Genomic DNA, 55,240 nt, shown 5'->3' on the forward strand with positions numbered 1-55,240 from the left:
GTCCCGGCCTGGCCCCGCGTCTGGGAGAGTTCACGCAGAGCATGACTCGCAAAAGGGGGTCTCAGGATTCTGGCGCAATTGATCGTGGGTCAGATCAGCGCCGCAAATCCTGCAATAGCCATATTCGCCGGCCTTCAACCGATCCAGCGCCGTCAGGATCTCGGTGATCTGGGTGGTCTTGCCCGCGCGACTGTGCGCGGCCCGGGCTGTATTGGCGTTCCGTGTCAGCGCCGACAACCCCTGCCCGGCCAGCATCCCTGCCGACAACGCGCTAAGCCGGGTTTCAAGACGCTCTTTCTGAGCCGAAAAATCCATGATGTAACCTCCCGAAACAGGTATGATCCGATCTGTGTCACACGCGGTGACCTTCAAGTCTCTGCCTGGCTGCTGCCTTGCCCCGGGCGAATTTGCGCCCGTATTGCACATCTTCAGGTGGGTGCTCGCTGGGATCAGCCTAGGCCAAGAATACAACCTTTGCGCGATAAAGCACCGCCAAATCGTTTCTGCATCTGCAAAAGAGCCTCGGCGCACGCCCCCAATCGCACTCTTGCCATTTGCGCGGGGATCGGGGAATTTTCCCTATGCTGAACAGGTTCCGAATTTGAACCAAACTCATGAGAAAGACACGCCGCCATGATCCGCCCGCTGCTTTTTGGCCTCCTGATCCTCAGCCTCGCCGCCTGCGAAACCACCAAAGGTGCCGGGCGCGACCTGCAGAAGGCCGGACAGGCCATCTCGAACACCGCACGAAACGTGCAGGACGCGCTCTGAGTCGCGCGCCAGATCGCCCGCGGTATCGCCCGCCCCTCAGCGCCCGCTCTCGGGCCCGTCATCCGACATAGAGCTTGCGGGCGACCCAGGCGCTGACCGGGATCGCGACCACAAAACCCACCAGCGCTGCAATCAGGATCCCCCACAGCGAGGACTGCCCCAGCACCAGCGCTGCGATGACCGCGCTGCCCGCAAGGGTGGAGCCGATGAAGATGTGCAAGATCAACGCTAGGCGAAACATGTTTACCCTCCTGGTCACAAGTCGACGTTTGCGCGAAATATAACAGAAGGTTTCGGCCCGTGAATTGACATGGATCATCTATACGAAAGTATAGGTTTTGCTGTTTCCAGAAATCGAAAATTCCCAATATTTTATATTGCGTATATCTCTGCCTAAAGGAACTCCCGCACAGGCTGTCGCCAGCGTATCGCAGGGAAAAGATCACTGGGCGGCGTTTCGACGCGGGGGATCTGACCCGGATTTCGCCGCCCCCGCCTCTTGGTATGGCCTCTAAAAGGGGCCACTGCGTTCAAACGCGGCGCAGCGAACAGCAAAAAACCCGGCTTGCACCGGGTTTCCTATTTCGCATTTTCTCAGGTCACGGGATCAATCGTCCATCTTGAGGGCCGAGATAAAGGCCTCCTGCGGTATTTCCACGCGGCCAAATTGACGCATCTTTTTCTTACCCGCCTTCTGCTTTTCCAGCAGCTTGCGTTTCCGGGTCGCGTCGCCGCCGTAGCATTTTGCGGTCACGTCCTTGCGCAGCGCCGACAGCGTTTCACGCGCGATCACCTTACCGCCGATGGCCGCCTGAATCGGGATCTTGAACATGTGACGCGGGATCAGATCCTTGAGCTTTTCGCACATGGCGCGCCCCCGCATTTCGGCACGATCCCGATGCACCATGGTCGACAGCGCGTCGACGGGCTCATCGTTCACCAGAATCGCCATCTTCACCAAGGTGTCTTCGCGGTAGCCGGTCATGTGATAGTCGAAGGAGGCATAGCCCTTGGTCACCGACTTCAACCGGTCGTAGAAGTCAAACACCACCTCGTTCAGCGGCAGGTCATACACAACCATGGCGCGAGACCCCGCGTAAGAGAGGTCCTCCTGAATACCACGGCGGTCCTGGCAGAGCTTCAGCACATCGCCGAGGAATTCATCCGGCACCAGAATGGTCGCCTTGATGCGCGGCTCTTCGATGTGATCGACATGGGTCAGATCGGGCATGTCGGCGGGGTTGTGCAGCTCGCGCATCTCCCCGTCCTTCATGAACACGTGATAGACCACCGACGGCGCGGTGGTAATCAGTTCGATATTATATTCGCGCTCGATCCGGTCCCGGATCACCTCAAGGTGCAGCAGGCCCAGGAACCCGCAGCGGAAGCCGAAGCCAAGCGCGGCGGAGGTTTCCATCTCATACGAGAAGGATGCATCGTTCAGCGCCAGCTTTTCGATCGCGTTGCGCAGATCCTCGAACTCGGAACTGTCCACGGGGAACAGACCGCAGAAGACCACCGGCACGGACGGCTTAAAGCCCGGCAAAGGTGTTTCTGCGCCTTTCTTGTCGTGGGTGATGGTGTCGCCCACCTTGGTATCGCGCACCTGTTTGATCGAGGCGGTGATAAAGCCGATCTCGCCGGGGCCCAGTTCATCCACCACTTGCATGGCAGGACGGAAAACACCAATCCGGTCAACGCCATAGCGCGCGCCGGTCTGCATCATCTTGATCTGGTCGCTTTTCTTCAGGACCCCGTCCATGATCCGCACCAGCACGATGACGCCGAGATAGGCATCATACCAGCTGTCCACCAGCATCGCCTTCAGCGGTGCATCCCTATCCCCGGTGGGCGCAGGCAGCCGCTGCACAATGGCCTCAAGCGTTTCCTTGATGCCGATGCCGGTCTTTGCGGAGACATGGATCGCATCGGTGGCGTCGATCCCGATCACATCCTCGATCTGCTCTGCCACCCGATCACAATCGGAGGCGGGCAGGTCGATCTTGTTGAGCACCGGGACAATCTCGTGATCCGCGTCGATCGCCTGGTAGACATTGGCCAGCGTCTGCGCCTCGACCCCCTGGGTCGAGTCGACCACCAGCAGAGAGCCTTCGACCGCGCGCATGGAGCGGGAGACCTCATAGGCAAAATCGACGTGTCCGGGGGTGTCGATCAGGTTCAGCACATAGCGTTCGCCATCGTCGGCCTCATAGTCGATACGGACGGTGTTGGCCTTGATGGTGATGCCACGTTCACGCTCGATGTCCATGGCGTCGAGCAGCTGCTCTTTCATGTCACGATCCTGCACCGTCCCCGTCGATTGGATGAGGCGGTCAGCAAGCGTGGACTTGCCGTGGTCGATATGAGCGACAATGGAGAAGTTGCGGATTTTCGAGAGCTCTGTCATGACAAGCGCATATGATTGGGATTTCGCCTTTGGTCAAGGTGGATCATGCGTCCGAGCCGCACCATCTGCAGGCGCCGGACCGCTTTCACCGCAACAGCGCCGCGTCTGGTCCCGATCCGGCGCATCCGCCATTGAAAACCGGCCGCGAGCTATGGAATATGCGCGGCGACATCGGTCAGCGTCCTTTCGCACAAACAGGAGATTGATACACGTGTTCCGACTTCTATCCGTCACCGCGCTCTGCGCGACCACGCTGAGTTTTGTGCCCGTCGCGCCACAGGCCACCGCCGGCACCATCGAACGCGCCTGCCGCAGCTCCGACCGCGGCGCGGCACAGGCGTCGCTGTGCCATTGCATCCAGCAGGTTGCCGAACGCCGATTGACCCGATCCGAACAGCGCACGGTTTCAAAATGGTTCTCGGATCCGCATCGCGCACAAGAAGTGCGCCAATCCGCAAAGAGCAGCGACTCCCGGTTGTGGAAGAAATACCAGCTGTTCGGAACCGACGCCGAACGAATCTGCGGCTGAAATGGTGGCGGCAGGCACCATTCAAAATGGTTAATTCCGCCAGCCGCCGCGCCAATTACATTTGAGATTCCACTAAAACCGCCATAAATTACCCGAAAGGATAATTTTACTCTTCCCAAACTATTCAAATGAAAATAAAAACGGCATATATTTTTGTGTGTATGCAGGAAAAGCCTGCACTGTGCAGTGGTCAGACGCTCCCCCGGCAGAAGCATCGCGTGACGGAGTTATCAGAGTTTGGATTTTTTGGAGCGAATATATGCTGATGAAAGGCGTCACACTTCGGGGGTTGGAAGTTTTTGAAGCATTGGCAAAGTCCGGATCGGTCGCGCAGGCCGCCGATATTACCGGATTGAGCCAACCGGCCGTGAGCCAACAACTTCGCAATCTTGAAAAAGCGCTTGGATCGGATCTTGTCGATCACGGTCGCCGCCCCATGGTTCTGACACCCGCCGGGCGCAGCTTCCTTTCCCGCACCCAGGCTGTCCTGAGCGAATTGCGGCTGGCCCAGAGCGAGCTGACGGTGATGGACCTGTCGCACCTGCCGGCGCTATCGCTCGGGTTGATCGACGATTTCGACAACGACCTCACGCCGCGGCTTGCCACCATTCTTGCCGACAGCCTGACCCAGTGCCGGTTCAAGATGGTGACCGCATCCAGCCATGACATCATCCGCGCCATGGACGCAAAGGAACTGCACATCGGCATCGCCGCCTCCACCGGCGAGCTGCGCCCGGGCGTGACCGAATATCCGCTGGTCGAGGAACCCTTCATCCTGGTGGCCCCCCGTGGCGCGGTCACCGACCCCGATGACGTCGGCAACCAGCTCAACCACCTGCCCTTGCTGCGCTACGCCCGCGACCAGCTGATCTCGCAACAGATCGAGTCGCACCTCAGCCGCAGCAAGCTGGAATTCGAGGACCGGTTTGAAATCGGATCTCATCTGGCGCTGATGGCCATGGTGGCGCGCCGCATCGGCTGGGCGATCACCACCCCGCTGGGCTATATGCGGGCCGCGCGTTTCCATGACGAGATCGACGCCTTTGCCCTGCCCCTAACCGAATTCACCCGGCGCATTTCGCTGTTTTCACAGTCCGACTGGCCTGACACCGTGCCGCTCGAAGTGGCCGGAACCATGCGTCGCCTCGTACAAAGCCAGATGATTGCCCCGGCCGTGAACCGGCTGCCCTGGCTCGCTGGGCAATTGCGGGTGCTGGAGGCCTAGGTCCGCCTGTCTGACACGCGCCCCACGCACCCCTTCGGCGAACCGGGGGCGCGCGTCAGTCCGACAGCGCCACATGACGCTGCAATCCCGCCGCCGCGGCCTCAAGCAGATCCAGACAGCCGTCAAAATCCCGCGTGTAGTACGGATCGGGGACCTCCTGCACCGCGGCCGCCCCGGCCATGGGCGCAAACAGCATCACCGGTGTAGTGGAACCCGACGGGCGCAGGGCTTCGACCTCATGCCGGTTTGCATGATCCATCACGACAATCAGGTCGAAGGCTGCAAAATCCCCAGCCGAGAACTGCCGCGCCCTCAGATCGGACATATCAACGCCCCGTGCCAGCGCCGCCGCCTGCATCGGCCCATAGGGCGGATCACCGATATGATAGTCCGAGGTGCCGGCACTGTCGGTGGCAATCTGCGGGCAGCGGGCGCGAAACAGCGCCTCCGCCGCCGGAGAGCGACAGATATTGCCAAGGCAGACAAACAGGATTTTACGCATCGCTACTCTCTCAGGTCAGAAGAAACGGGGACGGTGGTCCGTGTTTACCCGCCCCGCTCTCTATGTCAGGTTTTGCACTGACGGGCCAAGCCCCCGATAGCAGATGCCCGGACAGGAGATCCCGCCATGACCAAAATTGTGATCCTGACCGGCGCGGGTATTTCCGCCGAAAGCGGGCTTGGCACCTTTCGCGACGCAAAAGGCCTGTGGTCGCAACACCGGATCGAAGATGTCGCAACCCCCGAGGGCTTTGCCCGGGATCCGGCGCGCGTGCATCGGTTCTACAGCGCGCGTCGCCAGCAAGCCGCCCGCGCGACGCCAAACGCCGCCCATCGCGCTCTGGCGGAGCTGGAACAGCGGTGGCCCGGCGAGGTGGTCATTGTCACCCAGAACGTCGATCCGCTGCATGAGGCGGCCGGATCGCGCAACGTGCTGCACATGCATGGCACGCTTGCCGGTGCCCTCTGCGCCGCTTGCGATCATCGCTGGCCCGCACCGCAGGAGATGACCACCGACACCACCTGCCCCGCCTGCCATGCGCCCCGCAGCCGCCCTGACGTGGTCTGGTTCGGCGAGGTGCCCTATCACCTGGACGAGATCGGCGACCACCTGGCGGAGGCCAGCCTGTTTGCGGCGATCGGGACTTCCGGTCAGGTGCAGCCGGCTGCCTCCTTTGTGCAGGAGGCGGCCTCTGGCGGGGCACAGACGGTCGAGCTCAATCTTGCCCCCTCGGGCATCAGCGACGCCTTTGACGAACGTCGTTTTGGCCCGGCCACCGAGGTGGTGCCCGATTGGGTCCGGGCGCTGCTGCATCACGGCCCTGAATGACGAAGCCCCGGCGTCAACCGGGGCTTGTCAGATCTGTCGCGGGGAAAGGTGTTAGTGGGAGTGGTCGCCGTGATCATCGCCGTGACCCGAATGATCGCCGTGGCCGCCATGTCCGCCCTCGGGCATGCGCGCCATGTCGACGGGGACCTCGATCGCCACTTCACCGGCCTTTTCAAAGTCGAGGATGACGTCGATGGTGTCGCCGTCCGCCAGCTCCCGGTTCAGCCCCATGAACATCACATGGTCACCGCCGCGCTGGAGCAGATGGGTCGCGCCGGCCGGGATGGCAAAGCCGTCTTCGACATGGGTCATCTTCATCACGCCATTGGCGTCTTCGGTGTGGGTGTGGAGCTGCACCCGCTTGGCCACATCGGAGCGCGCAGCGATCAGGCGGTCATCTGCGTCGCCTTCGTTGATGATCTCCATAAAGGCGGCGCCGGCCATCTTGTTGGAAGCACGGGCATAGGCGTCATGCACAACCATCTGCGCCGAGGCGGAGGTGGCGACGGCAGCGGCAGCAAGCGCGGAGAAAACGGCGGAAAGGCCGAGGGATTTCAGGGTCATGATTGGTCTCCTTGAGACGGGAACAGGGGGTATCCGGGCGCAGGCGCTGCGACCGGTCTGACTTCGCACGTGTGGGTGTGTCAGACCAGCGGTGGCGCGCGCGCTCGGGCCGTGCGTTCAGGTGCAACGTCGCGTTGCGCGCGCGACGGCAGCCGGGGCGCCTGTCGCGCCGTTGTGATCGGTGCCCGCAGCGCCGGAGCGCCCTGAACCAGATCAAGGAGATGGGTAATGCAATCCGGGCAGATATGCGGCGCGCCCGTTGGTTCGCCGTTTTCATCGACATAGACGGTGACCGGACCGGAGCCGGTACACAGGATCACCTGCCCCGTGGCATCACGGTCAAAGCGGCTGGCGGCGGCACTATGGCCGGTCAGCAGCAGGGCCGCAGTCAGCAGCAGGGTGATATACCGTCCGAACACTGTCATTGGCGTCGTCATATCTCAGGAAGAGGCCCCCGCCTCAAGCCCCTTGCGCAAGACGCGGGCAAAGAGTCGCGCCCCCCCTCCACGCAAATGCAAAAAGACCGCTGGCGCCGGGCCAACGGTCTTTCAGATAAATCCGGGCAGGATCACAAGAGAGGCGGGCCGATCAGGCCTGCGCAGCTTGTGCCTTCGCGATCTCTTTCTTCACCTTCAGAGCGGCATCGGACAGCTCTTCGTCCTTGGCTTTGGCCAGGAAGGCGTCCAGACCACCGCGGTGGTCAACGGAACGCAGGGCGGCTGCGGAGATGCGCAGCTTCACACCGCGGCCGAGGGTCTCGGACTGCAGGGTGACGTCGTTCAGGTTCGGCAGAAACCGGCGACGGGTTTTGTTGTTGGCGTGGCTGACATTGTTGCCAGTCATCGGGCCTTTTCCGGTCAGTTCGCAACGGCGCGACATGGTGTTATCCTTCGTATCTGCGGCGTCCCGACCCGTGTGCGGCCTGCCCGGCCTTTGGGAATCAGTCGCCAAATTACAAGGGCGCTGCCATTGGCTGCGCCCGAAAACTGGTTGGATGCGTTTAGGAGGAATCGCAAAGATGGTCAAGCCATATGCAACGCTTTTATGGCACTCCAGCCGACATTCCCGCGCCATCCCCTCCAGCGCTGGCGGGCTTTTACAATTTCAGGGCTAAGATGCAAGCCTATGCACGCCATATTAGGCCGCGAACACCCCAATCGCCGCACCTGAGTCGCAGGTCTTAGCCCACGCGCGACGGATCAAGGTCCGCGACACCCAACCCCGTCAGCAGATCGCGCGCAGCCTCTTGTGGGGTTTGCGCCCCCTCGGCCACCTTTTTCGACAATTCCGTCATGCGCGACTTGGCCCAAGAGGTCTGAAGCCGCGCCAGAAGCGCCTGTCGCACCTCCTCGGAAAACCAGTACTGCGCCTGCTGCGCCCGGTTCTGATCCCAAAACCCGTTGTCGCGCCGCCACCCGGCCAGCGCCTGCACCTCTGCCCACGCCTTGTCCAGCCCCGCGGCCTCGATCGCCGAGACGGTCAACGCCTTGGGAAAGCCATCGGGATCTTGCGGACGTTTGCGCAACAGCCGCAGCGCCCCGGCATAATCGGCGCAGGTGCGAGTCGCCGTCGCCTTCAGATCGCCATCGGCCTTGTTGATCAGAATCATGTCGGCGATCTCCATGATGCCGCGCTTCACGCCCTGAAGCTCATCGCCACCCGCCGGAGCCAACAGCAACAGGAACAAATCGGACAGTTCCGCCACAACGGTTTCCGACTGCCCGACCCCCACGGTTTCGATCAGCACCACGTCAAAGCCTGCCGCCTCGCACAGCGCCACCGCATCGCGAGTGCGGCGGGCAACACCACCAAGGTGGCTCTGGCTGGGACTGGGGCGAATAAAGGCCGCGCGTTCACGACTGAGCCGCTCCATCCGGGTTTTGTCCCCCAGAATTGATCCACCAGACCGCGCCGAGCTGGGATCAACCGCCAGCACCGCAACCCGCAGCCCCTGCCCGATGAGCATCATGCCAAAGGCCTCGATAAAGGTGGATTTTCCCACCCCGGGCGTGCCCGACAATCCGATCCTGAGTGCCTGACGGTCGCTTTTGGCCAGACGCGATAGCAACTCATCCGCCCGCGCGCGGTGATCCGGACGGGCGCTTTCCACCAATGTGATGGCGCGGGCGAGCGCCCGACGGTCCGCGTTCAAGATCCTGTCACTCAGCTGTGCGATGTCCATGGCGCGCCTCTCGTCCTTGCCGCGCATTGATGGCGCAGCCGGGGCGCGCTTGTCCAGTGGCGCGGCTGCAAAACCCCGATGCCGCTGTGAAACACGGGCTTGAGATCGGAAAGGAATTGCCTTGATGCGTCGTTACCTTGTCCTCGGAGGGGTGATCCTGCTCACAGCCTTCACAGCGCCCGTGGCCCTGCGTGCGCATGAACCAGCCGCAAGCGATCAGCAGCACTATGTCGTGCGGGGTCTGGGCGTCAAACTTGGCACCTTCACCCTTGCCAGCCAGCGCAGCGGTGGCACCTATGGCGTGCGCAGCCGCTTTACCTCGACCGGTGCGGTGGCACTGCTCGCGCGGGTTCACTTTGAGATGCAGGCCACGGGGCGCTGGACCTCCGCAGGCCCTCAGCCCGCGTGGTTCCTGGAAAACGTCAATACCGGGCAGCGGCAATCGACGGCTCAACTCGATTATGCGAATGGCGTGCCCCGGGTCACCGGCGGGCGTCTTGGCTCTGACACCCCGCCTCTTCGCCCAAACCACCAGCGCGACACGGTTGATCCGGCAACTGCCATTTTCCGCGCAGTGGCACCGCAGGCCGCAGATGATCTCTGCTCTTTCGATCAGCCGATCTTTGATGGGGCACGACGCACGCGGCTGGTTCTTGGCCCGCCACGTCCAAAGGGAGCGGGGTTTGTCTGCCGGGGCACATTGCACCGCGAAGACGGCTACAGCGCGCAAGAACTGGCGCGGGCAAAGTCCTTTGACCTCGAACTCAGCTACGAGGCCGGGCCGGAGGGGCGTTTCCACATGTCCACCGCCAAAGTCGCCACGGTTTTTGGCACTGTCACGCTGCAAGGTGGGCTTACGCAGGCTGGACGTTAAGCCCGCGATTGGCGATAAGCGCCGCCATGATACGGCTCCCGATTGATGACGCGCTCCCCGACCTGATTGATGCTCTGCGCGCGCGGGGCCGTGCGGTGCTGCAAGCGCCCCCCGGTGCGGGCAAGACCACTAAGGTGCCGCTTGCGATCCTTGAGGCGGGATTGACCACCGGGCGCATCCTGATGCTGGAGCCTCGCCGCCTCGCCGCCCGCACCGCGGCAGAGCGCATGGCGTCAACCCTTGGGGAAAGCCCCGGCCAGACCGTCGGCTACCGGGTGCGCGGCGAGGCCAAGACCTCAAAATCCACCCGCATCGAGGTTGTCACCGAAGGCATCCTGACCCGGATGCTGCAATCGGACCCGGATCTGCCGGGCGTCGGTGCGGTAATCTTCGACGAATTTCACGAACGCTCCCTCAATGGCGATCTGGGGCTCGCCTTCTGCCTTGAGGTCGCAGGCGCCCTGCGCGACGATCTCTTGCTGCTGGCGATGTCCGCCACGCTGGACGCAGGCCCGGTGGCGGACTTGATGGACGCGCCCATTGTGACCTCCGAGGGCCGCAGCTACCCGGTCGAAACCCGCTGGCTCGACAGCCCCCTGCCCGCCAAGGCACGCAAGCTGGACGCGCTGGTGGATCTGGTCACCCGCGCAGAAGGTGAGACCCGCGACACCGGTGGTGGCCTTTTGGTGTTTCTGCCCGGCGAGGGCGAAATCCGCCGTGCCGCCAGCGCGCTGGAGGCCCGTCTGCCCGGGAATTGCCAGATCCGCCCGCTGTTTGGCGCCCTCCCCTTCGCCGAGCAACGCGCCGCCATCGCCCCCGTCTCCGAGGGGCGCAAGGTGGTGCTGGCGACCTCCATCGCCGAAACCTCCCTGACGATCGAGGACATCCGCGTCGTGGTGGATATGGGACAGGCCCGGCGCGCCCGGTTCGATCCCGGTGCAGGCATGTCGCGGCTGGTGACGGAACGTGTGACGCGTGCCGAAGCCACCCAGCGACAGGGCCGCGCCGGTCGCGTGGCCGAGGGCACCTGCTATCGGCTCTGGTCCAAGGGCGAAGAGGGCGCGCTGATGGCCTATCCCCCGGCCGAGATCGAGGCCGCAGACCTCACCGGGCTGGCGCTGGAACTGGCGCTTTGGGGGGCAGAGCCCGCGGATCTGCCGCTGCTGACCCAGCCCCCCGCCGGCAGCCTGTCCGAGGCGCGTGCCCTGTTGCAGATGCTCGGCGCGCTGGATGGGCAGATGCGGATCACCGACCATGGCCGCGCGCTGGCCCGCCTGCCCCTGCACCCGCGTCTGGCGCATATGCTGGCGGTGGCGGGACCGGAGAGCGCCACACTGGCGGCGCTGATGGCGGACCGCGATCCGTTGCGTGGCGCGCCGGTCGATCTGGCGCTGCGTCTTGAGGCCCTGCGGGATCTGCGCCGCTTCCGCGACCGCCGCCCCTATCAGGTCAAGACCCCCGCGCTGCAGGCGATCACCAGTGAGGCAAAGCGCCTGCGCCGGCAACGCGGCGGGCAGAGCGACGCTGCGCCCCGCGCCGCGGGCCAACCCGCCGCTCCCGCCACATCAGATCCACTCTCTCCGGCAGCCATGGCCGCGCTGGCCTATCCGGATCGGGTGGCCCAGCGCCGCAAGGGTGATGACGCCCGCTATGTGCTTTCCGGTGGCAAGGGCGCGGTGCTGGAAAACTCCGACCCGCTGGCCGCGGCCCCCTATCTTGTCGTCACCGACAGCGATGGCAATCCGCGCGAGGCCAAGATCCGCCTTGCCACACAGATCACCCTGGCCGAAATCCGCGCGTTGTTCGCAGATCAGATCCACTGGCAGGACCTCTGCAGCTGGTCCAAACGCGACCGCCGCGTGGTGGCGCGCAAACAGGAACGCTTTGGCGCGCTGGTGCTGGACGACCGCATCTGGAAGGACGTCCCGCCCGAGGCCACCGCCACCGCCATGCTCGACGGCGTGCGTGACCTCGGCCTGCGCCTGTCGCCCGCCGCCGCGCGGCTTGCCACCCGTGTCGAACTGCTGCGCGCCGAAGGCCACGACCTGCCGGATTTCTCCGAGGCGGGCCTGATGGCAACTCTCGAGGACTGGCTGCTGCCCATGCTCACGGGCGTGCGCACCGACGCCGACTGGAAGGGGTTCGACGCACTCCCGGCCCTGCGCGCCGCGCTGACGTGGGAGCAGACCCAGCTCCTTGACCGTGAGGTTCCGGGCAGTTTCGTGACACCGCTCGGGCGCAAGATCCCCATTGACTACGCGGGCGACACGCCGGGGATCGAGGTCCGCCTGCAGGAGATGTTCGGCGTCACCCGCCACCCGACCGTGGCGGGTGTGGCGCTGAAGGTCACGCTCTTGTCGCCCGCCCGTCGCCCGATCCAGATCACCCGCGATCTGCCGGGCTTCTGGTCCGGCTCCTACGCCGATGTGCGCAAGGACATGCGCGCGCAGTACCCCAAACACCCCTGGCCCGAGGACCCGACCCAGGCCGAAGCGACCCTGCGTGCCCGCCCGCGCGGCTGAAACGTGCGTTTTCCCACACATAATGGGCTGATTTCGGGCAATTTCAAACACCCCTGTCATTTAATCGTTGCAAACAGGGTCGGTTTTGCATAGGTGCCGTCGGTCAATCGCCACATGCAACCAACAAGGCCGCCCGGACACCTCCGGACCATGACCGCTACCCATGCTGAACGCCCTCAACAAGCTCTGGTCCCAGACCCTCCTGCCGATGCTGTCGCGCCCGCGACGGCTGCAGGTGGCGGCGTTGTGCTATCGCCAGACCGATACCGGGCGTGAGGTCCTGCTGATCACCAGCCGCGACACCGGTCGCTGGGTGCTGCCAAAGGGCTGGCCGATGGCGGGCAAGACCAGCGCCGAAAGCGCCGTTCAGGAAGCCTGGGAAGAGGCCGGCGTCGCCAAAAGCCGCTTCGACGAGACGCCCCTGGGCTGCTACAGTTACGACAAGCGTCTCGACAATGGCGCTGTTGAGCCGCTGGAAACGCTGGTCTACGCGGTGGAGGTGCAGGAGCTTCAGGAGTGCTTTCCCGAAGCCCACGAACGGAGCCGCAGCTGGATGTCGCCGGCCGAGGCCGCAACCCGTGTCGACGAACCGGAGCTGCGCGATTTGTTGAACAATTTCTGATCGCCGTGATGCAGGTGTCACATTCCGATCTCAGCCTGTGCCTGCGCCAGGGTCCCCCGCGCACCCTGGGACTGCAGACATGCGCAAGGAAGGCAACCCCATGACGACCCGCCCCGACTGGCGATCCCTGGACAAGGATCTTGCCCGCCTGAACCAGGTGGAGCGGGTGACCGGCTATGTGGTGCGTCCGCTGCTGGGGCTGGGGCTGGCGCTGGCGTTCATGGCCTTGGCCGGGCTGGAGGCCGCCCTGGTGCTGGGCACCTCACCCACCACGATCATGGCCATGGTGGCGGCGGTCTTTGGCGCCTATCTGGCACTCAACATCGGCGCCAACGATGTGGCAAACAACATGGGCCCCGCAGTGGGCGCCAAGGCCCTGCCGATGACGGCCGCCCTGATCGCCGCGGCGCTGGCAGAGGTCACCGGCGCGCTTCTGGGCGGCAGCGAGGTGGTCGCCACGGTGTCCCGCCGCCTGATCGACCCCTCGGCCGTGAGCGCGCCCCAGATCATGGTGCAGGCGATGATGTCGGCCATGATCGCCTCGGCGCTCTGGGTCAATCTGGCCACCTGGCTGGGGGCGCCGGTCTCCACCACTCAGAGCATCATCGGCGCCATCCTCGGCGCCACCACCGCTGCCGCCGGGTTTGCCGCCGTGGACTGGCTGACCTTCGGTGGCATCGCGACCAGCTGGATGCTGTCGCCGCTGATCGGCGCGGCGCTGGCGATGGCGCTGCTGGCGCTGATCCAGCGCTTGATCAGCAACCGCCCGGACAAGATGGCCGCCGCGCGCCGCTGGGTGCCGGTGCTGCTGGCCGGCATGGGCGGGGCCTTTGCCGTGTTCTTCGCGCTCAAGCTGCCGGAGCGCATCGCCAGCCCCACGCCCGACCAGGCCGCACTGGCCGGGCTGATCGCCGGTGCGCTGTCCTATCTGGTCGCCCGCCCGGTGGTGCTGCACCGCGCGGCCCAGCTGGAACACCAGAAGGGCGCGATCAAGGCGCTGTTCCGCCTGCCGCTGGTGATCGCCGCGGTGCTGATGTCCTTTGCCCATGGCGCCAATGACGTCGCCAATGCGATCGGGCCACTGGCCACGATCATGCAGGTCATGACCAACAGTGGCGGCGGCACCCACCCGGCTGAAATCAACGCCTTTGCCCCGATCCCGGTGCCGCTCTGGGTGCTGGTGATCGGAGCCCTTGGCATGGCGATGGGGGTGTTGCTGTTTGGCCCCCGGCTGGTGAACATGGTCGGCAGCCAGATCACCAAGCTCAACCCGATCCGCGCCTATTGTGTCTCCACCTCCGCCGCGCTGACCGTGATCGTGGCCAGCTGGCTCGGCATGCCGGTGTCCTCGACCCATGTTGCGGTCGGTGCCGTGTTCGGCGTCGGCTTCTACCGCGAGCACATGGCCGCCCGCGCCCGCCGCATCGGCGCTCGCGCCGCGCGTCCCGGCCTGCCGCGCGAGGACCGCAGCCGCCGGCGTCTGGTCCGCCGCAGCCATGTGCTGACCATTCTCGCCGCCTGGCTGATCACCGTGCCGCTGTCGGCCGCCCTGTCGGCGGGGATCTATACGCTGTTGCATCTGCTCGGCCGCTGAGCGCCCCGGCCCGCCTGCCCACCCCGGCCTGCCTGCCGCCCGCCTGCCCGCCTGTCAGTGCGCCCTGGACAGTGCGTCGCAAATAACTCTGCGTGGTGGGCCGGGATCAGCGCTCCGCCCCCAGCGGCGCACGTTGCCTGCGACGGTCGATCCAGGCAGAGGTCTCCGGCATCTCGACCCCATGTCGCCGCCCCATCCGGAGAAGCTGCGCCAACATGGTCTCGATTGCAGCGGCGCGCTGGTCCCCCAGCGGCCCCGGCCAGTGAGGCCTTGCCAGCCCGTCGCGCCAGGACGCTGGCAACAGGCGTGACCGCCACAGTCCAACCCGCAGGGCAAAGGGCACGCCGCCGGGCAAGCAGGGCCGTATGCCCGCCTGTGCCAGAGTGCCTAGCGCCTCTTGCAACAGGGCCTGCGGGTGTTCCGGCAGATCCGGCGCCTCCGCCTCGCCTGCATTGATACGCAACAGCTCCGCCAGTCGCAGCCCCCACAGGAGGCCGGGAATATCCCGGTGGGTGGTGGTTTCGAGGCAGGGCACATCAAGCTCTCGGGCCATTGCCCCGGCCGCCTCTGACACCAAGAGCGGCCCGCTCCCACAGCGGTGCAGCCGAAGCGGTCCCGCCTGCTGCCGCACCTCCACCTGCCAGGGCAGCACCCCTTCTGCCGATGGCACACAGGACGGGCGCGGATCGTAGGGGCCGTCGGCCATCGATACCGCAGGCCCGGCGTGAAACAGCAGCACGGGTGCAGCAGCGCCGCGGGACGCCGGCGCGGTCGCCGGTTCGGTCTCGGCCGCGCGCAGCAGGGCGCACGCCTCCGGTGTGGCGGACAGCACCACGATCATCGCAGCCTGGCTCAGGATCTCGGGACTGGTGGTGCAGGCCAGCGTGTCGGCGCCCACACGCGCATCAAGGCCGCTGTGATCGGTCAGATGCACCCCGTCGCGCAGATAGGCCGCCTGCCAGTCCGGTGGCGCAATCCAGGTGACCAAATGCCCGGCCGCAGCCCAGAGCGCAGCGCAGAACCCGGCCGGTGCCGGGGCGCCCAGAACCACGATATGTCCTTCCGCCATGATACCGGTCCTTTCGGATGCGTGTTTCGCCGCCACCCTGTCAGAGGCGCAGACGGCTGACCAGAGGCACTGCCTCGCGCCAGACGCAACGCGCCGGGCCATTGGCCCGGCGCCACGCCCAACGGGCGGGCCTGCATGAACATGCAGGCGCAACGGGCGGGAGCGCCCCCGCCCCGGTCTTGTCAGTGCCGGTGGATCAGACGCCGAGACACCAGCGCATCACGGCCTTCTGCGCGTGCAAGCGGTTTTCGGCCTCGTCAAAGATCACCGACTGCGGCCCGTCCATCACCGCCGAGGTCACCTCTTCCTCGCGGTGCGCGGGCAGGCAGTGCATGAACAGCGCATCGGGCTTGGCGTGGGCCATCAGCGCATCATTGACCTGATAGGGCCGCAGCATGTTGTGGCGCCGCTCCTTGGAGGACTGGCTGTCATGCATCGACACCCAGGTGTCCGCCACCACCAGATCGGCGCCTGCCACGGCCTTAGCCGCATCGCGTTCGATGGTGATGGTGGCGCCCGCCTTGCGCGCCAGACCGATGAATTCCTCCTCCGGGTCCAGTTGCGAGGGGCCGGTGAACGTGAGGTCAAAGCCGAACTGCCCCGCCGCATGGATGAAGGAAGCGCAGACGTTGTTGCCGTCCCCGGTCCAGACCACCTTCTTGCCCTTGATGGGGCCGCGATGCTCCTCATAGGTGAGGATATCGGCCATGATCTGGCAGGGGTGGGTGCGGTCGGTGAGGCCGTTGATCACCGGCACATCGGCATATTCCGCCATCTCGGTCAGCACCGTCTCGTCAAAGGTGCGGATCATGATCAGATCCACATAGCGCGACATGACGCGGGCGGTATCGGCGATGGTCTCGCCGTGCCCCAACTGCATATCCTTGCCCGACAGCACCATGGTCTCGCCGCCCATCTGGCGCACGCCGACGTCGAACGACACCCGGGTCCGGGTCGAGGGTTTTTCGAAGATCAGCGCCACCATGCGCCCCGAAAGCGGCTGGTCGTCGTCGGGCGTGCCCTTGGGACGCCCCGCACGCGCGGTTTTCATCTGCGCGGCATGGTCGATGATCTGCCGCAGGTCGTCGGTAGAGGTCTTATGGATGTCGAGGAAATGGTTCATGAGGTGTATCGCTTTGTTGTGCCAGAGGTGACGCGGGGACCCGTCCCCGCACCCCTGAGGTATTTGGGAAAAGATGAAGCTCAGGCAGCCTCGACCGCCGTGGCAGCTGCATCGAGGCGCAGGACGGCCTCCTCGATATCCGCATCGGTGATGGTCAATGCGGGCAGCAGGCGGATCACATTGTCGGCGGCGGGCACCGTGATGACCTCGGCGGCATAGCCCGCCTTGACCACGTCGGCGTTCACCGCCCTGCATTTCAGCCCCAGCATCAGGCCGGAGCCGCGCACCTCCTCGAACACCTCGGGGTGCGAGGCCACCAGCCCTTCGAGCTTCTGGCGCATGAGGCCCGCCTTGCGGTTCACCTCGGCCAGAAACTCGGGCGCGGCCACGTGATCCATCACCGCGCAGCCCACCGCGCAGCCCAGCGGGTTGCCGCCATAGGTGGAGCCATGGGTGCCCGCCGTCATGCCGGAGGCGGCCGTTTCGGTGGCCAGCACCGCGCCCAGCGGGAAGCCGCCGCCGATGCCCTTGGCCACCATCATGATGTCCGGGGTGATGCCCGCCCATTCATGGGCGAAGAGCTTGCCTGTGCGGCCCACCCCGCATTGCACCTCGTCGAGGATCAGCAGGATGCCGTGTTCATCACAGAGCGCGCGCAGGTCCTTCAACTCCTGATCGGGCATCGGACGGATGCCGCCCTCGCCCTGCACCGGCTCCACCAGCACCGCCGCGGTGGTCTCGCCAATGGCGGCCTCGACGGCCTCGGCATCGCCCCAGGGCAGATGCACAAATCCCGGCAGCAGCGGGCCAAAGCCCTTGGTCATCTTTTCCGATCCCGCCGCGGCGATGCCGGCGGAGGACCGGCCGTGGAAAGACCCCTCGAAGGTGATGATTTCCACTTTCTCCGGCTGGCCCTGCTCAAAGTGATATTTGCGCGCCATCTTCACCGCCAGCTCGCAGGCCTCGGTGCCGGAGTTGGTGAAGAACACCGTATCGGCAAAGGTTTCCGCCACCAGCTTGTCCGCCAGCGCCTGCTGCTGCGGTATCTCGTAGAGGTTGGAGACATGCCACAGGTTTTGCGCCTGGCTGGTCAGTGCCGCCACCAGCGCCGGATGCGCATGGCCCAGCGCGTTCACCGCGATACCGGAGCCCAGATCCAGAAAACGTCGGCCATCCGCCTCGATCAGCCAGGAGCCTTCGCCTTTGACGAAGGTCAGGGGCGCCCGATTATAGGTCGGAAGAACGGAGGGGATCATGGGGGTCATCCTTATCATGACAATGAGGGATCAGGACCAGATCAGTGCCCCACCACGGGGCGACGGTCAATAACTGGTCCGGTCTGGGTTCGAGAAGGTCGCGCCCCCTTGATGAACAAGCAAGGCGCGCGGGATCAAAGGCGCTGCGGATGGCAGCGTGTCAGGCACATTGGCGTCGACGTCGGGTCGACAGGAAAGACGCGTGTTTGATCATAGTCAGGGTCCATAACGGAAGTTTATCGGCATGAAAACCCCCTTTGACACCTTCATCAGCGCAAAGCGGCATCCCAGCCCGTCCGGGGGCACGGGACGCATCACCCCGGAGCGCAGCCTTTGCGCTTGCCTTTGGCGGCGGCCTGACGCACCGATTGACGCATGAGCCATGTGACCCCGCAAAACCCACCGCTTGCCGCCGCGCTGATCCTGCTGGCGACCGTCTTCATCGCCGGCACCACGCTGCTGGCAAAGTCGCTCGGCACCGACACGCTCGGCCCGCCGTTGCATGCCTTGCAGATCAGCCAAGGGCGGTTTGTCTTTGCCTTTATCGGGATTTCGGTTGCGGTGATGGCGCGGCGCCAGCAGATTCGCGCGCCGCACTGGGGGTTGCACATCGGGCGCTCCTCCTTTGGCTGGGGCGGTGTCACGCTGATGTTTGCCTCCGTCGCCTTCATCCCGCTGGCGGATGCGACCGCGATTTCCTTTCTGAACCCGGTGATCGGCATGCTGCTGGCGATCCCGTTTCTGGGCGAGAAGGTCGGCCCCTGGCGCTGGCTGGCCGCCGCCATCGCCCTTGCGGGTGCGATGATCCTGCTGCGCCCGGCACCGGAGAGTTTCCAGCCCGCAGCGGTTCTGGCGCTTGGCGCTGCGGTGGCCATGGGGGCGGAGCTGATCTTTATCAAGAAACTGGCGGGACGCGAACCGCCCTTGCAGGTGCTGTGGGTGAACAACCTGATCGGCATGGTGATCGCCAGCTGCGCCGCGCTGGCGGTCTGGCAGATGCCGACCCCGGCGCAATGGGGCGCGCTGGCCGCGCTTGGCGCGTTGATGGCCTGTGCCCAGGCCTGTTTCATCAATGGCATGGCGCGGGCGGATGCGTCCTTTGTGGCGCCCTTTGCCTATGGCACGCTGGTCTTTGCTGCGATCTACGATGCGGTGATCTTTGGCGTGCTGCCGGATTGGATCACCCTTCTGGGGGCCGGCATCATCCTCTCCGGCGCGGCGCTGCTGGCCTGGCGCGAGAGCGTCAACGGCAAGCGCCCCAGCGTGACCGCACGCCGCCCCGCCCCCTGAGCCACCGATCTTTCTGCGTCGTTCAGTCCTTCAGCCGGTATCCGCGGCGCAGCATCTGCCAGGCCACGACCAGAATGACGGCCGTTGCCCCAAGGCACACCAGAGCGCCAAAGGCCGGGTCGCTGTCGGACACGCCGATCATGCCGAACCGCACCCCATCAATGAGGTAGAACACCGGGTTGACGTGGCTGATCGCATAGAGCACCGGCGGCAGCGCCTCGACCGAGTAGAAGGTCCCCGACAGGAAGGCCAGCGGCGTCACGATGAAGTTGGTAATCGCTGCCATCTGGTCGAACTTCTCGGCAAATACCCCGGCCACGATGCCCAAGCCGCCCAGAAACGCGGCTCCCAGCACCACAAAGCCCAGCGCCACCAGCGGATGCGCGGGCACCAGCCCCAGCACCAGCACCAACCCGAGACCGATTCCCGTCGCCACCAGCAATCCGCGTGCGATCGCCCCGGCGAGATAGCCCAGCAGGATCTCCAGCCCCGACAAGGGCGGCATCAGCGTGTCGACGATATTGCCCTGCACCTTCGAGATCACCAGCGACGAGGAGGTATTGGCAAAGGCGTTCTGGATCACCGTCATCATCATGATGCCCGGCGCGATGAACGACATGAAGTCCACGCCCATGACATCGCCCCGACGCGGACCGATGGCGATGGAAAAGATCAGCAGGAACAGCGCCGCCGTCACCATCGGCGCCACCAGCGTCTGGGTATAGACCACCAGGAACCGCTTGATCTCGCGCTCCGCCAGGGTTTTCAGACCCAGCCAGTTGACCCGGCCGAACCGGCGTTCGCCGACCTCGATGCGAAAGCTCGATTGCGTGTTGTTGTCCGTCATAGCATCCTCATCGTCTCAGTCCCCCCTGCATAATCGCTCATTCCCGGGATGCAAGCTGCGGTTCTGTGCCGTCAGGGGTCGGTTCATGACTTGTATCTCGCCCGCCAGTGACTATTGTAGGGCAACACTCTGGAATTCGATGGCGGCCACAGGTTTCTTGAGGCCGCTATTAGCTTTGAAAGGCACCTTATGTCCTGGACAGACGAGCGCGTCGAACTGCTCAAGAAAATGTGGGGCGAAGGCCAGTCGGCCAGTCAGATCGCAAAGGAACTCGGCGGGGTGACCCGCAATGCAGTGATCGGCAAGGTTCACCGCCTCGGCCTGTCCAATCGCACCACCGGCGGCAGCAGCAAGGCCGCAGCCGAGCCGAAGGAAAAGCCCGCGCCCAAGGCGGCCGCAAAGCCCAAGGCCGCGCCCAAGACGGAACCGGCCCGCCCGGCCGCACCGGCCCCCGTTGCCGAAGCTCCGGCGGCAGAGCCGAAACCCGCCGCCCCGGCGCGCAAGCAGATCATCCCCGCAGGTCAGCCGCTGCCGCCGCAGCCCTCGGCCAATGAAATCAGCCCCGAAGCCCTGGCCAAGGTCAACGAGATCGAAAAAAAGGCCAAGAAGCTGACGCTGATGGAACTGACGGAGCGCACCTGCAAATGGCCCGTGGGGGATCCGGCGACCGATGATTTCTGGTTCTGCGGCCTGCCCACCCAACAGGGCAAACCCTATTGCGAGGCGCATGTGGGCGTTGCCTTCCAGCCGATGAGCTCGCGCCGCGACCGCAAGCGCTGAGCGCGCATCCGACACGACACGACAGAAACCCCGGCGCCTTTTGGGACAGCCGGGGTTTTTCGTTGCACGCGGCCCATGCGGGGCGGGATCGGTCCGGATGCGCGCCGCCGCCAGGGCAGCGGCGCATCTCCCGCCCGAAGCGCTGCCCTAGGGGTGCATCTTTGCGCCTTTGGTGATCTTGTCGACCAGCTTCCTGTCTGCACGCAGCGCCAGCCCCGCGAGGGTCAGATCCGCCGCTGCGTACTCCGCCACCACCGCGCGGTTGGCGGCGTCATGGCCGGTGGCAAACATCTCCTCGGTATAAAGCGACAGCGGCACATCCCGGCTCAGCGCCCGGGCATGGATCTTGCCCAGCCCCGCGCCGTCGCTGGCCAGAACGATCACCGGCTGAATGGCCAGCGCGTTATAGCTGTTGCCGTCCGCGTCGCGGTAGCGCTCCCCGATCAGCTCCGGCGCCGCGCCGACGATGCCCGACATCAGAAACGCGGTGACATTGAGCTTCTGCCAGGTGGCAAGATCCGCGCGCAGGACAATGGCGATCTTGGTCTCGAACTGCATCGCTCAGCCCTCCGCCTGCAGGCGCTTTGGCGCCGCCACGGTCAGGGCACTCTCGGCATCGCCGGTGTTCACCGTGCCGGCGGGTTCCACCATGATCACCACCGGCTCCGGCGTCAGCGCCCGGGGGCGATGTTCGACGCCACGCGGCACACAGAGGAACTCCCCCTGCCCCAGTTCGACCACACCATCGCGAAAATCGATCGCAATACGCCCGCGCAGAACCAGAAACGCCTCGTCCTCCGCCGGGTGGCTGTGCCAGTCGAACAGGGGACCGAACTTGGCGACCTTGACCTGCGCGTCATTCACATCCGCCACGATATGCGGATCGAAGACCTGCGTTATCTGCGCATCTACCTGATCGAGAATATTGAGTTTTTCAGGCGGCAAAGGGATACTCCTTGTTGAAGTGCCAACCAGCCCGAGCCGGGCCAGCAGGATATGTCCCGTGCCGCCCAAGGATCCCCGCCCATGACCGACACGTCGTCAGAGCCGCACCCTGCCAGAGCCGAACCACCCGGTCTTGAACGATCCTGCGCATTGCCAAGCCCCGGTGACTGGCTGCGGGTGGCGCCGCAAACCCCCGGCATCGAGCGGATCGAGGCGCATTTCGACGGCCATGCCTATGGTCCGCACCGCCACGACACCTACGCGATCGGCTATACCATCACCGGCGTGCAGAGCTTTCGCTATCGCGGGGCGCGGGCGGACAGTCTTGCGGGGAACGTGATCGTCATTCACCCGGACGAGCTGCACGATGGCGAAGCTGGTCACGACGCCGGGTTTTCCTACCGGATGCTCTATATCGCCCCGGCCCGCATCCGGGACGCGCTCGGCCCAAACGCCCGCGCGCTGCCGTTTGCCCGCGATCCGGTGCTGACCGATGGCGCATTGTTGCAGGCGCTCCAGAGCGCCTGCGCGGATATGGGCCGGACCCTGGAGCCGCTGCAACTGGATCAGATCATCACGCTGCTGGCGCAAGGATTGCTCGCGCAGGACCAGAGCGCGGGCCAGATGCGGACGTCCCGCATTGATCTCCGCGCCGTGGAGCAGGCGCGCGCCTATCTGGATGCCCACGCGGACCAGGTGGTTCCGTCCGAGGACCTGGAGAACCTGACTCGGCACGACCGCTACAGCCTGTCCCGGCAATTCCGTGCTGCGCTGGGAACCAGCCCCTATCGCTACCTGACGTTGCGTCGGGTGGACCGGGCGCGGCAAGCGATTTCCGACGGCATGTCTCTGGCGGAGGCGGCGGCCTATGCGGGCTTCAGCGACCAGCCGCATATGACCCGCCAGTTTACCGCCGCCGTGGGCATGTCTCCGGGGCGGTGGCAACGGATGGCAGGCCCGTCACCGGTCCGCTGATCCCACCCCGCCCCCGCTGCGGACAGTGCAAACACAAAGGCCCCGCATCACCTGCGGGGCCTCTGTATGACTGACCTTTAACCGTCAGTCCTGCGCCGGAGCGCTGGACGCAAAGTTCGGGATCGGATTGGTCGACGCCGGGTTGGGATCAATGCCGGGCCAGTTGCCCTCAGCCAGGGTAATATTGCCGGGAATGTCTTCTTCCCAGAAGCTCACCACATTCTTGGTGATGTTCAGATACAGCTTGTCATCCACGATCCGCCACAGGTTGGGATTGCCCGGCACCTTGCCGCCCTTGGAGACGCCATAGGCACAATGGCCGTCATAGGCCGGGGCATAATAGGCCGGGTTCTCAAGGAAGGTGTCGCGGTTTTCCTCGGTCGCAAAGGCGAAGGTCGCGCCATTGTAATCCGCGGTAATGTCGGCCTTGCCGGGGACCGCGGCGGGCTGCGCCTGCCCAACCGGGGCCTGCGCCAGGCTGCGGTAGGCCACAACGTCATAGCCCGAAACCGCATAACCGGTGTCGTCCACAAACTGCTCACCAGCAAACGCGGGCAGACCAAAAGACAGGGCTGCCACCGCAGCCAATGCAAAACGTTTCATCGCCAATTCCTCTCCTCGCGCCAGACGGCGCAGCAAACTCCAGTTGATCCGCATCAGTGCGGGATCTGAGGCGAAGATACGCGAGATTGGTCACATGCGAAGTGGCTCTCACGCGGCTGTGTTGAGAGACGAGACCGCGTGAGATACGCGTGATCGGCCGTGCGTCTGGCGCTATTCTGCGTCCTGACGCGCACGCCCGATGCGGCCGAGATGCGTAAATTCAAAGCCTTGCGGTGTTTTCAACCCGTAGCCGAGCATCCGGTCGAGACCGCAATGCGCCAGCCAGAGCGCACCCAGCTCCCACCCCAGCGGCGCCTGCCACAGATGCGCCAGCACCAATGTAACAATTGCCGCCGCGTAGACGTGGACCAGATTGTAACAAATCGCCCCGACACGGCGCCCGAATAGATAGCCGAGAAAGCTCAGATCCGGGGCAAAGAACACAAGCACCGCCCCCCAGATCGGCAGCACCGCCTCCGCCCCGGCATAGAGCCACAGACCGGCCGCACAGATCACCGCGCCCTCGGCCTTTTGCCAGCGGAGCGCGGCAGGTTGCGGTTTCGGCATCAATCGAGCCGCCGCACGAGGATCTGGTTGCCGTCCCCCCTGCGGGTTTCCAGGATTTTCATCGTGGCGATCAGATCCGAGAGCTTGCTCTTGCCGTAGCTGCGGGTGTCGAAATCCGGGCTGGCGGCGGTGATATACTGGCCGATCTGCCCAAGCGAGAACCACTCGTCCTCCTGGCTGATCGCATCCATGGCGCGCAGCACCAGTTTCTGCGGATCCTCCAGCTCTGCCGGGGCCTGATCGTCCTGCGGTGCTGCGGTCTGCTCGGTCGCCTGCGCGGCTGGTTTCTGTTTCGGTTTTTGCGGTTTGGGTTCCTCTTTCAGGAGATTCTCCACATAGATGAACCGCTTGCACGCCCGCACAAAGGCCGCCGGCGTCTTGCGCATCCCCATGCCGTAGACATCCAGTCCCTGTTCGCGGATGCGACTGGCCAGACGGGTGAAATCGCTGTCGGACGAGATCAGTACAAACCCGTCGAACCGGCCCGAATGCAGGATGTCCATCGCGTCGATCACCAGCGCGATATCGCTGGCGTTCTTGCCGGTGGTGTTGGCAAATTGCTGATGCGGAACAATCGCATAGGCGGCAAGCTTGTCCTTGCTCCAGCCTTGCGGACCGCCGCCGGAGAAATCCCCGTAGATGCGCCGGATGCTCGCCTCCCCCAGCGAGGCGATCTCCTCGAACATGGCTTCTGCAAATTTTGCGGAGATATTGTCCGCGTCGATCAGGACCGCCAGTAGAGGCGGTTTTTCGCTTGTGGCCATGGGATATTCTGCCTGTCTGTAAGGGGCTTTCCCCATACATACGCGGCTGAGCGGAAATGAAAACCGCTGAGGTCCCCGCCAGCGCCAAATTGCGCCGCAGATCGCGGAGGATCGGGCCTCCGGCCCCGCCGCGCAAGAACCGCGCACAATCAGGTGTCCAAAAATTTACCGCGCCAGACCTTCCAGTCATTGGAATTTTCGGTATCGTCCCCATCTGAGGTGAGGCGCCGCCTGCGGGCTGGCCCTTCACCAACGTCTGACACGGGAACAAAGAGGCCCTCCATGAGCGATTCGACCTATACCCCTCCGAAGGTCTGGACCTGGGAGCAGGAAAGCGGCGGCCAGTTCGCCTCCATCAACCGCCCCATAGCCGGCGCCACCCATGACAAGGATCTGCCGGTGGGCGCGCATCCCTTCCAGCTCTATTCGCTGGCAACGCCCAATGGCGTCAAGGTCACGGTGATGCTGGAAGAACTGCTGGCCGCGGGCGTCAAGGAGGCGGAATATGATGCCTGGCTGATCAAGATCGGCGACGGCGATCAGTTCGGCTCCGGCTTCGTCGAGATCAACCCGAATTCCAAGATCCCCGCGCTGCTCGATCGCAGCGGCGCAGAGCCTGTCCGGGTGTTCGAAAGTGCGTCGATCCTGATGCATCTGGCCGAAAAGTTCGGCCACTTCCTGCCCAAGGAGGGCAGCGCGCGCACCGAGGTTCTGAACTGGCTGTTCTGGCAGATGGGCTCCGCCCCCTATCTGGGCGGCGGGTTTGGCCATTTCTACGCCTATGCGCCGGAGAAATTCGAATACCCGATCAACCGGTTCACCATGGAGGTCAAGCGTCAGCTGGATGTGCTGAACCGGGAACTGGCGACCAAAACCTATATCGCCGGCGAGGACTACACGATTGCCGATATGGCGATCTGGCCCTGGTATGGCCAATTGGTTCTGGGCCGGCAGTATAATGCGGCAGAGTTCCTCGATGTGGAGAGCTATGAGTACGTCATGCGGTGGGCCAAGGCGATTGATGCCCGCCCGGCCGTCCAGCGCGGCCGCATGGTGAACCGTGTCTTTGGCGAGCTGTCCTCGCAGCTGCACGAACGCCACGCGGCAGAGGATTTCGACACCAAGACACAGGACAAGCTCGAAGCGGCCGAGTGATCTCCGGCCTTGGATCATGAAATCGGCCGCAGGTCCCGCGGGGCTTCTGGCCGTTTTGTTTGAGCGGCGGTTTTTTGAACTGTACGGAGCCGAGCCAGAACAGCGGGATCAAGGCAGCATTCACCGTCGCGGCACCAGGGACGGGGCGCTCCCGCCCCTGCGGGTGCCCTGCCTGCGGCAGATCCCCCTGGCAGCGTTGGGCCCAGCCTCCAGCCCCATTCGGGGCTGGAGGCCGCGCCGGGCCGACAGGCCCGGCGCCCGGCCCAACGGGAGCGGATCATGCAGATGATCCGACGACGGGCGGGAGCACCCCCGCCGCTGTCAACGCTCCATGGTTATTTCAAGCGCGGGGGCTTGGCCGGATCCGCGCCCGGTATCTGTGGGGCATGTGTTGGCGCCGATGCGGGCTCCGGCAGGTCGAACCGCAACCCCACCCGCGACAGGCGTGCGGAGATCTCGTCGCGGGCGGCAAAGAACCCGACGTCCAGTGCTCCGGCCTCGATGCCGGAGAACGTCAACGCCTCCCCCACAGCCTTGGCCAGCGCCCCCTCGGACCCGGGGCGGGCCCCTACAAAGGCCAGCAAATGGCCGCTGCCGCCGCCCTCGTAGGTCACCGCCGCCAGATAGGCCATCTTGGCCAGCCCGCCCGAGGTGGCCAGCTTGGCATCCAGCGCCGTCAACAGCACCTCCGGCAAGCCCTGCGGCGGGCGCACTTCGCTGATCGCCGCTTCCACCTCGCCCGGGGCATGCGACAGGGTCTCCGCCAGCCACCCCATCGCCGCATCCGGGATCAGGATCGACGAGGGCGCGACCTCCAGATTGACCCCAAGACCAATCCCCTGCCCCGCCAGCATCGCGGCGATCACCCGGCCCGACAGCGCCGCATAGGGCACGATCCGATCAGCGAACTGCGCCAGACGCTCCTCGCGGTCGAACACCAGCACAAAGCGCCCCTCGCCAGTGTCAAAGATCTCCGGGCTGATGCGATCCCCTTCGGGTTCCTTGTCCAGCAGGATGAACAGCTCACAATCGGCCAGCCGCTCAAAGAACCGCAACCGCGCCGCGTCGTCTTCGGGCGCGGCCTCCATCGCCGCATGGGCCAGGTCCAGCGGGGTCATCTCAGTCATCTTGCATCTGCTCCTTCACCCGGGCGCGCAGAACCGGCAGCAGTTCCGCCTCGAACCAGGGGTTTCGTTTCAGCCAAGCCGTATTGCGCCACGACGGATGAGGCAAGGCAAAGACCCCCTCCGGCAGGTCGCGCCAGGCCTGAACAACCTCCGTCACCCCCTTGCGGGTGCCGAGGTGATAGCGGTGAGCATGCCCGCCCACGATGATGCGCAGGCGGATCTCGTCCAGCTCCGCCATCACCTGACCGTGCCAGGTCGCGCCGCAGATCCGCGGCGGCGGCAGATCAGCCCCCCCGGCGTCATAGCCCGGAAAACAAAAGGCCATCGGCACGATCGCCACCCGACGCTGGTCGTAGAACTGCTCGGCGTCCAGCCCAAGCCAATCCCGCAGACGATCCCCCGACGCATCCGTAAAGGGTTTACCACTTTCATGCACGCGAAGCCCCGGCGCCTGTCCGGCAATCAGGATACGCGCGCCGGGCTCGAACCAGACCACCGGCCGCGGCGCATGCGCGGTCGCCGTGGCAGCAAACCGGTCCGCACAAATGCGGCATGCAGCAATGCGTTGTTTTAACGTTAAGATCTCAGTCATGATGGCTCATCCCACCCTCGCTGCTGCAGCCCTCGCCCCGCCTCCGGACCGCCCGGGCCCTGCGGCACAGTTGCACAGGTTTGCTCAAATTCGACATATTTGCGCCCAAATCAACGCGTAAACCGTTAACGATCCTGTGCTAGGGCTCGCTAAGCAGGCAGCTGGTCCGACATGCGCATGCGTCAAGGCAACGACGCCGACAGGCGGTGCGCACGGCAGACACGGAGCAAGGCAGGCGCGGAGCACGGCAGACGCCGTGTATGGCGCAATGGCACGGCGCGGCCGAAACCGGCCCGCCACACGAGGGTGACGGGATGCGGCGCATCCGGATGCAAAAATCCGGTGCCGCATGATAAGAACAAGCAAGGAGCGCACGGCCCGCAGCCGATGCCTCCGGGAACATGAGGCAAGAGGCGACAGACCGATCGGGCAATGTTGGAATTCGTGAACGTCAGCAAATCCTTCTGGACCGGGACCCAGCGCAAGGTGATCCTGGATCGGGTCTCCTTTGAGGTGAACCTGGGGACCTCGCTTGGCATCCTCGCGCCCAATGGCACCGGCAAGACCACCCTGATCAACATGATGGCCGGGCTGGAAAAACCCGACGAAGGGGAGATTTATCGCGGCTGCAAGATCTCCTTTCCGCTCGGTTTTATGGGCGGCGTCATCGGTCGCCTGTCCGGCATGGAAAACAGCCGCTATATCGCCCGCCTCTACGGGCTCGACCCGGATTACGTGGAAAGCTACTGCCGCTGGCTCTGCGGGCTGAACGAATACTTCGACCAGCCGCTGGGAACCTATTCTGCCGGCATGAAGTCGCGGTTTTCCTTTGCATTGATGCTGGCGCTGGATTTTGACATCTATCTGATTGACGAGGGCATGCCCAGTTCCACCGACGTGGAATTCAACCGCAAGGCCGGTGCGATTCTCCAGGAACGCCTGCAAACCACGACCATCGTGATCGTGTCGCACCAGCCCCGCACCCTGGAGAAATTCGCCAATTCGGCGGCGGTGCTGATGAACGGGCAGCTCCATATGTTTGAAACCTTGGAAGAAGCGAAACAGCTCTATGACTACGAAACCCAAGGCTAAGAAATTCCGCATCCGCCGCAGCGCCACGGCCGCGGCAGAGCAAGGCGACGCGCGCCCGGACGCCGCCACGGCACGCCCCGTGCCGGGACCCGACCGGGCGGAATTTGCTCAGGCTGGCGCTGCTCAGTCCGATCAGGCCGCGCCGCGGGCGGGCAACGCCGCAGCACGGGACCAGGCCGCACCGGGGCCGCAGCCCGGTCCCACCTCTGCCTCCGCGACCGGCCCGGACGCTGGGGCCCGCTCCGCCGCGGGGACCAACGCCGCTGATCCGGCGGCCACGCCCCGCAGCGGTCAGCTGTCCTCTGCCGCGGAAACCGCCGCAAGCACCGATATTGACGCCATCAAACAGGAAGGGCTGACCGGCCGACAGCTGCGCCTCGCACGCCGCGTGGCCCAGAAACACGACCTGCCCGCCACCTCGGACTACGACGCGGTGCGCCTCTTGCGCCTGCGCGGCATCGATCCCTTCAAACGCGCCAACATGCTGGAACTGGTGGTCCCCGAGGGGCAGAAATCCGGCGTCCCGGCCAAGACCGCCCCCAGCGACACCGCCAAGCCGCAGACCCTGCCGCAAACGGTCCCCGCAGGCGACCGCCCCGTACCGAGCACCGAAACCCTCAGCCCGGCAGAGCGGCGCAACCGCGAGATCCAGTCGATCCAGCGCGACATCGCGCGCCGTCGTCGCCGCAAAATGGCCCTGCTCGGCGTGCGTCTTAGCGCCTTTGTGCTGTTGCCGACCCTGCTGGCGGGGATCTATTTCTATACCATCGCCACGCCGATGTACTCCTCCAAGTCGGAGTTCCTGGTGCTCAAGGCCGACAGCACCGGCTCCTCCGGCTTCGGCGGGTTGCTCAGCGGCACCCAGTTTGCCACCAGCCAGGACTCGATCGCCGTGCAGGCCTACCTGCAATCCAAGGTCGCCATGCGGCGCCTCGATGAGGAGGCCGGCTTCCGCGCCCATTTCTCGCAGGACTGGATCGACCCGATCCAGCGGCTGGAACCGGGGGCCAGCAACGATGACGCCTACAAGATCTACAAGCGCAACGTGAAGATCGGCTACGACCCGACCGAAGGGGTCGTCCGGCTCGAGGTTTCGGCCGCCGAGCCCGAGGTCGCGGCCGAGTTCTCGCGCCGTCTGATCTCCTACGCGCAGGAAAACGTGAACCACCTGTCCGAACAGAAACGCGCCGATCAGGTGGGCGATGCCGAAGACGCGCTGGAACTGGCCGAACAGCAGCGCCGCGACGCCCAGGCCGAACTGGTCCGCCTGCAACAACAGGGCGCTGTTCTTGACCCCGAGGGGGTGATTGCCTCGCTGCGCTCCCAGATCAATACCTTCGAGCTTCAGCTGCAGCAGAAACGTCTGGAACTGGCGGCGCTGAAGGACAACCTGCGCCCCAACCAGGCCAAGGTCGAAGGCACCGCCGCAGACATCAAGCGTCTGGAAACACTGATCTTTGAGCTGAACGAACGGATGACCGATGCCTCCCAGGGGGAAAACTCCCTGGCCTCGCTCAGCGTCAAGATCCAGATGGCCCAGGCCGACCTCGCCACCCGCGACATGATGCTGCAATCGGCGCTGCAACAGGTGGAACAGACCCGGATGGAGGCCAACCGCCAGGTGCGCTACCTCACCACCGCGGTCGAGCCGGTTCCCGCCGACACGCCCTCCTACCCGCGAAAATTCGAGAATACGATTTTGGCTTTCCTGATCTTTTCCGGTATCTACCTGATGTGTGCCCTGACGGCATCCATTCTCCGGGAACAGGTCTCTTCGTAAGCTCATGAAAAAAATCGACATCAATGGTCTCACCATTGGCAATGACTGTCCGCTGACCGTCATTGCCGGCCCCTGCCAGTTGGAAAGCGCCGATCACGCCCAGATGATCGCCGGCAAGATGAAGGAAGCCTGCGACGCCGTGGGCGCGCAATATGTCTTCAAGGCCTCCTATGACAAGGCCAACCGCACCTCGCTGTCGGGCAAGCGCGGTCTCGGCATCGACGCCGGGCTCCAGGTTCTGGCGGACGTGCGCGATACCCTTGGCGTGCCGGTGCTGACCGATGTCCACACCGAAGCCCAATGCGGCATCGCCGGCGACGTGGTCGACATCCTGCAGATCCCGGCCTTCCTCTGCCGCCAGACCGACATGCTGCTGGCCGCGGGCAACACCGGCAAGGCGGTGAACATCAAGAAGGGCCAGTTCCTCGCGCCCTGGGACATGGACAATGTGGTGTCCAAGGTCGAAAGCACCGGCAACGACAAGATCCTCCTGACCGAGCGCGGCACCTCCTTTGGCTACAACGCCCTGGTGGCCGACATGCGCGGCCTGCCCCGCATGGCGCAGACCGGCTACCCGGTGGTGATGGACGCCACCCATTCGGTGCAGCAACCGGGCGGCCAGGGCGGCTCCACCGGCGGCCAGCGCGAATTCGCCCCGGTGATGGCACGGGCTGCCGTTTCCTTGGGCATTGCCGCCGTTTTCATCGAAACCCACGAGGATCCGGACAATGCGCCCTCCGACGGGCCGAATATGATTTACCTCCGCGACATGCCGCAATTGATTGAGACTTTGATGGGCTTTGATGCGCTTGCCAAAGCCAACCCGATCCGAATGTGATTGCCAAAGGACCTGTTTTCCGATGACCAAACCGCTGCCCGAAGTGACGCCAAACACCTGGGAATTCCTGCGCGATCCGATGATCACGCCCACCGGCTTTCGCGAATATGACGCGCGCTGGAAATACCCCGACGAGATCAACCTGCCCGGCATGACCGCCCTCGGCCTCGGCCTTGGCACCCAGATGATCCGCAATGGCATCGACCCGGTGATCGCGGTGGGCAACGACTACCGCGATTATTCGCTGACCATCAAGAACGCGCTGATCCTCGGCCTCATGCAGGCCGGCATCACGGTCAAGGACATCGGCCCCTGCATCACGCCGATGGCCTATTTTTCATCCTTCCACCTCGGCGGCTGCGCGGTGGCCATGGTCACCGCCTCGCACAACCCCAACGGCTGGACCGGGGTCAAGATGGGCTTCAACATGCCGCTGACCCACGGCCCGGACGAAATGGCAGAGCTGAAGGACATCGTGCTCAACGGCAAGGGCGAGCCGCGCCCCGGCGGCGCCTATGAATTCGTCGATGGCGTCTGGGACGCCTATATGGACGACCTCGTCGGCGACTTCAAAATGTCCCGCAAGCTCAAGGTCGTCTGCGCCACCGGCAACGGCACCGCCGCCGCCTTTGCACCGGCGCTGTTCAAACGCATCGGCGTCGAGGTGGTCGAAAGCCACAATTCCCTCGACTACACCTTCCCGCACTACAATCCCAATCCCGAAGCGATGGAAATGCTGCACGACATGGCGGACAGCGTGCGCGCCTCGGGCGCGGATTTCGCGCTGGGGTTTGACGGCGACGGCGACCGCTGCGGCGTGGTCGATGACGAGGGCGAGGAGATCTTTGCCGACAAGGTGGGCGTCATCATGGCGCGGGACCTGTCGAAACTCCACCCCAACGCCACCTTCGTTGCGGATGTGAAATCCACCGGCCTCTTCGCCTCCGACCCGGAGCTTCAGGCCAATGGCGTTACCGCCGACTACTGGAAGACCGGCCACAGCCACATGAAACGCCGCGTGCACGAACTCGGCGCGCTGGCGGGCTTCGAGAAATCCGGCCACTACTTCATGGCAGAGCCGGTGGGCCGTGGCTATGACGACGGCATGCGCGTCGCGGTGGAAATCTGCAAGCTGATGGACCGCAATCCCGACATGCAGATGTCCGACCTGCGCAAGGCGCTGCCGAAAACCTGGTCCACCCCCACCATGTCGCCCTATGCCGCCGATACCGAGAAATACGACATCCTCGACCGGCTGGTGCAGAAACTCGTCGCCAAACACGAGGCGGGTGACACCTTTGCCGGCCGCACCATCAAAGAGGTGGTCACCGTCAACGGCGCCCGCGTCATCCTGGACAACGGCTCCTGGGGGCTGGTGCGCGCGTCTTCGAACACGCCGAACCTGGTGGTGGTCTGCGAAAGCTCCGACAGCGAGGCCGAGATGCGCGCCATCTTCGCCGACATCGATGCCGTGATCCGCACCGAACCCGCCGTCGGCGACTACGACCAGACCATCTGACCGGCGCCCCCCGCACAGAGCAGCCGCGCCCCGGACAGGAGGCGTGGCTCTTCACCTTCATCTTCTTGACAAATATCCCGGGGTCCGGGGCCGCGCCCCGGTCCGGAACGCAGCCTCAGTTGCCGCCGAGGAATTTCAGCAACTGCTCCCGTGCCTCTTCCTCGACCCGGCGTTTCAGCGCGTCATTCAGGTCCTCTTCGGTCTCTACCGGCACCCCCAGCTCCTCGCTCAGCTTGTCCTTCACCGCCTGTTTCGCCTTCTCCTCGGCGTCTTCCAGCTGCGGCTCCACCAGCTTGCTCAGGTCCGGCTTGATCTTCGGATCGAACCAGGACCCGGATATGCGCACCGGCACCGACACCCCGGCGGAGGTCTCACTGGCAAAGGCGGTCGGGGTAAAGGTATAGTCCAGATCCTGCGCCCCGATCCCGACGCGCCCCTCCCCCTCGGCCTTCAGCGCCTCCAGCGTGGCCAGGAAATCTTGATTGGTCAGCGTGCCATCGGCGATGTTGAAACTCGCCGTCAGACCGTCGAACACGGTGGTGCCGCCATTGCCGCCGTCGGGATCCATGATCGACTGCAGGTCAAACCCGGTAAAGAACCCCTTGCCGATCTCCAGCGTCCCCTTGCCATCAAGCGACCGCATGATCTGATCCATGGAGTTGCCGACACCGAGAAACTCCAGCGTGCCCAGCGCCTCGCCCGTCAGCTTGTCATAGCCCGCCAGCTGCCCCAGCGCCTCCTGCATCTTCACATCGGCAAAGCTCAGCCGCCCGGCCACCGACAACCCGTTGCGATTGTTGGCGATCAGCTCGCCCTGAAGACTGCCGCCAAAGGCCTGGACCGGCAGCAGGGACAACACCGCCCGCGACCGGTCGATGACCAGGTTCAGCCGGCTTGGCCCCAGCGTCAGCGCGCTGGTCTTCAGCCCCTGCACATCAAGGCCGATCTGCCCGTCCAGCAGCCCCAGCGCCGAGGCATCAATGGGATCGCTCGACCAGCCCTGCGCACCCGCCCCCGCAGCGCCGCCCCCGGCAGCCCCCGGTTGCGGCGCATCCAGCGCGCTCAGATCCAGCACATCCGCCCGCAACGCCGCCGTCACCCGTATCGGCGCACTGCCAAGCGTCAGATCCGCCTCGCCGCCGAGGCTGTTGTGATCCAGCGTCAGGCTGAGGTCGCGCAGCGCCAGCTTGCCATCCGGCGTATAGGTGGTGTCCGCCGCCACCTGAACCGCCTGACCGAGGCCGCGCGGGATCTCCACCGGCGCCTGTCCCAGCGCCGTCATCAGGGCACGGGTGTCCTCGCTGGCGCCGGTCACGCGGCCGTCAAAGGCCCCGGTCAGATCCGCCCGCCCGTCCAGCCGCAGCTTGCTGGCCGCCGCCGTCATCGTCAGCCCGACCGACGCCACCTCGCCGCCAAGAAAACGGGCAAACTGGCCCACCTCGCCCTGCACCCGCAGCGGCGATCCTGCTGGACGCAGGGTCAGATCCACCGTCGCGGTGCCGGTGGGCTCCGGCCACAGCAGGTTGAGGTCCAGCTGGTCCATCTCCACCGGCTCCTGGCCGTGGGGCGCATAGCGCAGCGAGGCCCCGCTGAGCGAGATCGCCTCGATGGCAAAGGAGGCCTGCGCATCGCCCGCCCCCTCGGCCGCGGCGCCGCCCGCCGCCCCTTCAGCGGGTTCAAAGACCCAGTTTCCGGTGCCATCCGCCCGGGTCTCCAGGTTCAGATGCGGCACGATCGCGGTCAGCTCGGTGACCCGCACATCGCCCCGGATCAGCCGCGCCGCATCCACCCCGATGGTCAGCCGACCGGCCGTCAGCATCGGCTCCGGCCCGGCCCAGTCGGCATTGGCAAAGGCCACATTGTCCGCCTGGATGCCCAGCGTCGGCCAGAAGGAAAACCGCACATCGCCGCCAAAGACCACCTGCCGTCCGGTCTGTTTCTCGATCTGCTGTCCGGCCAGCTCGGCCAGCTTCTGCCCGGGCAGAAAGGTCAGCAGCACAAGCGCCACGGCAATGGTCAGCAGAAATGCAGAGAGGATACGAAAAATCAGGCGCATAGGTCTTGGCCCCTTCTGGGAGTGCGTCGGGATTGAGCCCGCAGTGCGTGGGCTTTGGCGCAGATTACACCGCTCGCGCGCGGGATCAATCCACCGCAGCCGCCCACCGCGACCTCAGCGCAATCGAAACCGCTGCCGCAGCGCCAGACCGAGGAAAAACAACAGCGGCAGCGACAACACGGTCTGCGCCCCCGACAGCACCTGGAGCACGGGCGGCATCTTGTCCAGGATCTCACCGAGGGTGCCTCGACCAAAGCCAAAGAGCGGAAACAGGTTGGAAAAGCTCAGCGCCATCGCCGTGCCCATCGGGCGCTCCACCACATCCAGCGGCGCGGGCACGCAACAGCTTGCAAGATAGCCCCAGAAGGCAGCACCGCCAAAGGCCCACAGACACAGCAGCCACACAAGAGGCCGCTGGATCGAATACCCAAAATCGGACAACCAGCCGAACAACAGATAAGGCAGCCGCGCGCCGAGGCTCCGCCCTTCACTGGGCAGCCCGGCAAAATGCATTTCCCGGCGAAAGAAGAAATGCGCCTCCTCCGGCAGCCCTTGCTGGGTCAGCACATGCCGGATGGTGGCACAGCTTTCGCGCGCACTGACCGGGTCCTGTTTGGTTTTCTGGGGCCAGTAGGTCTGCCCCTCGAGGTCCTTATCTTCGGCAATTTCATCCGAAGTCGGCTGCAGCCGCGCGGTGAAACTGGTTTTTTCGTGCAGCACCGCCCCAGTGAAATCAGGGCAACCATCGCGGAACAGCGCCTGACGAAAAGAGATTGGTTTTTCAAATTGACAGTCGGTGAAATCCGGAAGACAGATTTTGTTCCCGCCGATTCCAAATCGTGTTTTAGTAAAATAAGAAAAACCTCGAATGTATGCGGATCGAAAAGATACGGTTCCCTCGAAGGTGGCTTTTTCCAGATGAGCCTCCTGCGTGAACGAGGCGTTCTCAAAGCTAACGCCTTTGGTAAAAACTGATCCTTGAAAAGAAACTCTTGATTGAAAAACAAATTTATCAAGATGAAGACTGCTACTAAAAATGGCGTTCTCTAAACGTATTCGCCCCTTCGGATCTGGAGGGGAACCTACATCGGTTCCTATAATCCTGTTTTGCCACTGTCGCTCAAATGCTTTTTTGTTGTGATTGCTTGGATGCAGTTCGTTGATATCTATTCTTGATCCTTCGACAGCCGAAAGCTGCGGCCCTTCTAGGATATATTGTCCAATCCAAGCGTGCCAAGATTGTCGATTTTTCTCGTGCAACTCCCAATCAATCTCCTCCCCCTTCTGCTCGCCATGAAGCGTCATCAGGATGTACCAGGGGTTTTCATTGGCGGGGCTTAGGCTCTCTGGGGTCTCGGGCGCATCAGTCATCAATCGGCTTTCGTCATCAAAATCGTGGTACAGCCAGCCTAACCAGCGTGCAGGGGCCGGGCCAAGGGTGTTTTGCGCCAGGCCGCGTCAGAAAACCGCTCCCGCCTCCGCGCGGCGGTCAGCGGAGCATGCAAATCCTGCATTCCCTTGCCCGCGCGCGCGGTTTATACGACGGCCATGACCAGCAATCCGCCAGATCTCCGCCCCGACCTTGCTCCGAAACCCACCTTCGGGTCAGCCCCCCGCCCCGACCAGCCGACCCTCGGCATGGTCTCGCTCGGCTGCCCCAAGGCGCTGGTGGACAGCGAACGCATCCTCACCCGGCTGCGGGCCGAGGGCTATGGCATCTCGGCCGACTATTCCGGCGCCGATGCGGTGATCGTCAACACCTGCGGTTTTCTCGACAGCGCCAAGGCTGAGAGCCTTGAGGCCATCGGCGAGGCGCTGAAGGAAAACGGCAAGGTGATCGTGACCGGCTGTCTGGGGGCGGAGCCGGACTACATCCGCGACCACCACCCGCGCATCCTCGCCGTGACCGGCCCGCATCAATACGAACAGGTGCTGGACGCGGTGCATGCCGCGGTGCCGCCCGCGCCCAACCCCTTTGTGGACCTGCTGCCGGCGGCGGGCGTGAAGCTCACCCCGCGCCACTTCAGCTATCTGAAGATCTCCGAGGGCTGCAATCACAAGTGCAAGTTCTGCATCATTCCGGCCATGCGCGGGCGTCTGGCGTCGCGCCCCGCCCATGCGGTACTGCGCGAGGCGGAAAAGCTGGTCGGTGCCGGCGTGCGTGAACTCCTGGTGATCTCTCAGGACACCTCCGCCTATGGTCTGGATCGCAAATATGACGTGAACCCGTGGAAGGACGGCGAGGTCCGCAGCCATATCACCGACCTCACCCGCGCTCTGGGGGAGCTGGCCCCGGCCGAGGAGCTGTGGGTGCGGCTGCACTATGTCTACCCCTACCCCTCGGTGCGCGAGCTGATCCCGCTGATGGCCGACCCCGCCAACGCAGTGCTGCCCTATCTCGACATCCCCTTCCAGCACGCCCACCCGGATGTGCTGAAGCGCATGGCGCGTCCCGCGGCGGCGGCCAAGACCCTGGACGAAATCCGCGCCTGGCGCGCGATCTGCCCCGAGATCACCCTGCGGTCGACCTTCATCGTCGGCTACCCCGGCGAGACGGAAGCCGAGTTCCAGCATCTGCTGGACTGGATGGACGAGGCGCAGCTGGATCGGGTGGGTTGCTTCAAATACGAAAACGTCGACGGCGCGCGCTCCAACGCGCTGCCCGATCACGTGCCCGAAGAGGTCAAGCAGGAGCGCTGGGACCGGTTCATGGAAAAGGCGCAGGCGATTTCCGAGGCGAAGCTGGCCGCCAAGGTCGGTCAGGTGATGCAAGTGATCGTGGACGACATCGACGCAGACGGCATCGCCACCTGCCGCACCAAGGCCGACGCGCCGGAGATCGACGGCAACCTGTTCATCGACGAGGGCACCGAAGGGCTGAACGTTGGCGATCTGGTGACGGTCGAGGTGGATGAGGCCGGGGAGTATGATCTCTGGGGCGCGCTGCGCTAACCTCGATTGATCGGTCCGGCCGAGCGGCCGGACAGCCCCCGACCTCCCCCACGGGAGCGAAATTCATCTTTGTCACAGAATGGCAGGGCCCCACCTGAGCGCCCGAGCCTGGGTGGGTGCGCAAGCGCCCTCCCGGGGGGAGGGTCGGGCGCTGCCTGTGCGCTGCACAGGCTTGAATAGGCGGCCAAATGGCTTTTGCGGCTGCCCCCTACTCCGCTGCCACTGCCTGCTCTTCCTTCAGATAGGCCAACAGATCGGCGTTGCGGCAGTAATCCGGGGTGCGCTCGATCTCGCCCTGCAGGCTGGCCAGCTTGCGGTCACAGACCTGCGGGCAGGCGCAGCGGGTGCAGCGCAGGACCGCTTCGGCGATTTCCTCGAACCTGAGCGTGCCATTCACGGCTTCCTGTTCAAGGTCGAGGCCCATGGCCCGCCCCATGCGGTCAAAGAGGTCGGCGTGGGTCTTCAGTGTCTCCGGGTCGGTCATCGCGCGGCTCCTGATCCTGTTCACGGGGACCACCATGCCCGCCGCCGCAGCCGCGCGCCTTGATCGAGGTCAAATCCGCCCCTGCCGCCCTCAGCGCGCCTCCAGATAGGCGCGGACCGCATCCTGCACCCGGCGGAACCGGTCGCCGCCCAGCTTCTTGCCGCCGTACCAGCGGGTGACGATGATGACGTGATCGGCGATCTCCTCGCGCTCCATCATCCGCAGGATCACCATGCCGGCGCCGCTTTCGCCATCGTCGGCCTTGAGCGCGCCGGCGGGCAGCATCGCCGCCCAGGTGTTGTGGGTGGCCTTGGCATAGGCGCGGTCTTCCTTCAGCGCGGCCAGCACCGCGTCGACCTCGGCGCGGCTGGTGACCGGCGCGCCGCTCACCGCATATTTGGACCCGCGATCTGTCAGCACCACGCCAAGCCGGGTCAGGGCCGGCGTCGCGGCCTTGTCATTCCGTGTCATTGCCTGCCTCAGTTCAGCCCGTAGGTGCGGATCGTCTCCCGCACCACCAGGATACGGTCCGGATTGGCCGGATGGGTGCCGAGGAACGCATCACCGGGATCGGGGATCTGCTCGAAAAAGCGGACCCCGACACTGGGGCGATAGCCCGCCAGATGGGTGATGACCGTGCCCAGCGCATCCGCTTCCAACTCAAACGCCTTGGAATAGCTGCGCGCACCCACCACCGCACCGACATATTGCGCATTGGCGATTTCCTCCGGTGTGCCCCCTTCGAGCGAGACCAGCTCGCCCAGGAACACCGCCCCCTGCACCGCGTTGCGCCGCTGCTGATCCAGATGCCCGAGGATGTGATGCGCCACCTCATGGCTCATCACAAAGGCCATCTCGTCGGGGTTGCGAAAGGTCTTCAGCATGGCGGCGGTGAAGATCACCACCGGACGCCCGTTGCGATCAACGGTCTGGAACGCATTGGCCGGCGCCTGCGGGTCGAGATCCAGCTGCACGTCGAAATCGCAGTTGCGGTTGGGGTTCTGCTTGATGCATTCGGCTTCCGCCACGGGCTCCACGTCCTGCGCCACCGCGACAAAGGCGCGATAGGCCGGATCATCGGGCATCACCCCGGTACAGCCTGCCACCCACAGGAGAATGAGAATCAGATAACGGCGCATGCTATTCCAAAACTAGAGCATCTCCACGCTAGACCGGATCACCGCGCGGGTGCAAACGGTTGGCGGGAATGTGTGCCAGCGGACCGGCGCCCCCGATCCCGACTTGCCAGAGACGGGCGCTGGGTGGCACTCTGGAGACATGTTTACCATCGAGCACGAATTCGATTCCACCGTGATCACGCTCGTCGACGAGGGCAAGACGCATCTGAACGAGGATGTGATCCTGAACGCCTTTGCCGAATGCGTGACCATCGAACAATTCGACCCGCGCACCAATGTCGTGCAGCGCATCACCCTGTCGCCGGAACAGGTGCAGGACCTTGCCGCGGCGCTGGATCTGCCCGAAGGCGTCTATCGCCTGGTGCTGGAAAAGAACGGCTGAGCCCCGCGGACGGCCGCGTCAGCCCTCTCTGCCTGTGCCGGGCACCGCCGGAGACCAGAGCGCGCCCTGTGGCCCCGCCGCAGGCCGTCCCTAATCGCCATAGCGGATGACAAAGACCTTGTCCCGCGCGGCAGCGCCGCGCCGCAACTCCAGCCGCGACGGCGCAAGACCAAGGGCACGGGCCAGCAGCGCCTGTACATCCGCCGTGGCCTTGCCGCCCTCAGGCACAGTCGTCACCAGCACCTTGATGACATCCCCCCGCCGCACCACCGCGTTATAGGCTGATCGCGGCGTCACCCGCACCGCAATCTCCGCCCCCGGCTGCGCAAGGTCGCTCAGATCCGCCAGTTCCCGCGCCTTTGGCCGTGCCATATGTCGATCCCCCTTTTTGCGCAATGTGCGTCATCGCTCGCCTGCCTGTGCAGCCGCACCAGTGGACGACCGACCTGCGCCTTCGTACACCCTGTGACGATCCGGTCCCAGCCCCGCGTGCCCGCCCTCATACAGGTCCGCAGCCCGGCCCCTTTCCCCTTGAAACCCCGCTCCCGCTGCCCGACATAGGGGGAGACCAAATGTAAAGAGGTTTTACATATGCCGCAACGCAACGAGGCCGCCCTCGACTTCCTGCACCGCCGCCGCTCCCGCCCGGCCAAGACCCTGGTCGCCCCGGCGCCCGACCGCGCGGAGCTGATGGACCTCCTGACCGCCGCCGCCCGCACGCCGGACCATGGCAAGCTGGAGCCCTGGCGCTTTATCGTGGTGGAACACGGGGCCATGGCACGGCTGGCGCAGCTGACCGAGGAGACCGGTGCGCGCCTGGGCAAATCGGCGGACGACATCGCCAAGGCCCGCAGCCAGTTCGACCTCGGCCAGCTTGCCGTGGTGGTGGTGGAGATCCAGAAGGACAACCCCAAGATCCCGGCGCTGGAAATGACCTATTCCGCGGGTGCGGTCTGTCTGGCCCTGCTGAACGCGGCGCTGGCGGCTGGCTGGGGGGCGAATTGGATCTCGGGCTGGATGAGCCACGACCGGGGCTTCTGCGAGGCGGCCTTTGACCTCGCCCCCAACGAGCGCATCGCGGGGCTGGTGCATATCGCCACCGAAGGTGCGGTGCCGCCCGACCGCCCGCGCCCCGATGTGGCGGCGCTCACCAGCTGGGTCGAGACATGATTTTTGCGGCCTTTGGCAAGGCCCTGGGCCAGACCGGCGATCCGCGCTTTCGCCGGGTGCTGTTCCTTGGCGTCGGCCTGACCTTCGCCCTGCTGGTGGTCGCCTATGCGGCGCTGTTGATGCTGATCCAATGGATGGTGGGGCCGGAAACCACCCTGCCCCTGATCGGCGAGGTAACCTGGCTCAACGATCTGCTGTCGGTGGGCTCCTTCTTCTTCATGATGCTGCTGTCGGTGTTTCTGATGGTGCCGGTCGCCTCTGCGATCACCTCGATGTTCCTGGATGAGGTCGCTGCCGCGGTGGAGGCCCGCCACTACCCGCATCTTGCGCCGGTGCCCGGGCTCTCGGTCTGGGACGGGGTGAAGGACACGGTGAACTTCCTCGGCGTGCTGATCACCGCCAATGTGCTGGCGCTGGTGCTGTATCTGATGTTTGCACCGGCGGCCCTGTTCATCTTCTGGGGGCTGAACGGGTTTCTGCTGGGGCGGGAGTATTTCACCCTCGCCGCCGCGCGCCGGGTCGGTCTGGTGGAGGCCAAACGACTGCGCCGCCGTCATGGCGCCACGATCTGGGCTGCGGGTGTGCTGATGGCGATGCCGCTGTCGCTGCCTCTGGTGAACCTGGTGATCCCGATCCTCGGCGCGGCCACCTTCACCCATATCTTCCACGCCCTGTGGCGGGCGGAGTGACCGGAGGTCCCCGGCTGCCTGTCACCGGGGACGCTCCCGCGCCTGTGCGCCGCATCACAGATGCGACCCAATCAGCCTTGGGCCCGGCCGCGCCCCTGGCGGGGCGCGGCGGATGCGCGGGTGGCAAGGGCATGCCCAAGTCCGATCCTGGCGCCCTGCGCCGGTCCGCCAGGACCGGCGCCCGGCCCAACGGGCGGCCTGGTCTGTGTCAGACCGGGCCAACGGGCGGGAGCCTCCCCGTCCATATCGCCTCTACGCGCCGAGACCCGCGCGGGGGCGACGACAATCACCGGATCGTCAGGGATCGTGTCAGGGACGGTCTGGCAGCCGGTCGAACCAGTCGAAATCATTGACGCTGATCGCGCCGGACAGGATGACCCCGGCAATGATCGCCCAGAGCACCGCCGCCGCCGCCGTGGTGATCCAGGCCTTCTGCTTCAGGAAATGCCGCTCGGGCGCGCCGGCGTGGGTGCCAGGCACCACCTCGCCCACGTCGCCCTGTGTTTCCAGACGGATGGGGATCACCACCAGGAAGGTCAGGAACCAGATCACCGCATAGAGCACGATCGCGGATGTGATACCCATGGAATATTCCTCTCATATACGGGGAAGTCTGCGCCCCGCCACACGCCACAGCCGGCATCAGGGCCCGTATCCGACCGCCTTGCCAGCTTGCGGTCTATCTAGTCTCAAACCTGTTCGAGTTCCACCAGGCAGCCGTTGAAATCCTTGGGGTGCAGGAACAGCACCGGCTTGCCATGGGCGCCGATCTTGGGCTCTCCGGTGCCCAGCACCCGGGCGCCCTGCGCCTGCAGCCGGTCCCGCGCCGCCAGAATGTCCTCGACCTCATAGCAGATGTGGTGAATGCCGCCGGCCGGGTTCTTGTCGAGGAACCCCTGGATCGGCGAGGCCTCCCCCAGCGGATGCAGCAGCTCGATCTTGGTATTGGGCAGCTCGATGAAAACCACCGTCACACCGTGGTCCGGCTCCGCCTGCGGCGCGCCCACCTTGGCCCCCAGCGTATCGCGGTATTGTGCCGCCGCAGCCTCAAGATCCGGCACGGCAATGGCAACATGGTTCAGACGTCCGATCATGGCGAGGCCCCTCAGCGTTGGAAATGATATGTCCCCGTACAGATCAAACCCGCATGTTTGTTGCAAGCCCATCCGCACACGCTGAAGCTGTATCTCGCCGCGTCCTGTGGTCACAGCCCGCCCCGTTAATGAGTTGTTAGCCCAGAATCCATAGCGTCGACCCATGTAATCAGTGAGGGTCAGAACATGGATGATTCGGATCTCTTTGCCTCCGCAACCCGCCTGGGAAGTGGACGCCGCCCGCTTCTGGGGTTGACGATCCTGGTGGTCGAGGACAGCCGCTACGCCTGCGAGGCACTGCGCCTTCTGTGCTTGCGCAGCGGCGCACGCATCCGACGGGCCGACAGTCTGAAATCGGCGCGCAAGCACCTCCAGGTCTATCGCCCCTCGGTGGTGATCATCGACCTCGGCCTGCCCGATGGCTCCGGTGCGGATCTGATCCAGTCCCTTGCCGACGCCAATCCGCGCGTTGCCGTGATCCTGGGCATCTCCGGTGATGACAACGCCGAAGCCACCGCGCTGGCCGCCGGCGCCGACAGTTTCCTGCCCAAGCCGATCGTCTCCCTCTCGGCGTTTCAGAACGCGATCCTGTCCAACCTGCCGCCCGAACGCCAGCCGCTCGGCCCACGTCCGATGACGGATGAAGCGGTGGAGCCGGACCTGCTCGCCTTTCGCGACGATATGGCCCACGCCGCCGAAGTGCTGGGCGAAGCCGCCGATGAAAAGACGCTGGACTATCTGGCACAATTCCTCGGCGGTGTGGCCCGCAGCGTCGGAGATGCGCCGCTTGCCAAGGCCGCAACCCGGCTGGCCGAAACCCGCAGCAGCGGCGGCCCGATCGCCGTCGAAGCCGCCCATATCGCCGATCTGGTGCAGGAACGGCTTCAGCGCAAGATCGCGATCTGATCATGCTGGAAACACTGCTGATCGCATCACTGACCCTGATCATCGTCCTTGGGCTTCAGTCCCGCCTGATCCCGAGCCGGCCGGATGCGGGAAAGCCCCGCACCTCCCGCCGTCGGTTCCGGCTGCGCTAGATCCGGATCATTCGCGCCTGCGCCCACAGTCCAATCAGCGGGCCCGGGTCTTCCACAAGCCAGACATTCCGGTCGTCACTGCGCCCGGAATTGAGCGCCCCCGGCAAGCCTCCCCACCTGCAAGCCCCCCTTTCGCGACAGGTTTGGTCACAGGACCCTGGAACGCGGAATACCGTCGCCATTCGCTGCGCAGGCTTGACGGATCTCCGGTTTCGGGTCGCGATCAACCCACACGACGATGCGGGTTCGAGAGAGCGCCCCGACGCGGCGCCCAACAAAAACGGAACAGAATGCGTGACACGCCGGGCACCAGGTCGCGTTCACCCGCATATCGATCACCGTGCCTTCAGTCGTCGCCCTGCCCCCTCAGGATAGCTGCGCCAGGCAAGACCCTCCGTATTGAAACACGCCGCCCTGGCAGCCGCAAAAACGCGCGCGTACCAAAGAAAAGGGGCGGCCAAACTGGCCGCCCCCATCACAGTCTACCGATGCCTCAGCATCAGTCGTCCTGCGGGATCACGCGCAGGCCAAGTTCCATAAGCTGCTCCGACATCGGCTCGGAGGGCGCGGACATCATCAGGTCTTCGGCGCGTTGGTTCATCGGGAACATGATGACCTCGCGGATATTGGCCTCATCCGCCAGGAGCATCACCATCCGGTCGATACCAGCCGCGCAGCCCCCGTGCGGCGGCGCGCCATATTGGAACGCATTGACCATGCCGCCAAAGCGTTTTTCGACTTCTTCCTTGCCGTAACCCGCGATTTCAAAGGCCTTGAACATGATCTCCGGCTTGTGGTTCCGGATCGCCCCCGAGACCAGCTCGTAGCCGTTGCAGGCGAGGTCATACTGGAACCCGCGCACGGCCAATGGGTCGCCCTGCAGCGCCTCCATCCCGCCCTGCGGCATGGAGAAGGGGTTGTGCTCGAAATCGACCTTGCCGGTTTCTTCGTCCTTCTCGTAGATCGGGAAATCCACGATCCAGGCAAAGGCAAAGCGGTCCTTGTCGGTCAGACCCAGCTCCTCGCCGATTACGTTGCGGGCGCGGCCGGCAACGGCCTCGAACGTCTTCGGCTTGCCACCAAGGAAGAAGGCCGCATCGCCAACGCCCAGCCCCAGCTGCTGGCGGATCGCTTCGGTGCGCTCTGGCCCGATGTTCTTGGCCAGCGGTCCGGCGGCTTCCATTTCGCCGTCCTTCTCGCGCCAGAAGATATAACCCATGCCGGGCAGGCCCTCTTTCTGGGCAAAGGCGTTCATGCGGTCGCAGAACTTGCGGCTGCCGCCGGTCGGTGCCGGAATGGCGCGGATCTCAGTGCCGTCCTGCTCCAGGAGCTTGGCAAAGATCGCGAACCCGGACCCGCGGAAATGCTCGGACACCACCTGCATCTTGATCGGGTTGCGCAGGTCCGGCTTGTCGGAGCCATACCACAGGGCCGCGTCCTTGTAGGAGATCTGCGGCCAGTCTTCGGCGGCATCCACCTTGCGGCCCTTGCCGAATTCCTCGAACACGCCCGCCATCACCGGTGCGATGGTGTCGAACACATCCTGCTGGGTGACAAAGGACATTTCCATGTCGAGCTGGTAGAAATCGGTGGGCGAGCGGTCGGCGCGCGGGTCCTCGTCGCGGAAACAGGGCGCGATCTGGAAATACTTGTCAAAGCCCGACACCATCATCAGCTGCTTGAACTGCTGCGGCGCCTGCGGCAGCGCGTAGAACTTGCCCGGATGCAGGCGCGACGGCACCAGGAAGTCGCGCGCGCCCTCGGGGGAGGACGCGGTGATGATCGGGGTCTGGTATTCGTTGAAGCCCTTGTCCCACATGCGCTTGCGGATCGACTGGATCATCTGCGCGCGCAGCACCATGTTGTTCTGCATCTTCTCGCGCCGCAGGTCGAGGTAGCGATAGCGCAGGCGGGTTTCTTCCGGGTATTCCTGCTCGCCAAAGACCATCAGCGGCAGCTCTTCGGATTTGCCGAGGATTTCGATGTCGCGGATGAACACCTCGATCTCGCCGGTGGGGATCTTCGGGTTCACCAGGCTGTCGTCGCGGGCCATGACATTGCCGTCGATGCGGATGCACCATTCCGAGCGCACCTTCTCGATCTCGGCAAACACCGGGCTGTCGGGGTCGGCCATCACCTGGGTGACGCCGTAATGGTCGCGCAGGTCGATGAACAAGAGGCCGCCGTGGTCGCGGACCCGGTGGACCCAGCCGGACAGGCGAACGGTTTCGCCGACGTGGGATTTGTTCAATTCGGCGCAGGTGTGGCTGCGGTATGCGTGCATGGATCTGGTCTCTCTCGGCTGCGGCTGGCGCGATGCGGGGCATCAGCACCGGGCAAAATTCATCCGCACCCGTACACAGGGTTCGATCGGTCTTGTCAAGCAAACCGGGCCAATTGAGCGTCCTGATCGCCCTGTTTCGCACCACCGCAGGGGGACGGGGGCCCTCCCGCCCACGCGGGCCGCCCTGCACAGGCAGGGCAACACCTTGCGGTTGGGCCGGGCGCCGCGCGATGCGCGGCGCCGCAGCCGGTCCCCAGCGGGGACCGGCTGCCCCCCTTCCCCGCCGGCATCCTGACCGCAACACCTGTTCGGAAAAGCCGCGCGGGTTAGCGCCCAAGCTGCGCCGGCATCTGTCCCCGCAGTGCATTCATCAGATGGATCTCCCGCGCCTGCCGCAGATCATCCATCGTCAGAACCGCCTCGCGCAGCGCGCCCGCCTCCAGCAGGCTCTGACGACAGATCCCTGGCAGACAGCCCGAGGCCAGCGGCGGTGTGAGCCTGTCGCCCTGCGCGGTGGTGACGGCGATATTGGTGATCGTGCCCTCGGAGAGCTCTCCGCGCGTGTTCAGGAACACCATCTCCTGCAGCCCGCTCGCAAGCTCGCGCCGCACCTGATCGTAGAGCCCCCGCCGGGTGGTCTTGTGGCGCAAGAACGGGTCCTCCGCCTCCAGCCGCGCCTCGGCGATATCAAACCGCCACACCGGTGCCGCGGGCGGCATCGGCGATGTGGTCAGATCCAGCGCGCCATCTGCCGCGAGGGTCATCCGACAGCGCAGCGGTGCCGCGCCCCCAAGCCCCGCCACCAAACGCGAAGCCGCCACGGCATCAAAGGCGATGCCAAAGGCCTCTGCCGACCGCGCCATCCGCGCCAGATGCAGATCCAGCCGCGCGACACCGCGACCGGGCACATAGCCAAAGGTCTCGATCAGGCGGAAATCGGCGTCGTCACCTGTGCAAATCGGGCTTTCCACAGCGCTTCCTCATATTCCGACTCCGCGGTGCTGTCCCAGACCAACCCGCCGCCGACATTGAACGTCGCGCGGTCGCCCTCCAGCAGCACCGTGCGGATCGCCACGTTGAACTCCGACCGCCCGTCCGGTGCCGCCCAGCCGATCGAGCCGCAATAGATGTCGCGCGCCCAGGGTTCCAGATCGCGCAGCACCTCCATGGCGCGGATCTTCGGCGCCCCGGTGATCGACCCGCAGGGATAGAGCGCGGCAAAGATCTCGGCGAGGCCACAGCCCGCGGCCAGCCGCGCCCGCACCAGCGACACCATCTGATGCACGGTCGCATAGCTTTCGATCGCGAACAGGTCCGGCACCCGCACCGATCCGGTCTCGGCCACGCGGCTGATATCGTTGCGCAACAGATCCACGATCATCAGGTTCTCGGCCCGGTTCTTCTCATCCGCCTGCAGAAAGTCGCGCCGCCGCGCATCCTCTGCCGGATCGGCGCTGCGCGGCTGGGTGCCCTTCATCGGGCGGGTCTCGATCACGCCCTCACCCGTGGTGCGAAAGAACAGCTCAGGGCTGCGCGACAGGATCGCGGGCAGGCCCTCCTGCTCGATCAGGACCCCATGCCCCACCGGCTGACGTTCCGCCAACGCCGCATAGAGCGCCTCCGGACGGCCCCAGGCCGGCACATCGATGGGAAAGGTCAGATTGGCCTGATAGATGTCGCCCGCCCCGATCAGGGCCTTCACCCGGTCAAAGGCCTCAGCATAGCGCGCCGCGTCCCAGCGCGGCACCGCCTCGCCAAACCCCGCATCGCCCGCCCAGCGCGGAACATCGGCGCGCGCCGGCGCACGGTACACCCCGAACTGTATCAACGGCAGACGCCGGCGCTCCGGCATCCGTGCCAGCAGGCGCGGCTCCAGCGCATAGCCCAGCTCGTAAGAGGCATAGCCCGCAACCCAATAGCCCTCGGCGCGCGCCTCATCCAGCGCCGCCAGCGCATCCGGTACCTCCTGCGCACAGGCGGCAGCGATCATCCGCACCGGATCGGCAAACCGAACCGCTCCGGCCTGATCCCCGCTCACCGGGCCATTGTCAAAACGCAGTCGCACCGTCAGAGTCTCCTCGCAGGCTGGTGGAGCCCCGCATATAGCGGTTTGCCTGCCGCGGGAAAGGCCCGAAAACGGCAAAATGCATCACAGGGCCGATCCCCCTTGCACCTTTTGTCTCGCTCCCTATAACGCAGGACAATTTGGGCGCTGCCCGCGCCTGATTCAGACTGCCACGCCGCATAGTTTTCCAAGAGGACGCCACGCCATGCCCAAAAGAACCGATATCCAGTCGATCATGATCATTGGCGCGGGACCGATCATCATCGGTCAGGCCTGCGAATTCGACTACTCCGGCGCGCAAGCCTGCAAAGCGCTGAAGGAAGAAGGCTACCGCGTCATCCTGGTCAACTCCAACCCCGCCACGATCATGACCGATCCGGGGCTGGCCGACGCCACCTATATCGAACCGATCACCCCCGAGGTCGTCGCCAAGATCATCGAAAAGGAACGCCCCGACGCGCTGTTGCCGACCATGGGCGGGCAGACCGGCCTCAACACCTCGCTCGCGCTCGAGGAAATGGGCGTGCTGGAGAAATTCGGCGTCGAGATGATCGGTGCCAAGCGCGAGGCCATCGAGATGGCCGAAGACCGCAAGCTGTTCCGCGAGGCAATGGACCGGCTGGGGCTGGAAAACCCGCGCGCCACCATCGTCACCGCGCCCAAAAAGGAAAACGGCTCCGCGGATCTGGAGGCCGGCGTGCAGATCGCCCTGGAGGAACTTGAAGGCATCGGCCTGCCAGCGATCATCCGCCCCGCCTTCACCCTCGGCGGCACCGGCGGCGGCGTCGCCTACAACCGCGAGGATTACATCCACTACTGCCGCTCCGGCATGGATGCCTCGCCGGTGAACCAGATCCTCGTCGACGAAAGCCTGCTGGGCTGGAAGGAATACGAGATGGAAGTGGTCCGCGACAAGGCGGACAACGCGATCATCGTCTGCTCGATCGAGAACGTCGATCCGATGGGCGTGCACACCGGCGACAGCATCACCGTGGCCCCGGCGCTGACGCTCACCGACAAGGAATACCAGATCATGCGCACCGCCTCGATCGCGGTGCTGCGGGAAATCGGCGTCGAGACCGGCGGCTCCAACGTGCAATGGGCGGTGAACCCCGACGATGGCCGCATGGTGGTGATCGAGATGAACCCCCGCGTGTCGCGCTCCTCGGCGCTGGCGTCCAAGGCCACCGGCTTCCCGATCGCCAAGATCGCCGCCAAACTCGCCGTGGGCTACACGCTGGACGAGCTGGACAACGACATCACCAAGGTGACGCCGGCCTCCTTTGAACCGACCATCGACTATGTGGTCACCAAGATCCCGAAATTCGCCTTTGAAAAATTCGCCGGTGCCGAGCCCTTCCTCACCACCGCGATGAAATCCGTGGGCGAGGCAATGGCGATCGGCCGCACCATCCACGAATCGATGCAAAAGGCGCTGGCCTCGATGGAATCGGGCCTCACCGGCTTTGACGAGGTCGAGATCCCCGGCGTGCAGGCGGGGCTCTGGGAAAGCGTCGGTTCGGATGACAAGGCCGCCGTCATCAAGGCGATCAGCCAGCAGACCCCGGACCGGCTGCGCACCATCGCCCAGGCGATGCGCCACGGGCTGTCCGATGACGAGATCCAGGCCGTCACCAAGTTCGACCCCTGGTTCCTCGCCCGCATCCGCGAGATCATCGACGCCGAGCGCGACGTGCGCAAGAACGGCCTGCCGATGCGCGAGGACGGGCTGCGCGCGCTCAAGATGCTCGGCTTCACCGACGCCCGCCTCGGCGCGCTCACCGGGCGTGACGAGGACAACGTGCGCCGCGCCCGCCACAATCTCGGCGTCAAGGCCGTGTTCAAGCGCATCGACACCTGCGCCGCCGAATTCGAGGCGCAGACGCCCTATATGTATTCCACCTACGAGGCCCCGATGATGGGCGACGTGGAATGCGAGGCGCGCCCGTCGGACAAGAAAAAGGTCGTCATCCTCGGTGGTGGCCCCAACCGCATCGGTCAGGGCATCGAGTTCGACTACTGCTGCTGCCACGCCTGTTTTGCGCTCACCGACGCGGGCTACGAGACCATCATGGTCAACTGCAACCCGGAGACGGTGTCGACCGACTATGACACCTCGGATCGCCTCTATTTCGAGCCCCTGACCATGGAGCACGTGATGGAGATCCTGCGCGTCGAGCAGGAGAACGGCACCCTGCATGGCGTCATCGTGCAGTTCGGCGGCCAGACCCCGCTCAAACTCGCCAATGCGCTGGAGGCCGAGGGCATCCCGATCCTCGGCACCACGCCCGACGCCATCGACCTGGCCGAGGACCGCGAGCGCTTCCAGGCGCTGGTCAATGAGCTGGGCCTGAAGCAGCCGAAGAACGGCATTGCCTCGACTGATACGCAAGCACTTGAAATCGCAGAAGAAATCGGCTTCCCGCTGGTCATCCGTCCGTCCTATGTTCTGGGCGGTCGTGCGATGGAGATCGTGCGCGACATGGATCACCTCAAGCGCTACATCAACGAGGCCGTGGTGGTCTCCGGCGACAGCCCTGTGCTGTTGGACAGCTATCTCTCCGGCGCGGTGGAACTGGATGTGGATGCGCTCTGCGACGGCACCGACGTGCATGTGGCCGGCATCATGCAGCACATCGAGGAGGCCGGCGTGCACTCCGGCGACAGCGCCTGCTCGCTGCCGCCCTACTCGCTCGACAAGGAAGTGATCGAGCGCATCAAGGAGCAGAGCTTTGCGCTGGCCAAGGCGCTCAATGTGGTTGGTCTGATGAACGTGCAGTTCGCGATCAAAGACAATGAGATCTACCTGATCGAGGTCAACCCGCGTGCGTCCCGGACCGTGCCCTTTGTGGCCAAGGCCACCGACAGCGCCATTGCCTCCATCGCCGCGCGCATCATGGCGGGCGAGCCGCTGGCGAACTTCCCCCAGCGCGCCCCCTATGAACCGGACGCGGGCTATGACGTGGACACGCCGATGGCCGACCCGATGACGCTGGCCGACCCGGACATGCCGTGGTTCTCGGTCAAGGAGGCGGTGCTGCCCTTCGCCCGCTTCCCCGGTGTCGACACCATCCTCGGCCCGGAGATGCGCTCCACCGGCGAGGTCATGGGCTGGGACCGCAGCTTTGCGCGCGCCTTCCTCAAGGCGCAGATGGGGGCCGGCATGGTGCTGCCCAGCGCGGGCCGCGCCTTCATCTCGATCCGCGACACCGACAAGACCGAGGTGATGCTCGACACCGCCCGCATCCTGCTGGATCAGGGTTTTGAACTGGTCGCCACCCGCGGCACCCAGGGCTGGCTCTCCGGTCACGGGGTTGCGTGTTCGGTGGTCAACAAGGTCTACGAGGGCCGCCCGCATGTGGTCGACATGCTCAAGGACGGTGGCATCCAGCTGGTGCTGAACACCACCGAGGGCGCCCAGGCGGTCGAGGACTCCAAGCCGATGCGCGAAGTGGCGCTCTATGACAAGATCCCCTATTTCACCACCGCCGCCGGCGCCCATGCCGCCGCCCGCGCCATCCAGGCGCAGGCAGAGGGCGACGTCGAGGTGAAGAGCCTGCAGGGCTGAGCCCTGCCCCTTCTAAAAAAAACGGCAAACGCCCCCGTTCCGGGGGCGTTTTCTTGTTTGAGCCCGCAGGGCGGTCGGATCGCCACAGGCGATCCGATCCGGGCGGCGGCAGCGCAGGCCCTGCGGGCCTGCGCTGCCGCCGCCACCCCCGGTTCATCCCGAGGCGCGCCTTTCACAGCTTTCATACAGCCGAAAGGTTTCCCGGCTATCCCTGCGCCTGTTTCCATGCAGCACCACACCGGAGCCCAGCCCCATGCGATACCTGATCTGCCTTTTCACATTGCTCACACTTGCCGCCTGCGACGTCCCGCTGGTGCCCCTGATCTAAGCGTGGAACACGCAAAGCCCCGCAGAATTTCACTCAATTGAGTCAGATCTTTACGTTGGGATAACGCCGCTCGCGTTGCGCCGACTCGGTCGCCGCGTCACAGTGATCCCTGCATAGAGCAGCCCAGAAGGGCAGCGGAAGATCATGTTCCCTCCAGGCCATCGTTGCTCTCTCACCCCTCACGGATGGCCGTCTCTTGATCTCCCCCAAACGGAAAAGCCCCGCGGGACAGGTCCCCGGGGCTTTTCTTATCTCGGACCGACGCCAGGACGCGAGAGGACACCAGGGCGCGAGGCCAGCCCGCGCCCGGAGGCCGCTCAGGCCGCGGCTGCCGCCCGCTCGCGCCGTTCCACCCCCTTGAAGAAGATCAGGTAGAACACCGGCGCGGCCACCAGGGTCAGCACGGTGGCAAAGGCCAGCCCGCCCATGATGGTCACCGCCATGGAGACGAAGAAGGCATCGCTCATCAGCGGCGCCATGCCCAGGATGGTCGTCACCGCCGCCAGCATCACCGGCCGCAGACGCGAGACCGAGGCCTTGACGATGCTCTCGCGCAGCGGCAGCCCCTCTTCGCGGCGCACGATGTCGATCTCCTCGACCAGCACGATGCCGTTCTTGATCAGCATGCCCGACAGGCTCAGCAGACCCAGCAGCGCGGTAAAGGTGAACGGCAGGCCGGTGCCCATCAGCCCGATCACCACGCCGTTGACGCTCATCGGAACCAGGAGCCAGATGATGATCGGCTGGCGGATCGCGTTGAACAGCAGCACCGAGATCAGCACCATGATCAAGAGCGACAGCGGCAACTGCTTGCCAAGGCTCTCGTTGGCCTCCGAGGAGTTCTCGTGCTCGCCGCCCCACTCCATCTTGAAGCCCCGGGGCACCTCGATCGCCTCGACCGCCGCCTGCACTTCGCCAAAGACCGTGGCCGCCGTCACCTCGCTGTCGATATCGGCCCCCACGGTGATGGTGTAGACCCGGTCGCGGCGATGGACCAGGGTGTTCTGCACCTCGTAAGTCACCCCGTCGAGCATCTGCTCCAGCGGGATCCAGGCGCCTGCGGCTTCGGAGAACACCACCTGGTTCATCAGGTTGTAAGGCTCCTCCATCGGTCGGCGCATCACGATCGGGATCAGGCGCTCGCGCTCCCGGAACACACCTGTGGTCAGGCCGTTGGTGGAGAACTCCAGCGCGTTGGAGATCGCATCCCGGGTCACCCCGGCGGTCTGCGCCCGATCCGTGGCATAGACCGGTTTCAGCACCAGCTCCTGCTCGCGCCAGTCGTGGCGAATGTCACGGGTCAGATCGCTTGCCTCTTCCAGCGCCAGCTTAGCCTCTTCCGCCAGCTGCCGCAGCACCGCCGGATCGGGCCCGGAGAACCGCACCTCCACCGGCGCGCCGCCGCCGGGACCAAAGACCAGCCGTTCGGTGCGGAACTCGCCTTCGGGGAAGCGCGCCTTGCCGTAGGATTCCAGCTCCGCCTGCAAGGCCGGGATCTGCTCCAGGCTCTCGGTGCGGATAATCAGATGCCCGTAGCTCGGGTTGGCCTTCTGCGCCGAATAGGTCAGCAGGAACCGGGTTGCCCCCTGGCCGACGAAAGTCGCCACCGACACCACGTCATCGCGCGCTGCCAGCCAGTCCTCGACCTCTGCCATATGCGCCGAGGTGGTCTCGATCGCGGTGCCCTGCGGCAGCTTGTAATGGACATAGAACAAGGGCGTGTTGGAGTTCGGAAAGAACTGCTGCTTCAACATGCCAAAGCCCATGAAACACAGCACCGTGATCGCCACCAGACCGGCGACCACCAGCCAGCGCAGCTTCAGCGCCGCGCGCAACAGCGCGCCATAGGCCCGGAACAGCAGACCGCCATAGCTGTCCTGCGCCTCGCCCGTGCCACGCTTGAAGAAATAATGCCCCAGCAAGGGTGTGACCGTCAGCGCCAGCAGCCAGCTCAGCAACAGCGAAATGCCGATCACCGCAAACAGCGAGAACAGGAATTCCCCGGTGGCATCCGGGCTGAGACCGATACCGGCAAAGGCCATGATGCCGATGACCGTGGCCCCCAGCAGCGGGATCTGCGTCTTGGAGGCCGCCTCATGCGCCGCCTCGCGCGAGGATTTGCCCCGCTGCATGGAGATCTGCATCCCCTCGGCGACAACGATCGCATTGTCCACCAGCATGCCCATGGCGATGATCAGCGCCCCAAGCGAGATCCGCTCCATCTCGATCGAGAAGATCGCCATGAAGAACAGCGTGCCCACCACCGTCAGCAGCAGGGTGGAGCCCACCACGATCGCCGCACGCCAGCCCATGAACAGGGCCAGCACCACGATCACGATCGCCACCGACATCGCCAGGTTCACCAGAAAGTCGTTGGAGGCCTTTTCCACCACGATATGCTGCTGATAGATCGGATGCAGCTCGACCCCGACCGGGATTTCGCCATCCAGCTCGGCAAGCTTGGCATCCACCCGGTGTCCGACATCGACGATGTTTTCATTGGCAATGCCCGACACCCCAAGGGTAAAGGCCTCGACCCCGTTGAAGCGGATGATCTCGCTCGGGTCGATCTCGCGCCCGCGCCAGACATTGGCAATATCGATGATATTGATGGTCTCGCCACCCACGCCCACCGTCAGCCCGGCGATCTCGGACACCGAGTCGGAGCCCTCCGGCGTCTGCATCAGCGTATTGACCGTCCCCGCCTTGATCTCGCCCGCAGGCGTCACCGAGTTCGAGGTGGCAATGGCATTGGCGATCGCCTGCACCGACACCCCGAGGTTGGTGGCGATCGGCATGTCCGGCTCGACATAGATGGTCTCGTTGCGCAGCCCGGCAATATCCACATCGGCCACACCGTCCACCGTCAACAGCTCGCGCCGCAGATAGGTGGACAGCTCGTATTTCTCCTTGTCGGTAAAGCCTTCCGCCGTCACCGCGTAGAAGATGCCAAACACGTCGCCGAAACTGTCGTTGACCAGCGGCTCGCTGACCCCCTCCGGCAGCCTCCGCGCCGCGTCACGCACCTTGGCGCGCAGCTTGGTCCAGAT

55 protein-coding genes (1 of these 55 running past the window's edge) are annotated in these 55,240 nt (G+C 64.8%); 24 read left to right on the forward strand and 31 right to left on the reverse strand.

All coding sequences use genetic code 11. The annotated features are described in order from the left end of the window. Window positions 1–30 precede the first annotated feature (30 nt). Window positions 31–315, reverse strand: a complete 285-nt coding sequence (locus MHM88_RS07090; protein WP_239361749.1) for a conjugal transfer protein TraR — start codon at window positions 313–315, stop codon at window positions 31–33. A 318-nt stretch (window positions 316–633) separates the two neighbouring features. Between MHM88_RS07090 and MHM88_RS07095 the strand changes: the two genes are divergently transcribed. Continuing rightward, window positions 634–771, forward strand: a complete 138-nt coding sequence (locus MHM88_RS07095; RefSeq protein ID WP_239320748.1) for an entericidin A/B family lipoprotein — start codon at window positions 634–636, stop codon at window positions 769–771. 58 nt (window positions 772–829) lie between these two features. Here MHM88_RS07095 and MHM88_RS07100 read toward each other — a convergent pair whose 3' ends face one another. Beyond that, entirely contained in the window at window positions 830–1,012 is a 183-nt protein-coding gene (locus tag MHM88_RS07100; RefSeq protein WP_239361751.1) for a CTP synthetase, read from the reverse strand. A 366-nt stretch (window positions 1,013–1,378) separates the two neighbouring features. After that, window positions 1,379–3,178, reverse strand: coding sequence for a translation elongation factor 4 (lepA, locus tag MHM88_RS07105; RefSeq protein WP_239361770.1), 1,800 nt, complete (start codon window positions 3,176–3,178; stop codon window positions 1,379–1,381). 11 nt (window positions 3,179–3,189) lie between these two features. Here lepA and MHM88_RS07110 point away from each other — a divergent pair, with 11 nt between their 5' ends. The 3 genes from MHM88_RS07110 (at window position 3,190) to MHM88_RS07120 (ending at window position 4,932) form a co-directional block, all read left to right on the forward strand. Next, window positions 3,190–3,384 (forward strand): hypothetical protein, encoded by a 195-nt coding sequence (locus MHM88_RS07110; RefSeq protein WP_239361795.1) that lies wholly within the window; start codon window positions 3,190–3,192, stop codon window positions 3,382–3,384. 5 nt (window positions 3,385–3,389) lie between these two features. Beyond that, the gene (locus MHM88_RS07115) at window positions 3,390–3,707 is read left to right on the forward strand and encodes a hypothetical protein (RefSeq protein ID WP_370645679.1); all 318 of its coding nucleotides are present in this window, start codon (window positions 3,390–3,392) and stop codon (window positions 3,705–3,707) included. A 259-nt stretch (window positions 3,708–3,966) separates the two neighbouring features. Further along, on the forward strand, window positions 3,967–4,932 hold the full coding sequence (locus tag MHM88_RS07120; protein ID WP_239320735.1) for a LysR family transcriptional regulator: 966 nt from the start codon (window positions 3,967–3,969) through the stop codon (window positions 4,930–4,932). A gap of 55 nt (window positions 4,933–4,987) precedes the next feature. Here the strand turns inward: MHM88_RS07120 and MHM88_RS07125 are convergent, their stop codons facing one another. Beyond that, window positions 4,988–5,434: a low molecular weight protein-tyrosine-phosphatase gene (locus MHM88_RS07125; protein WP_239361797.1), complete on the reverse strand. Its 447-nt coding sequence runs from the start codon at window positions 5,432–5,434 to the stop codon at window positions 4,988–4,990. 126 nt (window positions 5,435–5,560) lie between these two features. Here MHM88_RS07125 and MHM88_RS07130 point away from each other — a divergent pair, with 126 nt between their 5' ends. After that, window positions 5,561–6,262, forward strand: a complete 702-nt coding sequence (locus MHM88_RS07130) for an NAD-dependent deacylase (protein WP_239361799.1) — start codon at window positions 5,561–5,563, stop codon at window positions 6,260–6,262. A gap of 51 nt (window positions 6,263–6,313) precedes the next feature. On the opposite strand, the gene MHM88_RS07135 is transcribed toward MHM88_RS07130, so the two are convergent. The 4 genes from MHM88_RS07135 to meaB all read right to left on the reverse strand — a co-directional run bounded on the left by MHM88_RS07135 (window position 6,314) and on the right by meaB (window position 9,008). Then, window positions 6,314–6,826: a copper chaperone PCu(A)C gene (locus MHM88_RS07135; RefSeq protein WP_239361801.1), complete on the reverse strand. Its 513-nt coding sequence runs from the start codon at window positions 6,824–6,826 to the stop codon at window positions 6,314–6,316. Between the two features lie 80 nt (window positions 6,827–6,906). Continuing rightward, window positions 6,907–7,251 (reverse strand): hypothetical protein, encoded by a 345-nt coding sequence (locus MHM88_RS07140; RefSeq protein ID WP_239361803.1) that lies wholly within the window; start codon window positions 7,249–7,251, stop codon window positions 6,907–6,909. Between the two features lie 163 nt (window positions 7,252–7,414). After that, window positions 7,415–7,705, reverse strand: a complete 291-nt coding sequence (gene rpmB / locus MHM88_RS07145) for a 50S ribosomal protein L28 (RefSeq protein WP_239320722.1) — start codon at window positions 7,703–7,705, stop codon at window positions 7,415–7,417. 301 nt (window positions 7,706–8,006) lie between these two features. Then, window positions 8,007–9,008, reverse strand: a complete 1,002-nt coding sequence (gene meaB, locus MHM88_RS07150) for a methylmalonyl Co-A mutase-associated GTPase MeaB (RefSeq protein ID WP_239361805.1) — start codon at window positions 9,006–9,008, stop codon at window positions 8,007–8,009. A 124-nt stretch (window positions 9,009–9,132) separates the two neighbouring features. On the opposite strand from meaB, the gene MHM88_RS07155 reads away from it, so the two are divergent. The 4 genes from MHM88_RS07155 to MHM88_RS07170 all read left to right on the forward strand — a co-directional run bounded on the left by MHM88_RS07155 (window position 9,133) and on the right by MHM88_RS07170 (window position 14,620). Further along, window positions 9,133–9,882 carry a DUF3108 domain-containing protein gene (locus MHM88_RS07155; RefSeq protein WP_239361815.1) on the forward strand — a complete coding sequence of 250 codons (750 nt, stop codon included), beginning with the start codon at window positions 9,133–9,135 and terminating at the stop codon, window positions 9,880–9,882. A gap of 26 nt (window positions 9,883–9,908) precedes the next feature. Continuing rightward, the gene (gene hrpB, locus MHM88_RS07160) at window positions 9,909–12,404 is read left to right on the forward strand and encodes an ATP-dependent helicase HrpB (protein WP_239361817.1); all 2,496 of its coding nucleotides are present in this window, start codon (window positions 9,909–9,911) and stop codon (window positions 12,402–12,404) included. A 163-nt stretch (window positions 12,405–12,567) separates the two neighbouring features. Then, a complete protein-coding gene (locus MHM88_RS07165) occupies window positions 12,568–13,026 on the forward strand; it encodes an NUDIX hydrolase (protein WP_239320712.1) in 459 nt (152 codons plus the stop codon). A 100-nt stretch (window positions 13,027–13,126) separates the two neighbouring features. After that, complete coding sequence (locus MHM88_RS07170) at window positions 13,127–14,620, forward strand: inorganic phosphate transporter (protein ID WP_239361828.1); 1,494 nt, start codon at window positions 13,127–13,129, stop codon at window positions 14,618–14,620. A gap of 106 nt (window positions 14,621–14,726) precedes the next feature. Here MHM88_RS07170 and MHM88_RS07175 read toward each other — a convergent pair whose 3' ends face one another. From MHM88_RS07175 to MHM88_RS07185, 3 genes are all read right to left on the reverse strand, one after another. Beyond that, complete coding sequence (locus tag MHM88_RS07175) at window positions 14,727–15,689, reverse strand: hypothetical protein (protein WP_239361830.1); 963 nt, start codon at window positions 15,687–15,689, stop codon at window positions 14,727–14,729. 196 nt (window positions 15,690–15,885) lie between these two features. Next, window positions 15,886–16,812, reverse strand: coding sequence for an ornithine carbamoyltransferase (argF, locus tag MHM88_RS07180; protein WP_239361840.1), 927 nt, complete (start codon window positions 16,810–16,812; stop codon window positions 15,886–15,888). Between the two features lie 80 nt (window positions 16,813–16,892). Next, on the reverse strand, window positions 16,893–18,068 hold the full coding sequence (locus tag MHM88_RS07185; protein ID WP_239361850.1) for an aspartate aminotransferase family protein: 1,176 nt from the start codon (window positions 18,066–18,068) through the stop codon (window positions 16,893–16,895). Between the two features lie 375 nt (window positions 18,069–18,443). Between MHM88_RS07185 and MHM88_RS07190 the strand changes: the two genes are divergently transcribed. Then, a complete protein-coding gene (locus tag MHM88_RS07190) occupies window positions 18,444–19,358 on the forward strand; it encodes a DMT family transporter (RefSeq protein WP_239361852.1) in 915 nt (304 codons plus the stop codon). Window positions 19,359–19,380: 22 nt separating this feature from the next. Here the strand turns inward: MHM88_RS07190 and MHM88_RS07195 are convergent, their stop codons facing one another. Then, window positions 19,381–20,205: an ABC transporter permease gene (locus tag MHM88_RS07195; RefSeq protein ID WP_239361863.1), complete on the reverse strand. Its 825-nt coding sequence runs from the start codon at window positions 20,203–20,205 to the stop codon at window positions 19,381–19,383. Between the two features lie 189 nt (window positions 20,206–20,394). Here MHM88_RS07195 and MHM88_RS07200 point away from each other — a divergent pair, with 189 nt between their 5' ends. Next, entirely contained in the window at window positions 20,395–20,985 is a 591-nt protein-coding gene (locus MHM88_RS07200; RefSeq protein WP_239320692.1) for a GcrA family cell cycle regulator, read from the forward strand. A 147-nt stretch (window positions 20,986–21,132) separates the two neighbouring features. Here the strand turns inward: MHM88_RS07200 and MHM88_RS07205 are convergent, their stop codons facing one another. Beyond that, window positions 21,133–21,543, reverse strand: coding sequence for a DUF2000 family protein (locus MHM88_RS07205; RefSeq protein ID WP_239361865.1), 411 nt, complete (start codon window positions 21,541–21,543; stop codon window positions 21,133–21,135). Between the two features lie 3 nt (window positions 21,544–21,546). Further along, complete coding sequence (locus MHM88_RS07210; RefSeq protein ID WP_239320686.1) at window positions 21,547–21,930, reverse strand: cupin domain-containing protein; 384 nt, start codon at window positions 21,928–21,930, stop codon at window positions 21,547–21,549. Between the two features lie 81 nt (window positions 21,931–22,011). Between MHM88_RS07210 and MHM88_RS07215 the strand changes: the two genes are divergently transcribed. After that, window positions 22,012–22,905 carry an AraC family transcriptional regulator gene (locus MHM88_RS07215; protein WP_239361867.1) on the forward strand — a complete coding sequence of 298 codons (894 nt, stop codon included), beginning with the start codon at window positions 22,012–22,014 and terminating at the stop codon, window positions 22,903–22,905. Between the two features lie 84 nt (window positions 22,906–22,989). Here MHM88_RS07215 and MHM88_RS07220 read toward each other — a convergent pair whose 3' ends face one another. From MHM88_RS07220 to MHM88_RS07230, 3 genes are all read right to left on the reverse strand, one after another. Then, window positions 22,990–23,508, reverse strand: a complete 519-nt coding sequence (locus MHM88_RS07220; RefSeq protein ID WP_239320680.1) for a YHS domain-containing (seleno)protein — start codon at window positions 23,506–23,508, stop codon at window positions 22,990–22,992. Between the two features lie 171 nt (window positions 23,509–23,679). Further along, complete coding sequence (locus tag MHM88_RS07225; protein ID WP_239361869.1) at window positions 23,680–24,075, reverse strand: DUF4260 domain-containing protein; 396 nt, start codon at window positions 24,073–24,075, stop codon at window positions 23,680–23,682. Further along, the gene (locus tag MHM88_RS07230; RefSeq protein WP_239361886.1) at window positions 24,075–24,839 is read right to left on the reverse strand and encodes an NYN domain-containing protein; all 765 of its coding nucleotides are present in this window, start codon (window positions 24,837–24,839) and stop codon (window positions 24,075–24,077) included. The genes MHM88_RS07225 and MHM88_RS07230 overlap by 1 nt, the downstream gene beginning before the upstream one ends. 282 nt (window positions 24,840–25,121) lie before the next feature. Here MHM88_RS07230 and yghU point away from each other — a divergent pair, with 282 nt between their 5' ends. Next, window positions 25,122–25,994 (forward strand): glutathione-dependent disulfide-bond oxidoreductase, encoded by an 873-nt coding sequence (gene yghU, locus MHM88_RS07235; RefSeq protein ID WP_239361896.1) that lies wholly within the window; start codon window positions 25,122–25,124, stop codon window positions 25,992–25,994. Window positions 25,995–26,329: 335 nt separating this feature from the next. Here the strand turns inward: yghU and MHM88_RS07240 are convergent, their stop codons facing one another. Then, complete coding sequence (locus tag MHM88_RS07240; protein WP_239361914.1) at window positions 26,330–27,121, reverse strand: SseB family protein; 792 nt, start codon at window positions 27,119–27,121, stop codon at window positions 26,330–26,332. Beyond that, window positions 27,114–27,713, reverse strand: a complete 600-nt coding sequence (locus tag MHM88_RS07245; protein ID WP_239361916.1) for a uracil-DNA glycosylase family protein — start codon at window positions 27,711–27,713, stop codon at window positions 27,114–27,116. Before MHM88_RS07245 ends, MHM88_RS07240 begins: the two co-directional genes overlap by 8 nt. A 432-nt stretch (window positions 27,714–28,145) precedes the next feature. Between MHM88_RS07245 and MHM88_RS07250 the strand changes: the two genes are divergently transcribed. Genes MHM88_RS07250 through MHM88_RS07265 form a run of 4 tightly spaced genes read left to right on the forward strand, consistent with a single transcriptional unit; the run spans window position 28,146 to window position 32,942 of the window. After that, window positions 28,146–28,805, forward strand: a complete 660-nt coding sequence (locus tag MHM88_RS07250) for an ABC transporter ATP-binding protein (protein WP_239320663.1) — start codon at window positions 28,146–28,148, stop codon at window positions 28,803–28,805. Next, on the forward strand, window positions 28,783–30,585 hold the full coding sequence (locus MHM88_RS07255; RefSeq protein WP_239361918.1) for a capsule biosynthesis protein: 1,803 nt from the start codon (window positions 28,783–28,785) through the stop codon (window positions 30,583–30,585). Before MHM88_RS07250 ends, MHM88_RS07255 begins: the two co-directional genes overlap by 23 nt. 4 nt (window positions 30,586–30,589) lie before the next feature. After that, entirely contained in the window at window positions 30,590–31,423 is an 834-nt protein-coding gene (kdsA, locus tag MHM88_RS07260) for a 3-deoxy-8-phosphooctulonate synthase (protein ID WP_239361928.1), read from the forward strand. A gap of 22 nt (window positions 31,424–31,445) precedes the next feature. Continuing rightward, entirely contained in the window at window positions 31,446–32,942 is a 1,497-nt protein-coding gene (locus tag MHM88_RS07265) for a phosphomannomutase/phosphoglucomutase (RefSeq protein WP_239361930.1), read from the forward strand. Between the two features lie 115 nt (window positions 32,943–33,057). On the opposite strand, the gene MHM88_RS07270 is transcribed toward MHM88_RS07265, so the two are convergent. Continuing rightward, window positions 33,058–34,998 carry an AsmA-like C-terminal region-containing protein gene (locus MHM88_RS07270; protein ID WP_239361940.1) on the reverse strand — a complete coding sequence of 647 codons (1,941 nt, stop codon included), beginning with the start codon at window positions 34,996–34,998 and terminating at the stop codon, window positions 33,058–33,060. Window positions 34,999–35,112: 114 nt separating this feature from the next. Beyond that, the gene (locus MHM88_RS07275) at window positions 35,113–36,369 is read right to left on the reverse strand and encodes a pentapeptide repeat-containing protein (RefSeq protein ID WP_239361942.1); all 1,257 of its coding nucleotides are present in this window, start codon (window positions 36,367–36,369) and stop codon (window positions 35,113–35,115) included. Between the two features lie 177 nt (window positions 36,370–36,546). Here MHM88_RS07275 and rimO point away from each other — a divergent pair, with 177 nt between their 5' ends. Continuing rightward, a complete protein-coding gene (rimO, locus tag MHM88_RS07280; protein WP_239361954.1) occupies window positions 36,547–37,950 on the forward strand; it encodes a 30S ribosomal protein S12 methylthiotransferase RimO in 1,404 nt (467 codons plus the stop codon). 208 nt (window positions 37,951–38,158) lie between these two features. Here the strand turns inward: rimO and MHM88_RS07285 are convergent, their stop codons facing one another. The 3 genes from MHM88_RS07285 to MHM88_RS07295 all read right to left on the reverse strand — a co-directional run bounded on the left by MHM88_RS07285 (window position 38,159) and on the right by MHM88_RS07295 (window position 39,573). Next, on the reverse strand, window positions 38,159–38,434 hold the full coding sequence (locus tag MHM88_RS07285) for a DUF6455 family protein (RefSeq protein ID WP_239361956.1): 276 nt from the start codon (window positions 38,432–38,434) through the stop codon (window positions 38,159–38,161). Window positions 38,435–38,524: 90 nt separating this feature from the next. Beyond that, a complete protein-coding gene (locus MHM88_RS07290) occupies window positions 38,525–38,905 on the reverse strand; it encodes a YigZ family protein (protein ID WP_239361958.1) in 381 nt (126 codons plus the stop codon). 8 nt (window positions 38,906–38,913) lie between these two features. Continuing rightward, entirely contained in the window at window positions 38,914–39,573 is a 660-nt protein-coding gene (locus tag MHM88_RS07295) for a M48 family metalloprotease (RefSeq protein WP_239361972.1), read from the reverse strand. 139 nt (window positions 39,574–39,712) lie between these two features. On the opposite strand from MHM88_RS07295, the gene MHM88_RS07300 reads away from it, so the two are divergent. Further along, entirely contained in the window at window positions 39,713–39,955 is a 243-nt protein-coding gene (locus tag MHM88_RS07300) for a hypothetical protein (RefSeq protein WP_239361974.1), read from the forward strand. A 90-nt stretch (window positions 39,956–40,045) separates the two neighbouring features. Here the strand turns inward: MHM88_RS07300 and MHM88_RS07305 are convergent, their stop codons facing one another. Beyond that, window positions 40,046–40,327: a DUF167 domain-containing protein gene (locus MHM88_RS07305; RefSeq protein WP_239361976.1), complete on the reverse strand. Its 282-nt coding sequence runs from the start codon at window positions 40,325–40,327 to the stop codon at window positions 40,046–40,048. Between the two features lie 219 nt (window positions 40,328–40,546). Here MHM88_RS07305 and MHM88_RS07310 point away from each other — a divergent pair, with 219 nt between their 5' ends. Next, window positions 40,547–41,125 (forward strand): nitroreductase family protein, encoded by a 579-nt coding sequence (locus MHM88_RS07310; protein WP_239361980.1) that lies wholly within the window; start codon window positions 40,547–40,549, stop codon window positions 41,123–41,125. Continuing rightward, the gene (locus tag MHM88_RS07315) at window positions 41,122–41,814 is read left to right on the forward strand and encodes an EI24 domain-containing protein (protein ID WP_239320621.1); all 693 of its coding nucleotides are present in this window, start codon (window positions 41,122–41,124) and stop codon (window positions 41,812–41,814) included. Before MHM88_RS07310 ends, MHM88_RS07315 begins: the two co-directional genes overlap by 4 nt. A 309-nt stretch (window positions 41,815–42,123) precedes the next feature. Here the strand turns inward: MHM88_RS07315 and MHM88_RS07320 are convergent, their stop codons facing one another. Together MHM88_RS07320 and mce are read right to left on the reverse strand one after the other, a co-directional pair. After that, window positions 42,124–42,399 (reverse strand): DUF1467 family protein, encoded by a 276-nt coding sequence (locus tag MHM88_RS07320; protein WP_239320585.1) that lies wholly within the window; start codon window positions 42,397–42,399, stop codon window positions 42,124–42,126. Between the two features lie 104 nt (window positions 42,400–42,503). Continuing rightward, entirely contained in the window at window positions 42,504–42,908 is a 405-nt protein-coding gene (gene mce / locus MHM88_RS07325) for a methylmalonyl-CoA epimerase (protein ID WP_239320582.1), read from the reverse strand. 186 nt (window positions 42,909–43,094) lie between these two features. Between mce and MHM88_RS07330 the strand changes: the two genes are divergently transcribed. Next, window positions 43,095–43,814: a response regulator gene (locus MHM88_RS07330; RefSeq protein WP_239320580.1), complete on the forward strand. Its 720-nt coding sequence runs from the start codon at window positions 43,095–43,097 to the stop codon at window positions 43,812–43,814. 2 nt (window positions 43,815–43,816) lie between these two features. Next, entirely contained in the window at window positions 43,817–43,945 is a 129-nt protein-coding gene (locus MHM88_RS23110) for a hypothetical protein (protein ID WP_255729439.1), read from the forward strand. Window positions 43,946–44,444: 499 nt separating this feature from the next. On the opposite strand, the gene aspS is transcribed toward MHM88_RS23110, so the two are convergent. The 3 genes from aspS to MHM88_RS07345 form a co-directional block, all read right to left on the reverse strand. Further along, on the reverse strand, window positions 44,445–46,229 hold the full coding sequence (gene aspS, locus MHM88_RS07335; RefSeq protein ID WP_239361986.1) for an aspartate--tRNA ligase: 1,785 nt from the start codon (window positions 46,227–46,229) through the stop codon (window positions 44,445–44,447). 326 nt (window positions 46,230–46,555) lie between these two features. Next, window positions 46,556–47,200, reverse strand: coding sequence for an aminotransferase class IV family protein (locus MHM88_RS07340; RefSeq protein ID WP_239361988.1), 645 nt, complete (start codon window positions 47,198–47,200; stop codon window positions 46,556–46,558). After that, window positions 47,155–48,294: an aminodeoxychorismate synthase component I gene (locus MHM88_RS07345; protein ID WP_370687466.1), complete on the reverse strand. Its 1,140-nt coding sequence runs from the start codon at window positions 48,292–48,294 to the stop codon at window positions 47,155–47,157. The genes MHM88_RS07340 and MHM88_RS07345 overlap by 46 nt, the downstream gene beginning before the upstream one ends. Before the next feature lie 205 nt (window positions 48,295–48,499). Between MHM88_RS07345 and carB the strand changes: the two genes are divergently transcribed. After that, window positions 48,500–51,862, forward strand: a complete 3,363-nt coding sequence (gene carB / locus MHM88_RS07350; protein ID WP_239362001.1) for a carbamoyl-phosphate synthase large subunit — start codon at window positions 48,500–48,502, stop codon at window positions 51,860–51,862. A gap of 645 nt (window positions 51,863–52,507) precedes the next feature. On the opposite strand, the gene MHM88_RS07355 is transcribed toward carB, so the two are convergent. Continuing rightward, window positions 52,508–55,240 carry the 3' portion of an efflux RND transporter permease subunit gene (locus tag MHM88_RS07355; RefSeq protein WP_239362007.1) on the reverse strand. It continues 318 nt past the right edge of the window, so only the last 2,733 of its 3,051 coding nucleotides appear in the window; its start codon lies off the right edge, out of view — the gene reads right to left on this strand; it ends in the stop codon at window positions 52,508–52,510.

Origin of the sequence: Epibacterium sp. MM17-32, assembly GCF_022348205.1 — a bacterium.
GTDB lineage: Bacteria > Pseudomonadota > Alphaproteobacteria > Rhodobacterales > Rhodobacteraceae > Epibacterium.

Excerpts from the sequence above, each read along its gene's own strand:
- MHM88_RS07130 (WP_239361799.1), top strand. The coding sequence starts at position 5,561 with ATGACCAAAATTGTGATCCTGACCGGCGCGGGTATTTCCGCCGAAAGC.
- yghU (WP_239361896.1), top strand. The coding sequence starts at position 25,122 with ATGAGCGATTCGACCTATACCCCTCCGAAGGTCTGGACCTGGGAGCAG.
- MHM88_RS07245 (WP_239361916.1), bottom strand. The coding sequence starts at position 27,713 with ATGACTGAGATCTTAACGTTAAAACAACGCATTGCTGCATGCCGCATT.
- carB (WP_239362001.1), top strand. The coding sequence starts at position 48,500 with ATGCCCAAAAGAACCGATATCCAGTCGATCATGATCATTGGCGCGGGA.
- MHM88_RS07095 (WP_239320748.1), top strand. The coding sequence starts at position 634 with ATGATCCGCCCGCTGCTTTTTGGCCTCCTGATCCTCAGCCTCGCCGCC.
- MHM88_RS07220 (WP_239320680.1), bottom strand. The coding sequence starts at position 23,508 with ATGAAACGTTTTGCATTGGCTGCGGTGGCAGCCCTGTCTTTTGGTCTG.
- MHM88_RS07215 (WP_239361867.1), top strand. The coding sequence starts at position 22,012 with ATGACCGACACGTCGTCAGAGCCGCACCCTGCCAGAGCCGAACCACCC.
- MHM88_RS07200 (WP_239320692.1), top strand. The coding sequence starts at position 20,395 with ATGTCCTGGACAGACGAGCGCGTCGAACTGCTCAAGAAAATGTGGGGC.
- argF (WP_239361840.1), bottom strand. The coding sequence starts at position 16,812 with ATGAACCATTTCCTCGACATCCATAAGACCTCTACCGACGACCTGCGG.
- MHM88_RS07295 (WP_239361972.1), bottom strand. The coding sequence starts at position 39,573 with ATGCGCCGTTATCTGATTCTCATTCTCCTGTGGGTGGCAGGCTGTACC.
- hrpB (WP_239361817.1), top strand. The coding sequence starts at position 9,909 with ATGATACGGCTCCCGATTGATGACGCGCTCCCCGACCTGATTGATGCT.
- MHM88_RS23110 (WP_255729439.1), top strand. The coding sequence starts at position 43,817 with ATGCTGGAAACACTGCTGATCGCATCACTGACCCTGATCATCGTCCTT.
- MHM88_RS07250 (WP_239320663.1), top strand. The coding sequence starts at position 28,146 with ATGTTGGAATTCGTGAACGTCAGCAAATCCTTCTGGACCGGGACCCAG.
- MHM88_RS07205 (WP_239361865.1), bottom strand. The coding sequence starts at position 21,543 with ATGCAGTTCGAGACCAAGATCGCCATTGTCCTGCGCGCGGATCTTGCC.
- MHM88_RS07320 (WP_239320585.1), bottom strand. The coding sequence starts at position 42,399 with ATGGGTATCACATCCGCGATCGTGCTCTATGCGGTGATCTGGTTCCTG.
- lepA (WP_239361770.1), bottom strand. The coding sequence starts at position 3,178 with ATGACAGAGCTCTCGAAAATCCGCAACTTCTCCATTGTCGCTCATATC.
- MHM88_RS07225 (WP_239361869.1), bottom strand. The coding sequence starts at position 24,075 with ATGCCGAAACCGCAACCTGCCGCGCTCCGCTGGCAAAAGGCCGAGGGC.
- MHM88_RS07275 (WP_239361942.1), bottom strand. The coding sequence starts at position 36,369 with ATGACTGATGCGCCCGAGACCCCAGAGAGCCTAAGCCCCGCCAATGAA.
- aspS (WP_239361986.1), bottom strand. The coding sequence starts at position 46,229 with ATGCACGCATACCGCAGCCACACCTGCGCCGAATTGAACAAATCCCAC.
- MHM88_RS07120 (WP_239320735.1), top strand. The coding sequence starts at position 3,967 with ATGCTGATGAAAGGCGTCACACTTCGGGGGTTGGAAGTTTTTGAAGCA.
- MHM88_RS07305 (WP_239361976.1), bottom strand. The coding sequence starts at position 40,327 with ATGGCACGGCCAAAGGCGCGGGAACTGGCGGATCTGAGCGACCTTGCG.
- MHM88_RS07190 (WP_239361852.1), top strand. The coding sequence starts at position 18,444 with ATGAGCCATGTGACCCCGCAAAACCCACCGCTTGCCGCCGCGCTGATC.
- MHM88_RS07140 (WP_239361803.1), bottom strand. The coding sequence starts at position 7,251 with ATGACAGTGTTCGGACGGTATATCACCCTGCTGCTGACTGCGGCCCTG.
- MHM88_RS07315 (WP_239320621.1), top strand. The coding sequence starts at position 41,122 with ATGATTTTTGCGGCCTTTGGCAAGGCCCTGGGCCAGACCGGCGATCCG.
- MHM88_RS07285 (WP_239361956.1), bottom strand. The coding sequence starts at position 38,434 with ATGACCGACCCGGAGACACTGAAGACCCACGCCGACCTCTTTGACCGC.
- MHM88_RS07165 (WP_239320712.1), top strand. The coding sequence starts at position 12,568 with ATGCTGAACGCCCTCAACAAGCTCTGGTCCCAGACCCTCCTGCCGATG.
- MHM88_RS07135 (WP_239361801.1), bottom strand. The coding sequence starts at position 6,826 with ATGACCCTGAAATCCCTCGGCCTTTCCGCCGTTTTCTCCGCGCTTGCT.
- MHM88_RS07265 (WP_239361930.1), top strand. The coding sequence starts at position 31,446 with ATGACCAAACCGCTGCCCGAAGTGACGCCAAACACCTGGGAATTCCTG.
- MHM88_RS07185 (WP_239361850.1), bottom strand. The coding sequence starts at position 18,068 with ATGATCCCCTCCGTTCTTCCGACCTATAATCGGGCGCCCCTGACCTTC.
- MHM88_RS07310 (WP_239361980.1), top strand. The coding sequence starts at position 40,547 with ATGCCGCAACGCAACGAGGCCGCCCTCGACTTCCTGCACCGCCGCCGC.
- MHM88_RS07125 (WP_239361797.1), bottom strand. The coding sequence starts at position 5,434 with ATGCGTAAAATCCTGTTTGTCTGCCTTGGCAATATCTGTCGCTCTCCG.
- meaB (WP_239361805.1), bottom strand. The coding sequence starts at position 9,008 with ATGGACATCGCACAGCTGAGTGACAGGATCTTGAACGCGGACCGTCGG.
- kdsA (WP_239361928.1), top strand. The coding sequence starts at position 30,590 with ATGAAAAAAATCGACATCAATGGTCTCACCATTGGCAATGACTGTCCG.
- rimO (WP_239361954.1), top strand. The coding sequence starts at position 36,547 with ATGACCAGCAATCCGCCAGATCTCCGCCCCGACCTTGCTCCGAAACCC.
- MHM88_RS07090 (WP_239361749.1), bottom strand. The coding sequence starts at position 315 with ATGGATTTTTCGGCTCAGAAAGAGCGTCTTGAAACCCGGCTTAGCGCG.
- rpmB (WP_239320722.1), bottom strand. The coding sequence starts at position 7,705 with ATGTCGCGCCGTTGCGAACTGACCGGAAAAGGCCCGATGACTGGCAAC.
- MHM88_RS07230 (WP_239361886.1), bottom strand. The coding sequence starts at position 24,839 with ATGGCCACAAGCGAAAAACCGCCTCTACTGGCGGTCCTGATCGACGCG.
- MHM88_RS07255 (WP_239361918.1), top strand. The coding sequence starts at position 28,783 with ATGACTACGAAACCCAAGGCTAAGAAATTCCGCATCCGCCGCAGCGCC.
- mce (WP_239320582.1), bottom strand. The coding sequence starts at position 42,908 with ATGATCGGACGTCTGAACCATGTTGCCATTGCCGTGCCGGATCTTGAG.
- MHM88_RS07155 (WP_239361815.1), top strand. The coding sequence starts at position 9,133 with ATGCGTCGTTACCTTGTCCTCGGAGGGGTGATCCTGCTCACAGCCTTC.
- MHM88_RS07330 (WP_239320580.1), top strand. The coding sequence starts at position 43,095 with ATGGATGATTCGGATCTCTTTGCCTCCGCAACCCGCCTGGGAAGTGGA.
- MHM88_RS07290 (WP_239361958.1), bottom strand. The coding sequence starts at position 38,905 with ATGACACGGAATGACAAGGCCGCGACGCCGGCCCTGACCCGGCTTGGC.
- MHM88_RS07110 (WP_239361795.1), top strand. The coding sequence starts at position 3,190 with ATGATTGGGATTTCGCCTTTGGTCAAGGTGGATCATGCGTCCGAGCCG.
- MHM88_RS07300 (WP_239361974.1), top strand. The coding sequence starts at position 39,713 with ATGTTTACCATCGAGCACGAATTCGATTCCACCGTGATCACGCTCGTC.
- MHM88_RS07100 (WP_239361751.1), bottom strand. The coding sequence starts at position 1,012 with ATGTTTCGCCTAGCGTTGATCTTGCACATCTTCATCGGCTCCACCCTT.
- MHM88_RS07270 (WP_239361940.1), bottom strand. The coding sequence starts at position 34,998 with ATGCGCCTGATTTTTCGTATCCTCTCTGCATTTCTGCTGACCATTGCC.
- MHM88_RS07240 (WP_239361914.1), bottom strand. The coding sequence starts at position 27,121 with ATGACTGAGATGACCCCGCTGGACCTGGCCCATGCGGCGATGGAGGCC.
- MHM88_RS07195 (WP_239361863.1), bottom strand. The coding sequence starts at position 20,205 with ATGACGGACAACAACACGCAATCGAGCTTTCGCATCGAGGTCGGCGAA.
- MHM88_RS07170 (WP_239361828.1), top strand. The coding sequence starts at position 13,127 with ATGACGACCCGCCCCGACTGGCGATCCCTGGACAAGGATCTTGCCCGC.
- MHM88_RS07175 (WP_239361830.1), bottom strand. The coding sequence starts at position 15,689 with ATGGCGGAAGGACATATCGTGGTTCTGGGCGCCCCGGCACCGGCCGGG.